This window comes from Butyricimonas sp. DFI.6.44 (assembly GCF_022132345.1).
GTDB lineage: Bacteria > Bacteroidota > Bacteroidia > Bacteroidales > Marinifilaceae > Butyricimonas > Butyricimonas muris.
Map to the genome: position 1 here is coordinate 57672 of NZ_JAKNJD010000014.1, position 57671 is coordinate 115342.

The 57671-nt window shown below is 46.0% G+C and carries 52 protein-coding genes, 1 tRNA gene, 1 other RNA gene and 1 pseudogene (1 of these 55 only partly in view); 28 read left to right on the forward strand and 27 right to left on the reverse strand.

Annotated features, from left to right (window positions below; translation table 11 throughout):
- Window positions 1-68: 68 nt before the first annotated feature.
- Window positions 69-395, reverse strand: a complete 327-nt coding sequence (locus L0M98_RS18240) for an RNA recognition motif domain-containing protein (RefSeq protein ID WP_099289980.1) — start codon at window positions 393-395, stop codon at window positions 69-71.
- Between the two features lie 256 nt (window positions 396-651).
- Between L0M98_RS18240 and L0M98_RS18245 the strand changes: the two genes are divergently transcribed.
- The 3 genes from L0M98_RS18245 to clpX all read left to right on the forward strand — a co-directional run bounded on the left by L0M98_RS18245 (window position 652) and on the right by clpX (window position 3920).
- On the forward strand, window positions 652-1953 hold the full coding sequence (locus L0M98_RS18245) for an alpha-L-fucosidase (protein ID WP_227217213.1): 1302 nt from the start codon (window positions 652-654) through the stop codon (window positions 1951-1953).
- A 72-nt stretch (window positions 1954-2025) separates the two neighbouring features.
- The gene (clpP, locus tag L0M98_RS18250) at window positions 2026-2703 is read left to right on the forward strand and encodes an ATP-dependent Clp endopeptidase proteolytic subunit ClpP (RefSeq protein WP_227217212.1); all 678 of its coding nucleotides are present in this window, start codon (window positions 2026-2028) and stop codon (window positions 2701-2703) included.
- A complete protein-coding gene (clpX, locus tag L0M98_RS18255; protein ID WP_099289977.1) occupies window positions 2703-3920 on the forward strand; it encodes an ATP-dependent Clp protease ATP-binding subunit ClpX in 1218 nt (405 codons plus the stop codon). Before clpP ends, clpX begins: the two co-directional genes overlap by 1 nt.
- A 45-nt stretch (window positions 3921-3965) precedes the next feature.
- Here the strand turns inward: clpX and L0M98_RS18260 are convergent, their stop codons facing one another.
- The 5 genes from L0M98_RS18260 to L0M98_RS18280 all read right to left on the reverse strand — a co-directional run bounded on the left by L0M98_RS18260 (window position 3966) and on the right by L0M98_RS18280 (window position 11189).
- Window positions 3966-4874 (reverse strand): ABC transporter ATP-binding protein, encoded by a 909-nt coding sequence (locus L0M98_RS18260; RefSeq protein WP_186977269.1) that lies wholly within the window; start codon window positions 4872-4874, stop codon window positions 3966-3968.
- Window positions 4875-4892: 18 nt separating this feature from the next.
- Window positions 4893-8102, reverse strand: a complete 3210-nt coding sequence (locus L0M98_RS18265; protein WP_227217211.1) for a golvesin C-terminal-like domain-containing protein — start codon at window positions 8100-8102, stop codon at window positions 4893-4895.
- Window positions 8103-8475: 373 nt separating this feature from the next.
- Window positions 8476-9219, reverse strand: a complete 744-nt coding sequence (locus L0M98_RS18270; protein ID WP_227217242.1) for a tRNA threonylcarbamoyladenosine dehydratase — start codon at window positions 9217-9219, stop codon at window positions 8476-8478.
- A complete protein-coding gene (locus tag L0M98_RS18275) occupies window positions 9219-9899 on the reverse strand; it encodes a TatD family hydrolase (protein WP_227217210.1) in 681 nt (226 codons plus the stop codon). The genes L0M98_RS18270 and L0M98_RS18275 overlap by 1 nt, the downstream gene beginning before the upstream one ends.
- Before the next feature lie 3 nt (window positions 9900-9902).
- The gene (locus L0M98_RS18280) at window positions 9903-11189 is read right to left on the reverse strand and encodes an L-cysteine desulfidase family protein (protein ID WP_227217209.1); all 1287 of its coding nucleotides are present in this window, start codon (window positions 11187-11189) and stop codon (window positions 9903-9905) included.
- Between the two features lie 146 nt (window positions 11190-11335).
- On the opposite strand from L0M98_RS18280, the gene L0M98_RS18285 reads away from it, so the two are divergent.
- Window positions 11336-11866 (forward strand): SPOR domain-containing protein, encoded by a 531-nt coding sequence (locus L0M98_RS18285; protein ID WP_227217208.1) that lies wholly within the window; start codon window positions 11336-11338, stop codon window positions 11864-11866.
- A 49-nt stretch (window positions 11867-11915) separates the two neighbouring features.
- Here the strand turns inward: L0M98_RS18285 and L0M98_RS18290 are convergent, their stop codons facing one another.
- The gene (locus L0M98_RS18290; RefSeq protein ID WP_186977279.1) at window positions 11916-12902 is read right to left on the reverse strand and encodes a GSCFA domain-containing protein; all 987 of its coding nucleotides are present in this window, start codon (window positions 12900-12902) and stop codon (window positions 11916-11918) included.
- 99 nt (window positions 12903-13001) lie between these two features.
- Between L0M98_RS18290 and L0M98_RS18295 the strand changes: the two genes are divergently transcribed.
- From L0M98_RS18295 to L0M98_RS18305, 3 genes are all read left to right on the forward strand, one after another.
- Window positions 13002-13556, forward strand: coding sequence for a manganese efflux pump MntP (locus L0M98_RS18295; protein WP_099289969.1), 555 nt, complete (start codon window positions 13002-13004; stop codon window positions 13554-13556).
- Window positions 13557-13672: 116 nt separating this feature from the next.
- Window positions 13673-14074: a transfer-messenger RNA gene (gene ssrA, locus L0M98_RS18300) on the forward strand.
- Window positions 14075-14193: 119 nt separating this feature from the next.
- Window positions 14194-14577, forward strand: coding sequence for an MmcQ/YjbR family DNA-binding protein (locus L0M98_RS18305; protein ID WP_099289968.1), 384 nt, complete (start codon window positions 14194-14196; stop codon window positions 14575-14577).
- Window positions 14578-14621: 44 nt separating this feature from the next.
- Here the strand turns inward: L0M98_RS18305 and L0M98_RS18310 are convergent, their stop codons facing one another.
- Together L0M98_RS18310 and L0M98_RS18315 are read right to left on the reverse strand one after the other, a co-directional pair.
- Window positions 14622-16097, reverse strand: a complete 1476-nt coding sequence (locus tag L0M98_RS18310) for a catalase (RefSeq protein WP_227217207.1) — start codon at window positions 16095-16097, stop codon at window positions 14622-14624.
- An 85-nt stretch (window positions 16098-16182) separates the two neighbouring features.
- Entirely contained in the window at window positions 16183-16515 is a 333-nt protein-coding gene (locus L0M98_RS18315; protein WP_099289966.1) for a diguanylate cyclase, read from the reverse strand.
- Between the two features lie 231 nt (window positions 16516-16746).
- On the opposite strand from L0M98_RS18315, the gene L0M98_RS18320 reads away from it, so the two are divergent.
- From L0M98_RS18320 to L0M98_RS18355, 8 genes are all read left to right on the forward strand, one after another.
- Window positions 16747-16820, forward strand: a tRNA-Asn gene (locus L0M98_RS18320).
- Between the two features lie 163 nt (window positions 16821-16983).
- Window positions 16984-18324, forward strand: coding sequence for a TolC family protein (locus L0M98_RS18325; RefSeq protein WP_227217206.1), 1341 nt, complete (start codon window positions 16984-16986; stop codon window positions 18322-18324).
- 18 nt (window positions 18325-18342) lie between these two features.
- Window positions 18343-19500, forward strand: coding sequence for an efflux RND transporter periplasmic adaptor subunit (locus L0M98_RS18330; protein ID WP_099289964.1), 1158 nt, complete (start codon window positions 18343-18345; stop codon window positions 19498-19500).
- A 14-nt stretch (window positions 19501-19514) separates the two neighbouring features.
- Window positions 19515-20273, forward strand: a complete 759-nt coding sequence (locus L0M98_RS18335) for an ABC transporter ATP-binding protein (protein ID WP_186977293.1) — start codon at window positions 19515-19517, stop codon at window positions 20271-20273.
- Window positions 20274-20371: 98 nt separating this feature from the next.
- On the forward strand, window positions 20372-21592 hold the full coding sequence (locus L0M98_RS18340; RefSeq protein ID WP_099289962.1) for an ABC transporter permease: 1221 nt from the start codon (window positions 20372-20374) through the stop codon (window positions 21590-21592).
- A 141-nt stretch (window positions 21593-21733) separates the two neighbouring features.
- Window positions 21734-22795, forward strand: coding sequence for a sensor histidine kinase (locus tag L0M98_RS18345; RefSeq protein WP_227217205.1), 1062 nt, complete (start codon window positions 21734-21736; stop codon window positions 22793-22795).
- 12 nt (window positions 22796-22807) lie between these two features.
- Window positions 22808-23491: a LytR/AlgR family response regulator transcription factor gene (locus tag L0M98_RS18350; protein ID WP_227217204.1), complete on the forward strand. Its 684-nt coding sequence runs from the start codon at window positions 22808-22810 to the stop codon at window positions 23489-23491.
- A gap of 150 nt (window positions 23492-23641) precedes the next feature.
- A complete protein-coding gene (locus tag L0M98_RS18355; protein ID WP_227217203.1) occupies window positions 23642-24820 on the forward strand; it encodes an AIR synthase related protein in 1179 nt (392 codons plus the stop codon).
- A 61-nt stretch (window positions 24821-24881) separates the two neighbouring features.
- On the opposite strand, the gene L0M98_RS18360 is transcribed toward L0M98_RS18355, so the two are convergent.
- The 11 genes from L0M98_RS18360 to L0M98_RS18410 all read right to left on the reverse strand — a co-directional run bounded on the left by L0M98_RS18360 (window position 24882) and on the right by L0M98_RS18410 (window position 36929).
- Window positions 24882-25256, reverse strand: a complete 375-nt coding sequence (locus L0M98_RS18360) for a HepT-like ribonuclease domain-containing protein (protein ID WP_099289958.1) — start codon at window positions 25254-25256, stop codon at window positions 24882-24884.
- Window positions 25249-25542 carry a nucleotidyltransferase family protein gene (locus L0M98_RS18365; protein ID WP_099290048.1) on the reverse strand — a complete coding sequence of 98 codons (294 nt, stop codon included), beginning with the start codon at window positions 25540-25542 and terminating at the stop codon, window positions 25249-25251. The genes L0M98_RS18360 and L0M98_RS18365 overlap by 8 nt, the downstream gene beginning before the upstream one ends.
- Window positions 25543-25609: 67 nt before the next feature.
- Complete coding sequence (locus L0M98_RS18370; protein WP_227217202.1) at window positions 25610-28684, reverse strand: AsmA-like C-terminal region-containing protein; 3075 nt, start codon at window positions 28682-28684, stop codon at window positions 25610-25612.
- A 61-nt stretch (window positions 28685-28745) separates the two neighbouring features.
- Window positions 28746-29900 carry an exo-beta-N-acetylmuramidase NamZ family protein gene (locus L0M98_RS18375; protein ID WP_227217201.1) on the reverse strand — a complete coding sequence of 385 codons (1155 nt, stop codon included), beginning with the start codon at window positions 29898-29900 and terminating at the stop codon, window positions 28746-28748.
- A 3-nt stretch (window positions 29901-29903) separates the two neighbouring features.
- Window positions 29904-30917 (reverse strand): DUF4837 family protein, encoded by a 1014-nt coding sequence (locus L0M98_RS18380; protein ID WP_227217200.1) that lies wholly within the window; start codon window positions 30915-30917, stop codon window positions 29904-29906.
- Window positions 30918-31056: 139 nt separating this feature from the next.
- Window positions 31057-31818, reverse strand: coding sequence for a DUF3108 domain-containing protein (locus tag L0M98_RS18385; protein WP_099289954.1), 762 nt, complete (start codon window positions 31816-31818; stop codon window positions 31057-31059).
- Entirely contained in the window at window positions 31815-33731 is a 1917-nt protein-coding gene (locus tag L0M98_RS18390) for an Ig-like domain-containing protein (protein WP_227217199.1), read from the reverse strand. The genes L0M98_RS18385 and L0M98_RS18390 overlap by 4 nt, the downstream gene beginning before the upstream one ends.
- 81 nt (window positions 33732-33812) lie before the next feature.
- On the reverse strand, window positions 33813-34514 hold the full coding sequence (locus L0M98_RS22720) for a ComF family protein (protein ID WP_227217198.1): 702 nt from the start codon (window positions 34512-34514) through the stop codon (window positions 33813-33815).
- Window positions 34515-34566: 52 nt separating this feature from the next.
- On the reverse strand, window positions 34567-35340 hold the full coding sequence (locus L0M98_RS18400) for an energy transducer TonB (protein WP_227217197.1): 774 nt from the start codon (window positions 35338-35340) through the stop codon (window positions 34567-34569).
- A 17-nt stretch (window positions 35341-35357) separates the two neighbouring features.
- Window positions 35358-36587: an ABC transporter permease gene (locus L0M98_RS18405; RefSeq protein ID WP_227217196.1), complete on the reverse strand. Its 1230-nt coding sequence runs from the start codon at window positions 36585-36587 to the stop codon at window positions 35358-35360.
- Between the two features lie 108 nt (window positions 36588-36695).
- Complete coding sequence (locus L0M98_RS18410; RefSeq protein WP_227217195.1) at window positions 36696-36929, reverse strand: hypothetical protein; 234 nt, start codon at window positions 36927-36929, stop codon at window positions 36696-36698.
- 284 nt (window positions 36930-37213) lie between these two features.
- On the opposite strand from L0M98_RS18410, the gene L0M98_RS18415 reads away from it, so the two are divergent.
- The 5 genes from L0M98_RS18415 to L0M98_RS18435 all read left to right on the forward strand — a co-directional run bounded on the left by L0M98_RS18415 (window position 37214) and on the right by L0M98_RS18435 (window position 41589).
- A complete protein-coding gene (locus L0M98_RS18415; RefSeq protein WP_099289950.1) occupies window positions 37214-38527 on the forward strand; it encodes a pyridoxal phosphate-dependent aminotransferase in 1314 nt (437 codons plus the stop codon).
- A 244-nt stretch (window positions 38528-38771) separates the two neighbouring features.
- The gene (locus L0M98_RS18420) at window positions 38772-38999 is read left to right on the forward strand and encodes a 4Fe-4S binding protein (RefSeq protein WP_099289949.1); all 228 of its coding nucleotides are present in this window, start codon (window positions 38772-38774) and stop codon (window positions 38997-38999) included.
- Window positions 39000-39017: 18 nt separating this feature from the next.
- Window positions 39018-40106, forward strand: a complete 1089-nt coding sequence (locus L0M98_RS18425; protein ID WP_099289948.1) for a 3-methyl-2-oxobutanoate dehydrogenase subunit VorB — start codon at window positions 39018-39020, stop codon at window positions 40104-40106.
- A gap of 3 nt (window positions 40107-40109) precedes the next feature.
- Window positions 40110-40877, forward strand: coding sequence for a thiamine pyrophosphate-dependent enzyme (locus L0M98_RS18430; protein WP_186977320.1), 768 nt, complete (start codon window positions 40110-40112; stop codon window positions 40875-40877).
- Window positions 40878-41037: 160 nt separating this feature from the next.
- Window positions 41038-41589 (forward strand): 2-oxoacid:acceptor oxidoreductase family protein, encoded by a 552-nt coding sequence (locus L0M98_RS18435; RefSeq protein WP_099289946.1) that lies wholly within the window; start codon window positions 41038-41040, stop codon window positions 41587-41589.
- 39 nt (window positions 41590-41628) lie between these two features.
- On the opposite strand, the gene L0M98_RS18440 is transcribed toward L0M98_RS18435, so the two are convergent.
- Complete coding sequence (locus L0M98_RS18440; protein ID WP_227217194.1) at window positions 41629-43254, reverse strand: sodium/sugar symporter; 1626 nt, start codon at window positions 43252-43254, stop codon at window positions 41629-41631.
- A 25-nt stretch (window positions 43255-43279) separates the two neighbouring features.
- Window positions 43280-44434: a galactokinase gene (locus L0M98_RS18445; protein ID WP_227217193.1), complete on the reverse strand. Its 1155-nt coding sequence runs from the start codon at window positions 44432-44434 to the stop codon at window positions 43280-43282.
- A gap of 170 nt (window positions 44435-44604) precedes the next feature.
- On the opposite strand from L0M98_RS18445, the gene L0M98_RS18450 reads away from it, so the two are divergent.
- Both L0M98_RS18450 and L0M98_RS18455 read left to right on the forward strand, forming a co-directional pair.
- Window positions 44605-45591: an aldose epimerase family protein gene (locus L0M98_RS18450; protein WP_227217192.1), complete on the forward strand. Its 987-nt coding sequence runs from the start codon at window positions 44605-44607 to the stop codon at window positions 45589-45591.
- Between the two features lie 15 nt (window positions 45592-45606).
- A complete protein-coding gene (locus L0M98_RS18455) occupies window positions 45607-46053 on the forward strand; it encodes a hypothetical protein (protein ID WP_227217191.1) in 447 nt (148 codons plus the stop codon).
- Here L0M98_RS18455 and L0M98_RS18460 read toward each other — a convergent pair.
- The 3 genes and pseudogenes from L0M98_RS18460 to L0M98_RS18470 all read right to left on the reverse strand — a co-directional run bounded on the left by L0M98_RS18460 (window position 46025) and on the right by L0M98_RS18470 (window position 49079).
- Window positions 46025-46528: pseudogene (locus L0M98_RS18460) on the reverse strand (TolC family protein). The gene L0M98_RS18455 and the pseudogene L0M98_RS18460 overlap by 29 nt on opposite strands.
- Window positions 46525-48063 (reverse strand): DHA2 family efflux MFS transporter permease subunit, encoded by a 1539-nt coding sequence (locus L0M98_RS18465; RefSeq protein ID WP_186977333.1) that lies wholly within the window; start codon window positions 48061-48063, stop codon window positions 46525-46527. The pseudogene L0M98_RS18460 and the gene L0M98_RS18465 overlap by 4 nt, the downstream one beginning before the upstream one ends.
- Window positions 48060-49079: an HlyD family secretion protein gene (locus L0M98_RS18470; protein WP_227217190.1), complete on the reverse strand. Its 1020-nt coding sequence runs from the start codon at window positions 49077-49079 to the stop codon at window positions 48060-48062. The genes L0M98_RS18465 and L0M98_RS18470 overlap by 4 nt, the downstream gene beginning before the upstream one ends.
- A gap of 1124 nt (window positions 49080-50203) precedes the next feature.
- Between L0M98_RS18470 and L0M98_RS18475 the strand changes: the two genes are divergently transcribed.
- From L0M98_RS18475 to L0M98_RS18485, 3 genes are read left to right on the forward strand one after another with little or no spacing between them, the layout of a single operon-like run.
- Window positions 50204-50599, forward strand: coding sequence for a hypothetical protein (locus L0M98_RS18475; protein ID WP_186977337.1), 396 nt, complete (start codon window positions 50204-50206; stop codon window positions 50597-50599).
- Window positions 50596-51900, forward strand: a complete 1305-nt coding sequence (locus tag L0M98_RS18480; protein WP_227217189.1) for a DUF3440 domain-containing protein — start codon at window positions 50596-50598, stop codon at window positions 51898-51900. Before L0M98_RS18475 ends, L0M98_RS18480 begins: the two co-directional genes overlap by 4 nt.
- Entirely contained in the window at window positions 51887-52399 is a 513-nt protein-coding gene (locus L0M98_RS18485; protein ID WP_099289939.1) for an IbrB-like domain-containing protein, read from the forward strand. The genes L0M98_RS18480 and L0M98_RS18485 overlap by 14 nt, the downstream gene beginning before the upstream one ends.
- 85 nt (window positions 52400-52484) lie before the next feature.
- Here the strand turns inward: L0M98_RS18485 and L0M98_RS18490 are convergent, their stop codons facing one another.
- A complete protein-coding gene (locus L0M98_RS18490) occupies window positions 52485-53591 on the reverse strand; it encodes a pyridoxal phosphate-dependent aminotransferase (RefSeq protein ID WP_176554859.1) in 1107 nt (368 codons plus the stop codon).
- Between the two features lie 35 nt (window positions 53592-53626).
- Complete coding sequence (locus L0M98_RS18495; RefSeq protein ID WP_186977341.1) at window positions 53627-54091, reverse strand: DUF4268 domain-containing protein; 465 nt, start codon at window positions 54089-54091, stop codon at window positions 53627-53629.
- A gap of 325 nt (window positions 54092-54416) precedes the next feature.
- Here L0M98_RS18495 and L0M98_RS18500 point away from each other — a divergent pair, with 325 nt between their 5' ends.
- The 3 genes from L0M98_RS18500 to L0M98_RS18510 all read left to right on the forward strand — a co-directional run.
- The gene (locus L0M98_RS18500; RefSeq protein WP_227217188.1) at window positions 54417-55019 is read left to right on the forward strand and encodes a ribonuclease HII; all 603 of its coding nucleotides are present in this window, start codon (window positions 54417-54419) and stop codon (window positions 55017-55019) included.
- Between the two features lie 103 nt (window positions 55020-55122).
- The gene (locus tag L0M98_RS18505; protein WP_099289935.1) at window positions 55123-56622 is read left to right on the forward strand and encodes a GH3 auxin-responsive promoter family protein; all 1500 of its coding nucleotides are present in this window, start codon (window positions 55123-55125) and stop codon (window positions 56620-56622) included.
- Between the two features lie 214 nt (window positions 56623-56836).
- Window positions 56837-57671, forward strand: the 5' portion of a protein-coding gene (locus L0M98_RS18510) for an META domain-containing protein (RefSeq protein ID WP_227217187.1). 185 nt of this gene lie beyond the right edge of the window; 835 of the gene's 1020 nt are visible here — the first part of the coding sequence; its start codon is at window positions 56837-56839; the stop codon falls past the right edge of the window.

A 57671-nucleotide genomic window follows, 5' to 3' on the forward strand; every position in this document is an offset into this window, starting at 1 on the left:
AGCGGTTATACCTAAAACAAAAAAAGAGGCTTGAAAACCAAGCCTCTCTTCTGTACCATATCGATATATTAATATCTTCTGTTTGAATTATAACCTCCGCGATTACCGCCACCTCTGTTATAACCTCCGCGGTTACCACCGTTTGATCTTTCTTCTCTCGGTTTAGCCACATTAACGTTAATCACTTTACCGTCATATTCAGCACCGTTCAATTCGTCAATCGCTTTCTGTCCGAGAGTATCGTCAGCCAATTCAACGAAACCGAAGCCTCTTGATCTTCCTGACTCTCTGTCCATAATAACTTTAGCAGATACAATCTCTCCGTATTCTGCAAACAATGTGCTTAAATCAGCGTCATCAACGCCATAGCTTAAATTTGAAATGTAAATGTTCATCAAGTACAATTTTAATAATTAATTAATAGTGATTGAGGTGTGCATTGAATAAAAGTCTACTTAACGATACAAATACATGTTAGGAAAGTGATTTAAAACAAAGGAATCAACTCAATTCGGAACAAAGGTATCTCTATTATTCGGATATGCAAGCTTTTTCATGTATTTATTTTAAAATAATTCTATCCTACCCCCGAATATTTGATAATAAACACACATTTACTATTTTCGTGAAAAATTTAATCAAAACCATATCATGAGAAAAATATTCATTATCACGCTTTTATTATTAGGTGGAATATCATCATTCAGCCTCGCGCAAGAGAAGTATACCCCATCGAAAGAAAACTTGGAAAACAGACAATGGTTCCGGGACGCTAAATTCGGTATGTTCATCCACTGGGGAATATACAGCATGCTGGCGGACGGGGAATGGGTGCTTACCAACAAAAACCTAAATGAAGAAGAATACCAAAAACTGGCGGACGGCTTCTACCCTTCCAAATTCAACGCCGACGAATGGGTACGCACTGCCAAAGACGCCGGGATGAAATACATCTGTTTCACGTCACGGCACCATGACGGCTTTTCCATGTTCGACACCAAACAATCGGACTACAACGTGATGAAAGCAACCCCGTTCAAACGGGACGTCATCAAGGAACTCGCCGAAGCCTGCCAAAAGCACGGGCTGAAACTATTCCTGTATTACTCGCATATCGACTGGCACCGTCCCGACTACTACCCGTGGGGACGTACCGGGCGCAACACCGGGCGCACGCCTTCCGGAACATGGGAAGACTACTTGAAATTCATGGATGCCCAACTCACCGAACTGCTCACGAACTACGGTTCTATCGGGGGTATCTGGTTCGACGGCTGGTGGGACAAACCGGACGCAGACTGGCAACTGGAAAGGCAATACGCTTTAGTCCACCGCCTGCAACCGGGGTGCCTCATCGGTAACAATCACCACAAAGCACCCTTCGAGGGCGAAGACTTCCAGATGTTCGAGCGTGACCTTCCCGGGCAAAACAAGGCAGGTTACTCCGCCGATGCCGAAATCAGCACCCTCCCGTTGGAAAGCTGCGAAACCATGAACAACACGTGGGGATACAACATCAATGACCGGAACTTCAAATCGACCAAACAACTTATTCACACGCTGGTCGGTGCCTCCGGCAACAACGCCAACCTTCTCCTGAACGTGGGTCCCCGCCCCGGCGGAGATTTTCCCGAAGGTTCGGTCACGCATTTGAAAGAAATCGGGGAATGGATGAAAACTTACGGCGAAACACTCTACGGCACCCGGGCAGGTATCGTCCCCCATCAACCGTGGGGAGTAACCACGCAAAAAGATAATAAATTGTATGTCCACATTCTCAATCTTGACAAAACCGAACTCCTACTTCCCATCACGGGTAAAAAAGTCAAAAGCATTGCACGTTTCAAAGATAAAATCCCGGTAAAATACAAGAAAACGAAAGAAGGCATCTTGCTCCAACTGGAAGAAATCCCCGCGGACATTGACCACGTGATAGAGATTGTTTGGCGATAAAACCGACGAAGTGTATCTTTTCTCACCCTTTTTTCGTAACTTAGCAGCCGAATAACTAAAAAAACAGGACTTATGTTTTCACAAGACGAATTCAAGAAATATGCCATGAAGCATAAAGGAATCAGTAGCCTGAATCTACATCGTATCGAATCAGCTACTGCCAGCTATATATCCCCGACGATCATCGAGGAGCGCCAATTGAACGTGGCAAGCATGGACGTTTTTTCAAGATTAATGATGGACCGTATTATTTTCCTCGGGGTACCGATTGACGACACCGTGGCAAATATCGTTATGGCGCAATTGTTATTTTTGGAATCAGCCGATCCGACCAAAGACGTGCAGATCTATTTCAACACCCCGGGCGGTAGCGTGTACGACGGACTCGGAATCTATGACACGATGCAATACATCAAATGTGACGTGGCAACCATCTGTACCGGTATGGCCGCATCCATGGGTGCCGTGCTGATGACGGCAGGCACCAAAGGAAAACGTTCCGCGCTGCAACACTCCCGCATCATGATACACCAACCGATGGGCGGTGCCCAAGGTCAGGCATCCGATATCGAGATCACGGCACGGGAAATCATGAAATTGAAAAAAGAACTTTACCAAATCATCGCCGATCATTCCGGTAACCCGCTGAAAAAAGTGGAAAAAGACTCAGACCGCGACTACTGGATGACTGCCGCGGAAGCGAAAGAATACGGAATGATTGACACTGTTTTAACTCGGAATCATAAATAATGCAAGATAAATGTTCGTTTTGCGGAAGATCACGTGACGAAGTGGATCTTCTGATTGCCGGAATGGACGGTTTCATTTGCGAGATGTGTGCCCAACAGGCGTACGACATCGTGCAAGAGGAACAAAGAGGCCATTCCACCCCTTTAGACATGGATCATATCGAGGTCAAGAAACCGATAGAGATCAAACAATTCATGGATCAATATGTGATCGGTCAGGACGAGGCGAAAAAACACCTTGCCGTGGCTGTTTACAACCATTATAAACGATTGACACAAAAGCCCGGTAACGACGACGTGGAGATCGAGAAGTCCAACATCATCATGGTCGGTCGCACGGGAACGGGGAAAACCTTGCTGGCACGCACGATTGCCAAAATGCTGCACGTGCCTTTCACTATCGTGGACGCCACCGTGCTGACGGAAGCGGGATACGTGGGCGAGGACATCGAATCCGTCCTGACACGCTTATTGCAAGCAGCCGACTACGACGTGGACGCGGCAGAAAAAGGTATCGTCTTTATTGACGAGATCGACAAGATCGCCCGCAAAGGCGACAACCCGTCCATCACCCGTGATGTCAGCGGCGAAGGCGTGCAACAAGGTTTGTTGAAACTACTGGAAGGTTCTATCGTGAACGTACCCCCGCAAGGCGGACGCAAACACCCTGACCAGAAGATGATCCCGGTAAACACCAAGAATATCCTCTTCATCTGTGGCGGAGCATTCGACGGTGTCGAGAAAAAGATTGCCCAACGTATGAACACCCAAGTGGTAGGATTCACGGCAAGCAAAGAAACTTTCCTTCTCGACCGTGACAACATGTTGCAATACATCGCCCCGCAAGACTTGAAGTCTTTCGGGTTGATTCCCGAGATCATCGGGCGTCTTCCGGTATTGACTTACTTGGAACCACTGGATCGCCAAGCCCTGCGGAACATCCTCACGGAACCCAAAAACGCGATCATCCGCCAATACATCAAACTATTCGAACTCGACAATATCACGTTAAATTTCAACGAGGATGTCTTCGAATACATTGTTGACAAGGCTATTGAATTTAAACTGGGAGCCCGCGGACTACGTTCCATTTGCGAAGCCATCATGACCGACTTGATGTTCGAGATTCCCTCGCAACACTGCGACTCCATCACGGTCACCAAAGAATACGCCGAGAGCAAACTCGACAAATTTACTGCCCAGAAATTACGGGCGTGATTTTACCCAAAAAAAACGAGATTCGGAATGAATCTCGTTTTTTACTTACAAACGCTTAGCCTGCATATCCATCTTGTCTTTCAACACGAAATCCATATAATAAACGTAAGCGTGTTCCAGATTCGGTTCTATTGACTTCACGTCTGCATATTCTGCAACTTCTTCTGCCACAATTTGGATTCTCAGTCCCCCGTCTTCGGGAACCGTCATGATCACGGGATATTTCCCTTTTATCGCTTCATACTCGTCTTGCATGACGAACAGTTCCCAAACTTTCCCTCTCGCCTGTCCGAGCATCTCCCCCGGGGTACCCATGAACTTTAATTGCCCGTGATTTAACAAAGCAACATTCTTGCAACTACTGGAAATATCCCCCACGATATGTGTCGATAATATAATCGTCGCATCTTTATCACTTATATCCGACAGAATATTCCGGAAACGGATACGCTCTTCCGGGTCGAGTCCGGTTGTAGGTTCATCGACAATGATAATCTTGGGATTCCCGATAATCGCTTGCGCTATGCCTAGCCGACGTTTCATACCCCCGGACAAGCGATTTGCCCAACGGTCACGCTCCTCGTAAAGTCCCACTTTCCTCAACATTTCGTCAACAAGCTCCCCCCGTTTCTTTTTTTCAATACCGGCAAGTCCCGCGCTATAATCTAAAAACTCCCAAGCCCGAAACTTTTGAAAAGTACGAAAATCCTGTGGCAAATACCCCAGCATAGAACGAATCGCTTTCCTGTCTTTCGATAAATCATAATCATCAAAAAATATCGTGCCGGAAGTCGGATTCTGCAATAACGTCATTATGCGCATCAAAGTCGTTTTACCCGCCCCGTTCGGTCCCAGCAAACCAAACATACCGGATTCTATTTCTAAATTCAAATCACGTAAAGCCTCTTTACCACCGGCATATATTTTCCCAAGATGTTCAATTCTTATTTTCATAGTTATATAGTATTAGTATTATTTTACTTTAACCCACTTCACGGCATCTGCCACGATAGATTGATTGGGATCCGCTCCCTGTCCTGACAAGTTAATCTTTGCCATACCTGCATTAAATTGATATACCCCCATCGAAACCCATCCATTCGCCTCTTCCAACGGTAATAATTCTATCGTTTCCTCCCCTTCGGCATGAGCAAACCGATACGTTTGCACCCGGGAAGCCGTTAGCCATCCACTTTTTACAAGACCGGCATCCACACTATTATCATTATAAACAAACAATTCATACTTCCCGGACTCGGGTAAATCCACTTCCCACTCAACCGCAGAAACACCATCCCCCGATCTTTTCATTAAATAACTTTTTACCAGTTCCCCGTACGAGTTCTCCATAGCCAATTCATGCCAACGAGTACCATTATAACTATCGTCTCTCTTGTTATACACTTTATCAAGAACACGCCTGTCCTCGATAACCCGGCAACCCGGATCTGCATTATCCACGATGTACACTCCCGCCTCCGGGGCAAAAGCAAGAGTATCCGCATCAAAAATGCCTTCTATTGGCTTACTTAGCCTATTCGTTTGAGGGAAATTATCAAAATGAAGTAACGAAGGATTGTTCATCGCGAAGTTCGTACTTATCCTAACCCCTTCACTCACCCCAAATTCATTATAATATTTAATCTCTTTGCAAGCATTTGCCGGAATAAAATAATCTCGTGATTTTCCCCTGTAACTACTTATCGAAACTATTCCATTCAGATTCCCCTTATTCCATACTTTAATACTAAACACATGACCTTCTTCACCTTTTGATGTTTCCACCGCGTCTAACCGCGCATCTCTAAAATAAAAAGCGGGTAAACCTCTCTCGCTATACAATTGCCGGGTCAAATCAAGAAAATCTATCCCGAACTCCTCCTCTACAGCCTCGCAATACTTCTCGTAACTGAAACATTGGAAGGCGTGATTTTCCATGAAGCCGGAATTGAAACGATCAAATTCCTCGTAAGGAACAGAACACAAAAGATTTTTAAAGAAGTTATAGCCTTTAAGGTGTATTGCAAAATCTAATTTTATATCACGATTCGGATTTTGCAATGCTTCTTCAAGATTGTGAGCCTTGAAATATCTAATTGCAAATTCACCACTATAGCTATTAAAATTATCTCCAACCCCCTCCTGCATCATATGAAACAAAAGATCGATTCCCGCGAACTCGGGAGAAAATACATTATAATGGTCTTTTTGTAACAAGGAAGAAATGTCATTTGCATTTTTCACCTGATTATTTGGAGTACGTCTCGCGAATCGACCTAAAAACATATCGCCCGCCGGCATATCAATTAAATCATTCACTAAAAAACCTCTGTACATCCACAAAAACTCGTGAGACGGGTCAAAATTCTCTCTCTCGTCATACATGGGTTTAAATGGCAACCGGAATAAAGGCTCCCTTTCCGGACGGTACACGATTCCCGAATGTACATATTCGCTACTACCCTTCCAATCCCTGCTATACGCACAAAAATGAACAGGAGTTTCAACAAGATTCAATTTATCATATACATACGCACTATTCCGGTCAAACATAAGTGCTAAATTCCACTGATCAAAAATTATCTCCATGTCTAACTCCTTGAAAAGAAGATACTCGTGTCCCGGCAACAGAAAGACTTCGTAGAACACATCTCCATTCTGAATCCCCTTTCGCACATAATCACCGATACAAAGAGTCAACCCGGACACCCCGAATTTACCGGTAAAACAAATATTATCACCTTCCCTGCTCTCTTCTCCCGGGGCTACCGGTACTCGTTTATCCTCTCCACTCACGGTCAACTTGAAACGAGTAAATTCCCGCTCCGTGAAGTAAGGTGCATTCACGTTCACCGTGGGTTTACTCGTCGGGTACCATAAACATTCCGGGGTCAACAACGTGTAATCCGGGCGGAGATAATAATAATCACGTCCCATGTTATACATGTAGTAACCACGTGAACGTGCCGCAAGAGAATCGATATTCACAACCTCCGCGTAACAGACGGCTGGAGAAATACCACCCCGGTAATCCACCCCGATTTCTTTCGTTTCACCCGGCTGCATCGACATCGCGAGAACAATCACTTGCCTCTCCCGCCGATAAGATAAATTCTCTTTACCCGAAGCGAGTTTCAACACCTCCAGCCCCGGATTCAAGTACAACACGACAGAGTCTATTTTCCGCTCGTACGGGTTATACACTTTCAATTTACTGGAGGCAAGGTAAGCATATCCCTCTTGTTTGAAATTTATATCATGCTCCAAGACATTAACCTTGGGTAAATTCTGGTATTTCACGAATACATCCCGAACAACCTCACGTTCTTTATCCCTTTGAACATATTTACCCACATAAAAGCCCGAAACAACGAACCCCACCACAAGTAATAATATTCCGAACTTCCCGGTAGCGAAATTAGCCTTGGCACTATTGGATATTCGACAGATAAAAGTTATTCCCAGAATAATTAACCCGCATCCCCAAGCGAGAAACGAGAACCGCTGCAACAGAAAACTACTCGAATCGGCAAATCCCGTGACATCCGAGAAAGCATTGGGCATCCCCAAGGCTAAAATATCGAAAGCACCGTAAAGCACTCCTTTACCGAAAAATACGCCAAAATAAAGAAAAGCAAGCAACAGGACGCAAGCCAGTGCAAAATTACGCGCTATTCCTTTCACGCATATCGTGAATCCCGTGATAAAAAATAAAATCGGACAAGTTATGGTTAAAAAGTAAAATACATAAGGAGAAAAAACAAAAGGAGAATCACTTGCCAATAAATGAATAGACAAGGCGATGATCCCCAACAAAATATCCAGACACAAAATAACAAGTATAAAACCCAACGTTTTCCCGAGCAATAACTCCATGTTAGAAAACGGTCGTGCCGAAACAGATGAATTAGCATCCACGTATTTGTCTTCCCGCAGAAAATTACCCGCCCAGAAAATAGCGATAATGATTTGCAGGATATTTACCAGATAAACATTGGCAAAAGGAATCGCGGAAGGCAAGGATATCGCTATCCATTCCGGTTCTTTGATACTACTTTGCGTGATAACGTGAAGAAAGGCCACAATCAATACACTCAATACCGTGACAACCTTGAAACTCCATTCCCTCGTGATGGCCTTCGCCTCGTAACGAGCGATCAAGCCAATAGTTCGATAGTTCATAGTTAAAATTTTTAGTAACACATTTTAAAAACGCACGCCTCCCATAAAATCGTTCTTGAAAAATAGATTGCAGTCTATTATCATCATTTAAAGTCAGCATTCATCCCTTACAAACGTATACATTAATTACATCAATTACAAGTAAATTGTTATTTTTATTAATTTTGATTATTTCATCGCCATTCACAGACACACCTCTATGCGGCTTAATACCCAAGACCCACTATAATAATACCGAAGTCCTAGGGTAATCATACCCTTCCTCCGTTCTTGCTCCGGTTATCCTGTGGAGATCCTATAATCTCACATATAGAAAGCACGCACTAAAAGCACATAAACACCGTCACCGGGGAATGATTTCCATAGGACTTCCCTAGTTCTTCTTTAGGTCTTCACTAGAAACAGGTTCCGCCAGATCACGGATAACTACCGAAGCACAAAAACACCCGAACACGGGCGGCATGTAAGAAATCGTTCCCACGTTCGATTTCTTATTCTCACTCTCGCTCAACACAATAGCTTCCGGAGCGACTTCCTCGGGCGAGAACACGACCTTCACTCCCTTGTAGACACCCAGCTTATGAAGCCTTTTGCGAAGCATACGGGCAAGATTACAATTATAAGATTTGGAAATATCGGCAATACATACCTGTGTCGGGTCCATTTTTCCCCCGGCACCCATGGAACTCACGATACGATATCCCTTTTGCAGACTATGGTAAATCAGGAAAATCTTGGGAGCTAACGTGTCTATCGCATCTACCACGTAATCATACTTCGCCATCTCCAATATCTCGATCATTCGCTCGTCTTTGATAAAATCATTGATCACGTGAAGCCGGATATCCGGATTGATATCCCGGAATCGGGCAGCCATGATTTCCGCTTTCGCCTTCCCGATATTACTGTCCAATGCCGGCAACTGCCGATTTTTATTCGTCACGTCTACACGATCACCGTCAATAATCGTCAACTCGCCTATCCCTGCCCGACACAATTGCTCGGCAGCATACGCCCCTACACCACCCAACCCGACAACCAACACGTGTGCGTTTTTCAACTGTCCCAACCGCTCCTGCCCCAAGAGCAATTCCGTTCTACTCAGCCAATCCATAATTATATCGCAAAAACATTCTTTAAATTTTCCCTCGTCACCCTCTTCAATTCCTCCGCGGTAAGTCCCAGTATACCGGATGCCGCGCTGTAAATAACATCAATCCCCACCGTCTTGTCATCATTCTCCAAAAACAACCTGTTCAAAGGAACATGTCGTAGCAAATGAAAAGCGTTGGAGCGGTCATTTAAAAGTGCCGTCCCCGCGGAAATATAAAACCCGTGTTCCAACAATTGTCGCAATATCTGTTCGTTATTATTATACCCGTGAATAATCCACGGGATTGAAGATTTCATCTTTTTCCGAATAGCTATCAACTCGGAATACGCCTTTACACAATGAATAATCAGAGGTTTCCGAAACTTTTCGCCCAATTCAACCTGTCTTTCCAACACCCGTTCCTGTTCCTCTATACAAACCGGAGAGCGACGGTCCAAACCGCACTCTCCGATCGCGATAACTCTCCCCGTGCAAAGCATGTCATTTACACACGTCAAAGCATCCTCTCCAATTTCCCCAAGCCTCATCGGATGAACACCTACCGAGTAAAAAACTTCCTGCCCCTCTTCTATCACCCGTCTTTTCTCGTCTTCAATCCACGCTTTTCCCTCTCCAATATCCAAGACATTGATTCCTTCACCGACATGATGCGTGTGTATATTCACGTACGGGTTCAAATTCAAAAACTATTTTGTTTCCTTGTTGCACATGATGTTCAGGATCGTCTTATCCGTCTCCTCCATTCCCTTGGTTCCAATCAATCCCACGTTACGAATGGTTCGCTCGATATCCTCTTCCACTATCCCGTCATTATTTGTTTTTATACCGTTCATGGATAACAGAGCCGCCTGTACGGCAGCAGACACCCCGGAATAAACTTTCAAGGCACATCCCTGTTTAGCTCCGTCACACATCATTCCGGTCAAGTTGGAACACATCGTTTTGATCGTGTTGACCATATTCTCGTAAGTACCGCCCATCAAGTAAGTGATAGCCGAAGCTGCTCCCGTACCGGCAATCAAAATCCCGCAAAGAGCAGAAAGATGTCCCATGTAATGGTGGATATGCACCGCGATCAGGTTACTCAATGCCAAGGCGCGAGCCAACTGCTCGCGTGAAGCCCCGAATTTTTCGGCAGCCACCACCACGGGCAAATACACCGTGATCCCCTGATTACCGCTACCGGAATTTGTCATTACCGGTTTCGGGCATCCGTCCATACGGGCATCCGACGCTGCCGTCGCGCGAATCAATGTGCGGTTCAACAAATCGTCCTCCAATAATCCCTTGTCTATATTCTCTTTCAGCGTCTTGCCAATTTGCAAACCGTACTCGGATTGTAACCCCTCGGCAGAAATGGCCTTGTTCATCTCGGCTCCTTGCAAAACAAACTCGATATCTTTCACGTCTACCTCGTGCACGAAATCCCAAATACGTTTCACGCTTAACTCCGGTCCCTTATCTTCTTTCTTTGTCGTATCTAACTTAAATTCTCTCTTGAAAAGTTCCTCGCCGTTCTTTTCCACTAGGATGATATTCGTGTGCGTGTGAGCGATAATCACTTTCACCTTATCATTTCCCTTGGATGCCAATGCCTCGGCGTACAATTTATCCGGGGCATCCATTTTCAGAGAAACCGTAACATGACTTAACAAATCCTTGGCACGTTGCAGGTTATCCCCCACGTTCACGTCCTTCAATACTTCCAGACCGTACTCGGACTTCCCACAAACCGCTCCCAAAGCAGCGGCGATAGGAAGACCTACCATTCCGGTTCCGGGAATCCCGACACCCATGCCGTTTTTATAAATATTGCCACTAACCAGTACATCCAAATGCTCGGGCACGCCTCCCAATACCTCTTTACATTTTGCACAAGCCAGAGCACAGGCTACTGGCTCGGTACACCCCAAGGCCGGAACGGCCTCTCTTCTCAATATTTCAATGATTTGTTGATCTGTTACTTGATTCATCTTTTCCTATTTTATTCATGTAGAATGTTTCATATTCACGGCTACAAAAATAGTGTTATTTATCTATTTTTCTACCACAAAAAGACAATTTATACTATCTTTGTCGATTGAAGTCGAATTAGTTGTATCACGATAGACATTTATTCATGAAATCAATACTTGTTATTTTAATATTATTCATTACCCATCAAACTTGGGCACAGACAGACACTATACCCGCAGTGAAACCGGATGTAGACTTTTTCAAACAACTCTCTCAAGCAGACTCTATCACGGGCGGGAAAGTTACGCTCCACGGGGACCCGAAAATCGAACAGCTAATGAAACTGAATCTTTCTGTCAACAGGAAGGAACAGGCTTTCCAAGGCTATCGTATCCAAATATTATCTGCCAGTTCTTATAATACCAACATCGACACGTTGAAAAGTTACACGCAACGATTCGAGGAAGAATTTCCGGATATTCGTGCCTATCTGCAATACACGGATCCCGACTTTAAAATCCGTGTCGGCAACTTCCGTACCCGCATCGAGACTATCCCCGCGTTAAAACGTATTCGTAAGAAATATGCCGGGGCTTATCCCGTGAAGACCGTGATCTATTTGAAAGAACTCGATCCCGTGGTGGAACAAGACACGATTCCGCTGACACCGCGAGAACTAATGCCCTCTCTCTAAATCACAGCTACCATCCACGTACCCAAGTGCCATGAAACACGGATAATCATCACTTGCTTACCGAATCTTTCAACTTTCTTTCTTCTTCACTAAAATCAATTGACGGGAAAGAACGGGAAATCGCTACAATTTCCGTTAGTAAATTCTTTACCAAACGCTGATAATCATTTGACGCCGGATCAAAAGGTCGATGAGCTACCGCCTTGTTTATCCTTCCAATCCGGTTCATCAGTCCCAACACCTCCGGACTGATAAAGCTATACAGGAATCTCTCCCAAGTATAGTCAATCGTGAGGCTGGACATATGCAACATATCATCCGCGTAGAATCGGTAGTCCCTCAACTCGTCCAGCACGATCTCGTAAGCCGGGAAATAATACACGTTATTCAGCTTTTCCCGCAATTGGTCGATTGCCAACAATAAGGTTGCTTTACTCAACTGGTTTCCATGCGCCCCATCTTTCCAGTGCCGAATAGGACTCACGGTAAACAATACCCGCATTCCGGGATTCACCTTCTGCAAACTCCCGATCAATTCCGTGTACTCTTTCACGATCTCTTCCACGTTCAACCGATAACGCTCGAAATCCTGCGAGGGGATCTTGTGACAATTCGATACGACCACGTCTTTTCCCGTGTGTCGGTATACCCATGCCGTTCCCCACGTGATCACCAGTAAATCCACGGAGCGAATCTCTTCAGTGGCACGAGCCAACCGACGGTTAATCTTATCCAGACACTCCTCTTGATCTGTCGAAGAAAAAGCCCCGTGGTGGAACAAACTCACCCACTTATCCCCGACCTGCATCAAATCTTCCTTCCCGAATTTCTTCCCCTCCACGATCAAACGGAGCACATTAGCTACCGATCGCGGATTATAAACAATCCCGCAAGGATTCACATCAACATCAAATTTGTAATATGAAAACTTACCTCCCATATTCTCCGCGAAACACGATCCCAACATCATCAATTTGGAACTGTAATCTATCATAAAATCGGGTGCCGTAATATTAACCTTCGTCTGCAAATTCATATCTATTCTTATTATAAATAAACTCTCCTTATCTACAAAGTTACATTTTTTGCGCTTAATTTCGCCATCATTTTTATACTTTTGTCAAAAATTTCATGCATGGGTATTATCTCCGTATTAATGATCGCCTTAGGGTTGGCAATGGATAGCCTCGCTGTAAGTATCAGCGGGGGGATTGTCATGCAACCGTTCCGCATGAATCAATCATTACGCCTTGCCTTCACCATGGGAATATTTCAAGGAGGCATGACCTTACTCGGTTGGTTGCTCGGGGTTAGCTTCAGCTCGTACATCACCTCTTTCGACCATTGGATTGCCTTTGTATTGCTTGGTTTTCTGGGAGGCAAAATGATTTACGAATCATTCGAGGAAGAGGAAACAACCATCTCGTCTTTTTCCAACAAAACTCTTATCACCCTTGGCATTGCCACCAGCATTGACGCGCTAGCTGTCGGCGTCAGTATGGCATTCCTGAAAACAAGTATTTATTTCCCCGCTTTCATAATCGCCCTTGTCACCTTCACCCTTTCTTTGCTTGGGGTTATCTGCGGATATCGTTTCGGCAAGATCAAAGGCATCAACGTCGAACTTCTCGGTGGCATCATCCTCATCGCCATCGGTATCAAAATCCTCGTGGAACACTTGATGGAGTAAGGAATTTATGATTCATGATTTACGATTTATGATTTAGTGATCGTCGGAAAGAAATAATTTTCAATTTTCAACTTTCAATTTTCAATTATTTCGTATCTTTGTACCTGCATACCGAAGGGGCAGACGTGGATTTGACAGCATGATGAATAGGTATGTAAGCATGTCGGGCGTAGTGAAGCCGGCCCGTTAATCCCGGACGCAAAATTTTAATTGGCGAAAGAAATTACGCTCTTGCTGCCTAATCGAATCACAGTAGATTGAGGCTTAATCTCCGCTCAAGGTAGTGGAGACAGGACATCCCGCTGGCGGTCCCACCTTGTGCCAACCAGCATCCGGGGTGCAGGCAATACGAGGTTAGTCAACGTCTTGCTTCGCAACGCTGATGAAACTTTAGAAGCTAAGGTATAGTTTGGGTGCTTTTTTCCGGGCTATATTCGAAAACCAACAAAAAGCTAAGCATGTAGAAAGCATATTGATTCCGTGTTTGGACCGGGGTTCGATTCCCCGCTGCTCCACCCCTTCAAGAAAAACGACCTACAAATGGTCGTTTTTTCGTTTACTATGATTACATTTGTTTTCCAAAACATTCATGTATGGAAATAACTAATAATCTTTGTTCCCGAGCAACACGACAAATATGAATATTGAAGAATTTAGAGAATTGTGTCTTTCTTTCCCACACACGACGGAAGAATTTCCGTTTGACGAAACGACGTTGGTATTCAAGGTGTTCAATAAAATGTTCACGTACGCGGATATCATGCCCTTCGAAACAATCGCCTTGAAATGTGATCCGGACCGGGCTATCGAACTACGGGAAAAATACCCGGAAATCACCCCCGCTTATCACTCCAACAAAAAACATTGGAACGGTGTCTACATGCACGGTAGTCTTTCCGACAAGTTTATCGAGGAACTCGTCGAACATTCTTACAGGGAAGTAATAAAGAAACTACCCAAAAGTTTCGTGCAGAAGAACTTTCCGGAATTCTCTTTGACAGAGTCCAATAGAAAGAGTTAGCGAGAGTGACTTTTAGGTCACCCTCGTACAGAATAAATCAATTATTATTCTTGCTGTTGGCGTTTCACCTCGGCAAGTACATCGTTCATATTTAATCCCGCGGCTTCGGCAATACCTTTACCGCAACGTTCATCTGCTTGATAAAAGCGAGCAGCTACCCGGACTTTAATATTCACGGGAACACCCTCCATAGCTGTAGCCACGTTCGTGTGTATCCGTTTCTTTTCATCCTCGGGTACCAAGCGATACAAATCTCCCGGTTGGGTGTAGTAATCTTTATCTTGCTTGTAATGCTCCCCCTTACCCTCAATATCAAAAGCCGGTTGATTGTATTTATTATCATCCACGGGACCACCAAAGCTATTCGGTTCGTAATTCACGTCCCCACCGTTATTACCATCAACCCGCATATGCCCGTCACGATGATAATTATGCACGGGACAACGAGGTGTATTTACCGGAATCGAATCAGCATTGACACCCAAACGGTAACGATGAGCATCCCCGTACGCGAACAAACGCCCCTGTAACATTTTATCCGGCGAAAACGATATTCCCGGAACAACATTAGCCGGGTTGAAAGCCGACTGCTCCACGTCTGCGAAATAATTCTCCGGATTACGATTCAACTCGATAATTCCGACCTCAATCAACGGGTAATCTTTATGACTCCACACCTTAGTTAAATCAAAAGGATTGAAACGATAGGTTTTAGCATCTTCCTCCGGCATAATCTGAACGCACATTTTCCATTTCGGGAAATTTCCTTTCTCGATATTCTCGAACAAATCCCGCTGCGAATGTTCCCGGTCTTTTGCCACGATTTGCTCTGCCTCCTCGTTCGTGAAATTGGCGATACCTTGCATGCAACGCAAATGGAATTTCACCCAATGACGTTCATTCTTGGCATTATAGAAACTAAATGTATGACTACCGAATCCATGCATATGCCGCAGATCTTGGGGAATACCCCGGTCGCTCATCAAAATCATCACTTGATGCAACGATTCCGGCGAAAGACTCCAGAAATCCCACATGGCAGTGTTACTCCTCAAGTTCGTCTTCGGATCACGCTTTTGCGTGTGAATAAAGTCTGGGAATTTCAAAGGATCACGAATAAAGAAAACAGGCGTGTTATTGCCCACCAAATCCCAGTTGCCCTCGTCCGTGTAAAACTTCATGGCAAAACCCCGTACATCCCGTTCGGTATCCGCGGCTCCTCTCTCTCCCGCTACCGTGGAAAAACGCATAAAAACGTCGGTCTTTTTACCTACTTGGGCAAAAATGCTCGCTTTCGTGTATCGAGTGATATCATTTGTTACCGTGAAAGTTCCGAAAGCCCCGCTTCCTTTAGCATGCACGATTCGTTCCGGAATACGTTCCCGGTTAAAATGCGCCAGTTTTTCCAGCAACCACACGTTTTGCAGCAATGCCGGACCGTGAGGACCAGCCGTTTGAATATTTTGGTTATCACCGACCGGCGCTCCGGCTTCCGTCGTAAGTTTTTTCTTTTGTTCCATAGTTCTATAGGTATTATCGTTATTTATAGTTATAAAGTGTATACCTATAAAACCATTAAAATGTTTTACAAATCGAAGATAAATATTATTCCGTCTTCGGTTTCCGGATATAGTGCGGCATTTCAAACGGTATCTCCAAAGAGAATTCCACCAATCCCATGAACTCCCCGTTCTCGTACCACGGTGTCTGATAAATCAATTTCTTCACCCCACCCTTCTCTATCGTGTACGCATTCGTGGCGTGTTGTTCCATCAACTCGCCCAACTTCGTCCGGGCAGGTTCCGGATGACAATCAAACACGTTTTGCCCCACCAGATTACCGTGGTTTGTTTTCTGGGATTTCTCATTCATCTGAAGTATCTTACCTTCTTTATCGCATACCGTGATCGCCACGTTCAATTCTTTCATGTAATCCATAACTGTTATATTTTTGATTGATTCCGCAAATCTACAACTTTTCGCAGCTTTACACGCTTAAAAGCGCAAGTATTCTTAGTTTGAAAGTTTTTTTTCTAAAGCTATTTTATTGATTATAACGGATATCGTTATACAGGCTGCATTTTATTTACATTTTGGGCATATTTTTTTGCCGAAATATTTTGCAAATTCCCCGGAAGGCTCTATATTTGCACCATGATTTGAGAAAATTCCTTAGTAGCTCAGTTGGTTAGAGCGGCGGACTGTTAATCCGTAGGTCGTAGGTTCAAGTCCTACCTGAGGAGCAAGCAAAGCCCACAACAACATTGTGGGCTTTTTTCTTTACGTGCAATTCCATTCGTCGATAAAATATCCCTTTTTGTCGAGTCGCTTTCCCCGAACATCTAAATGATTTGTAAGCCTTTGTCGGATGCTTTATGTTTGTATCAAACAAAATGAACAAAGGCTATGAACAAAATAAGACATACTTACATTGCAACCATCCTTTTTATAATCATTCCGTCCTTAGTGGGTTTTTCTCAAGAAGAAAAGCCCACTTCTTCATGGACTCTCAAGGATTGTATTGATTATGCCCGGAAAAATAACATCCAAGTACAATCGGCACGGGTAAGCCAAAAAAGCAGTAACGTGGATTTATTGGAAGCCAAAGCCCAACTCTTCCCCTCTCTCACGTTCAGCAGCTCTCAAGGCTGGGGACACCAGAAGATAGAACAAAGCGACGGTAAATTCAAATCACAAAGCGCGTACACGGGCAGTTACACGCTAAACAGCGGGTTGACTCTGTACAACGGGGGAAAATTAACCCGTTCCATACGCAAGCAGGAAATGACAAATGAAGCTCAAGAATATCAAGTAAATATGGCGGAAAATGATATCGAGATTGCCGTTACCGAGGCTTATTTGCAAATACTTTACGCGAACGAATCATTAAAGACAAACCGTCAGAATCTGGAAACCTCGGAAGCACAACTAGCCCGCTCCAAAGAATTACTGGATGCCGGTTCCATAGCCATCAGCGACTTTGCGCAGATTGAAGCACAAAACAGTAACGATAAATATAGCGTGACCATGGCAGAGAACACGCTTGCTCTAAATAAATTACAACTGAAACAAATCCTCGAACTGGAACCGAATGACAGCTTCGATATATACTTCCCGGAACTGGACAGCACACAAGTCCTCAGCCTTGTCCCTTCATTGAGCGAGGTCTATCGGGTTGCCCTTGAAACAATGCCTGAGATGAAAAACAGTCAATTGAACGTGGAAGCCTCCCAATTGAATGAAAAAATAGCAGCCGGCGATCGTTTACCGAGTGTTACTTTCAGCGCGTCTGTTTCCACGAACCATGATTCCGAATCGAATCATTCTTTTTCAAAACAAATAAATAACCGATTGAACGAGAATTTGGGGATTAACGTAAGTATCCCCATTTCTCGAAACCGCCAAACGAAATCGGCAGTGGAAAAAGCAAAGCTACAAACCGAAACGGCTCAACTGGAGGAACTGAATACCCGCAAAGAACTATGGAAAACGATAGAAACACTGCACCAGAACGTGACAGCTTCGCAAAGCCGTTATCTCGCGGCAACGAACAGTGTCAAGTCCGCCACGATGAGCTACAACCTCGTGCAGGAACAGTTTAACGAAGGCATGAAGAACACGGTAGAGTTACTCACGGAAAAGAACAACTATCTTTCCGCCCTGCAAGAACAGATTCAAGCGAAATTCGAAGCTATTCTTTCGCTCAAACTGTTGAACTTCTACCGGAATCAACCCATCGAATTATAGTATAAAATATTAACAATAATCAGAATGAAAAAGATTGTAACCATAATCATTGTCCTTGCAGTCATTGTAGGAGCCTTTTTCTTCTTCCGCTCGGGAGATAAAAAAGCCGTAACGTACGAAACCGTCGAATTGAAAAGAGGAGCTATCAATAATACAGTCACCGCCACGGGAACTATTGAACCTATTACCAAAGTAGACGTGGGTACACAAGTTTCCGGAACAATTTCACGCATTTACGCGGATTATAATTCAGTAGTAAAGAAAGGGCAACTGCTAGCCGAACTTGACAGAAAATTGCTGGAGGCAGAATTAAAATCCGAGATGGCGAACTTGAAGTCTAGCAAAAACTCGTATGAATACCAGCAAAAGAATTACAAACGCCTTAAGCAATTGCACGAGAAGAGATTAATCAGTGACACGGAATTCGAGGAAGCCGAATATCAATACGAGAATGCAAAACAGACTTACGAGAAAGCGCAAGCTACCTTGGTTAAAGCCCAATCGAATCTCGAATACGCTACAATTTATTCTCCCATTGACGGGGTGGTACTATCGAGAGAAGTAGAAGAAGGACAAACCGTTGCCGCCAGCTTCGAAACGCCGACCATGTTCACGATTGCCAACGACTTGCGCAAGATGCAGGTAATCGCCAACGTGGACGAGGCCGACATCGGTCAAGTAATAGAAGGACAACGCGTAACATTTACCGTGGACGCATTCCCGGAAGATACGTTCGAGGGCGATGTGACACAAGTACGCCTGAACCCGACGACCGAGTCAAACGTGGTTACTTACGAAGTTGTCATCGATGCACCGAACCCGGACTTGAAACTGAAACCGGGATTAACGGCAAACATTACCGTGTACACGATGGAAAAAGACAATATTTTGCTTGCCCCGCTGAAAGCATTCCGCTTCACGCCGGAAGCCATGCAAGCACCGGAAGCCGGAAGAGGAGAAAAAACGGTATGGATACTGACAGCAGAAGGCATTGTCCCGAAAGTCATTAAAACGGGGGTAAGCGACGGTATTTACATGGAGGTAAAAGAAGGAATACAGGAAGGAGCTCGCATGGTAGTCGGAATACAACGCGCACGTGCAGCCTCGGCATCCGGCGATAACGGCGGAGAATCCAACCCGTTCATGCCGCCCCGTCCCGGACAAAAAAGAAAATAAGTAAAACAAAAGACATGACAAACGATATCATAAAAATAGAGAACCTGAGGAGGGATTTTACGGTCGGTTCAGAAGTTGTACACGCCTTACGCGGTGTATCATTCTCCATCCAACCGGGGGAATTCGTAACGATAATGGGTACCAGTGGCTCCGGGAAATCCACTCTGCTCAATATCCTCGGATGCCTTGATACCCCTACCTCGGGTGACTATTACCTTGACGGGATCGCCGTCAGGGACATGGGGAAAAATGATCGTGCCACATTACGCAATCGCAAGATAGGTTTCGTGTTCCAATCTTACAACTTACTCCCGAAAACGACAGCCTTGGAAAACGTGGAACTCCCGTTGCTCTACAATCCGACCTTTTCTGCCAAAGAGCGCAAGGAAAAAGCCATGCAAGCACTGGCAGAAGTAAGTTTGAGCGACCGGGTAAACCATCGTTCCAACCAGATGTCCGGGGGGCAACAGCAGCGTGTTGCCATCGCGCGGGCAATCGTGAACGATCCGGTGATCCTGCTTGCAGACGAAGCGACCGGAAATCTCGACACGAGAACCTCTTTCGAGATCCTCACGCTTTTCCAACGGTTACATTCGGAAGGACGAACCATTATATTCGTTACCCATAACCCGGAAATAGCACAATTCAGTAGCCGGAACATCGTGTTGCGGGACGGACATATCACGGAAGACACCATCAACCCGAATGTCGCTTCTGCCAAGGAAGCACTGGCAGCGCTACCGAAAGAGAACGACGAAACAATTGAAAACTAACTAATTTAAGATTTATGAATCACGATTTACGATTAATAAAAACATTGGTCATCTAATCTAAAATCATAAATCTCAAATCTTAAATCATAAATGGATACATGAATTACGGAAATTTAATACGAATCGCATTACGAGCCCTTGCTAATAACAAGTTCAGGGGATTCCTTACCATGTTGGGAATCATCATCGGGGTAGCATCCGTGATCTCCATGTTGGCTATCGGTCAAGGCTCAAAACGTAGTATTCGTGAACAAATATCGGAAATGGGTTCCAACATGATCATGGTACATCCCGGTAACGGTCGCTTCGGGGGTGTACGTCAAAGCGCCAGCAGTATGCAGACGCTAAAAATGGAAGATTATGAAGCCATTGTACGGGAAGTTGAGTTAATTGATAAATGTACCCCTTCCGTGAACTCCAGCGGTCAAGTTATCTACGGAGCCAACAACGCCCCGACCTCAATCTACGGGGTAAACCAAGATTATCTCGACATTCGGAAATTCAGTGTCGGAGAGGGTGAAATGTTCACGGATCATGACATCAAAACATCTGCCAAAGTTTGCATCGTGGGGCAAACCGTCGTCGACAACCTTTTCACCAAGGGCGAAGAACCGCTCGGCAAAACCATTCGGTTCAACAAAACCCCATTCCGTATTATCGGCGTATTGGCACCCAAGGGATACAATTCCATGGGACAAGATCAGGACGATATGATTATCGCTCCTTATACCACTATACAGAAACGATTACTGGCTATCACTTATATTCAAGGAATATATGCATCCGCAGTCACGGAAGAAGACTCGCAAGAGGCAATAGAAGAAATATCCGCTATCCTGCGGCAGAATCACAAGATTGCCGCGGGAGCCGAAGATGACTTCAACGTGCGCTCGCAAGAGGAACTAAGTTCCATGATGAGTACCACGACCGATCTTATGACCGTGCTATTGGCTTGTATCGCGGGAATATCCCTGCTGGTCGGTGGTATCGGTATCATGAACATCATGTACGTTTCCGTCACGGAACGAACCCGGGAGATCGGACTCCGTATGTCCATCGGGGCAAAGGGACGCCATATCCTGTTTCAGTTCCTTATCGAGGCTGTGATTATCAGTATCACGGGCGGACTCATCGGGGTTGTTCTCGGCATAGGCTCTTCTTTAGTTATTAAATACGTGATCGGGTGGCCTGTATACATCCAATTATATTCGGTAGTACTCTCCTTTCTGGTTTGTACCGTTACCGGTATATTCTTCGGGTGGTATCCGGCACAAAAGGCATCCCGCCTCAACCCGATTGACGCCATACGGTACGAATAAAGTTGTTTTACCAACTTTATTCGTTCGCCCGCGGCGAGTTGCAGGTTCTTTCAAACAATATAAACTTTAAAAACTTTATGAACTTTATAAACCTTATAAACTCTAATTTTTCTACCTTTGCAGACAACCAACAATAATATAATGCCCAAGAGGATCAACAAGAATGTGTTACAAATCGCGATCCACGTGATCGGATGGGGTATATTTTTTACCCTTCCTTTCTTCATGTATCGCGGGGAACAAGCCATTACCTTAAACCGATACCTCGGGTATTGTTTTATGCCGCTTTCCTGCCTGATTATCTTCTACATTAATTACGGCAAACTGATAGATTGCTTGCTATTCCGCAGAAAGATTGTACAATTCATATTGACAAATCTATTGTTTATCATACTTCTAGGCATTTTACTCCATAGTTGGCAGAACTTCCACCGGGCATACTTGAGCGAACCCATGCCGGAAAATTTGAAAGCCCTCAAAGATGCACTGCCCAAACCGCCGGTATTGCTTTTCGTCAGCCGCGACCTGCTACTCATGGGACTCACCGTGGGACTTAGCGTGGCGATTAAAATGACAAGCGGTTGGTATAAAACGGAAGGCGAAAAACAAGAACTTCAAAAAGCACAAGCGGAGGCCGAATTACAAAATCTAAAAAGCCAACTCAACCCGCATTTCTTATTCAACACGTTGAATAACATCTATTCTTTGATTGCAATCAATCAAGACAAAGCACAATACGCCGTACAGGATTTAAGCAAGATGCTTCGCCACGTGCTGTACGAAAATAACGACAATCTGGTCTCTTTAGATCGGGAATTTGATTTTATGCGGAGTTACATCAAATTAATGAGCTTACGCCTCTCGAGAACCACCCATCTGGATGTTTCCATTCCCGAAACCGGAAAAGGTGCAATGATAGCCCCATTGCTTTTTATCCCGCTGATAGAAAATGCATTCAAACACGGGGTCAGCAACACGCAGGACTCGTTTATACATATACAATTGGAATTGCACGAAGACCATTGGCTGCATTGCCTCGTCGCGAACAGCAATTTCCCCAAGAAAGATAACGATCGCAGCGGCTCCGGCATAGGAATAAAGAATTTGAAACGCCGGTTGGAATTACTTTACCCGGGTAATTTCCTGTTTTCCACCCGCACGGAAGACGACCGCTTCATCGCGGAACTGAATATTCATCTCTAAACACAAACTCTCATGACACTAAACTGCCTGATCGTGGATGACGAGCCTCTGGCTCTCGAGTTACTGGAAAGTTATGTGAGTCGTACCCCTTTCCTGCATCTTGTAGACCGGTGTGACAGTGCCATCAAAGCCTTGTCCGTCATTGAAGAAACCCCGGTAGACCTGATATTTCTGGATATACAGATGCCGGAACTGAACGGGCTGGAACTCTCCCGACTGGTAGGAAATAAAGTAAAAATCATATTCACCACGGCATTCGAACAGTACGCCATCGAAGGCTTTCGTGTAGATGCTCTGGATTATTTGCTGAAACCGTTCAATTACTCGGAATTTCTGCGGGCTGCCACCAAAGCCCTGCGCACCCGCCCCGCCCCGGAATCTATTTTCGTGAAAAGCGATTACAAACTCGTCCAAGTTCAATTAAAAGATATACTCTACATCGAGGGATTGAAAGATTATATCCGCATCCAAACCGAAGACGGGCAAGGTATCCTTACCTTGATGAGCATGAAATCTATCGAAGATTTCCTACCCGCCGACACTTTCGTCCGGGTACATCGTTCGTATATTATCAACATGAACAAAATCAAAACGATCGAACGCAACCGCATCATTTTCGGTAAAGTCTATATCCCGATATCGGACTCCTACAAAGACCGCTTCACGGAATTGCTCGACAAACGAGCAATAAATTGAAAATTGAAAATTGAAAATTGAAAATTATACCTAACTTTGCAAACAAAATAATTTAGAAGCATAAAATTTAGAAAACTGAAAATTTAGAATATACCGGATTCTATTCAAATCCATTTTCAATTTTCAATTTTCAATTTTCAATTGTATCGCATGAGAAAAGACGAAAGGTATAATCAACGGGGTGTATCTGCATCCAAAGAAGACGTTCACAACGCCATCAAAAACATTGACAAGGGAATATTCCCGAAAGCTTTTTGCAAGATCATCCCGGACTATTTAGGGGGTCAGAAAAGTTATTGCAACATCATGCACGCCGACGGTGCGGGTACCAAATCATCACTGGCATACATGTATTGGAAAGAAACCGGTGATCTTTCCGTGTGGAAAGGTATCGCGCAAGATGCACTCATCATGAACATTGACGACCTCATTTGCGTGGGTGCGGTAGATAACATCCTACTCTCTTCCACTATCGGACGCAATAAACGGCTGATTCCGGGCGAAGTCATCGCAGCTATCATCAACGGCACGGAAGAATTGATAGAAGAATACCGCAAATTAGGCGTGAACATCTACTCTACCGGGGGAGAAACAGCCGACGTGGGCGATCTCGTGCGTACGATTATCGTGGACTCCACGGTCACTTGCCGCATGAAACGTTCCGACGTGATTTCCAACGACCATATTCAAGCAGGCGATGTAATTATCGGTCTGGCATCCTACGGGCAGGCAACCTACGAAACCGAATACAACGGCGGAATGGGTTCCAACGGCTTGACCTCCGCGCGTCATGACGTGTTCGCCAAATACCTTGCGCAAAAATACCCGGAGAGTTATGACAACTCTCTACCCGAAGACCTCGTGTATTCCGGTGGGTGCAAATTAACCGACAAGATCGCCGATTTGGGTATTGATGCCGGGAAACTGGTATTATCCCCGACACGCACCTACATCCCGGTTATCAAACAAGTTCTTGACAAATACCGGAAACAAGTTCACGGTATGGTACACTGCTCCGGCGGTGCCCAAACCAAAGTGATGAACTTCGTGGAAAATCTGCATATTGTAAAAGACAATATGTTCCCCGTACCTCCTCTCTTCAAATTGATTCAGGAACAATCCGGCACCCCGTGGGAAGAAATGTACAAAGTGTTCAACATGGGACACCGCATGGAAATCTACGTGAGCGAAGAGATCGCGGAAGACATCATCGCCATATCCAAAAGTTTCAATATTGACGCTCGGATCGTCGGTCGCTGCTACGACAACGACGAGGGACAAGGTAATAAGCTCACGATTATCAGCGAACTCGGGAAGTTCATATACTGACCGTGGGTTTCATTCTTAAACATCATATATATAAAAAAGGATGCTTTCGGGCATCCTTTTTCTATTTTTCAGATAAATCTTTCCGTATCTGCTTTAATGAACTCATCAATAAAGGAATATTTTCTTGTATCGTATTAAAAATAACATCAGCATCAACCTCAAAATAATGATGCACAATTATATCACGCATTCCCATTACTTCTCGCCACGGAATTTGGGGATAATGAACAAGCAAACTTCCGGTTGTCACTTTATCCAAGTTTTTAACACTTTCTCCTATCGCTATCAATTTCATACAGATACTATCTAATAACAATGTACCTGCCGATGAATCCAAGAAATCATTTACACAATGAATTGCCACTGTTCTCTGCTGAATAATTTCCACTGATTCTATGATTTTATCCAGCAAGTGCAAAACCTTCACATCATACATAAATAGCTTCCTTTTGAATATTTTGCTTCAATACCTCATCCATTCTTTCACGCACACGCACCAAGTCAACGGGACGTCCTAACAAAGCCTCCAGCTCATACTTGATACGAGCTAATGTAAATAAAGTCGGAGCATCTCCTTCAAAGCAAATATCAATATCACTTGTTTCAGTCTGTTCACCACGAGCCACACTACCGAATATTCCCATTCGTGTGATGCGATAAACAGAAGCATGTGTCCTCATATAATCGGACAACAACTGCAAATATTCACTTATTGACTTCATAATCATTACAAACTTGTATCAACAAATATACGAATTATTCTCCTGTAAACATATTCGTCTAATTATTTTATTTTCTCGCTGCCTGTAATATCTCCTGTATCCGGTTGCGGACGTTAATTTGCGCACTATCCACTTTCGCTCTACGGGAAGGGATAAACAGGTTCTTATACTTAGCTTTTGTTATCTTGAATTTCATCTTCTCCATGGAACCGAGAATATCCACGCCCAGTTTAAACGGTACGGGAGATTTCAAAACAGAAATATGATAGTTAAAAGTCATATCTATTTTATGCTCACCCCCAACGGCTACCTTGTACCGATCCATCTCGACCATAAACGGGAAAATCTCTATCGTGCTATTTCTGATTGCGAAATCAACCGAAACACTATCAATCAAATTGCGTTCCTTATTCTTGAACATCATCATTTTCGATATCTCGGCAAACGTTTCCCCGTCCATCAGCACCAAGTCCTGCCCGTCGATATGAGCGACAGCCCGCAAAGTCGGTATATCAATCATCATCGAAGAATCCATCTCCGTTTCCGCCGCCATGTGGAAATCCACCAACCCGTCAAAAGACCTCAACATCGGCACGATAGAATCCAGTGAAGGCATAAAATCAATCAGAGCCCCCACGTGTATATCGTCCAGTTGAAGATCAAACCCGGCATATGCCCTCTCCGGCGAAGACGCCCGGTACAACATGCTTGTCCTCACGTCCGCCGCCATAGAACGCATCCTTAAATCGGACAGCTCTATACATTGATTTTTCATGTTCACCTCTCCATGAATACTATCCAAAACCAATTTCCCGTACAGCACACGATTAATATCCGTCTCGAACGTGAAATCTATTCCCGGCGGAACCACGAATACCGACATCGTTGAATCTGCCACGTAAGTTGAATCTGCCGCCAGATCAACATCAGACAACTCCTCCTCGCTCAATTCCTCATCCATCCCCCACTTCATATTTGCCCGGTTTGCCTCCCCGACTTCCATCGCTTTCATCAATTGATTGCAATCAATCATCTTCGATTTCACTTTCAATTTCGCTTCCAATTCCTCTTGCCGCAAGAACGCTCCGGCAAGATTATACACCTCCCCGGTCAACAACAAATCGGACTTACCCATTCTCAGCCTTGCCCCGTTCAATTTAACATGCCCCGGTTTCAAAGTAATCTTCGTTCCGGGCATCCTCATGCGCAACGGGAACAACGGCGTATATACCCGCATATCTTTAAATCCGATTATCCCCTCCACGTTCCACGGTCGCTCGTCTTTTTTACCCGGAACGGCGGACAAATCAAATCCGGCAAAAGCCAATCGTAACCGATTTCCTTTGGCACGTATGCGCAAGCTATCCATATCTACCCGTGCCTTCACCAACGGCAGTTTTTTATTCTCCGGCGAAGGAGCCAGAGCCACACTCGCTTTACTATTTCCCATCCGGAAACGCACGGAATCCCCCACCGTCAAATCAATCCAGCCGAATTTGACATCCGCCGACATGGATGCAACAGCCGAGGTATCTCTCAACGGAGAAGTTTTCACCTTCACGTAAGAAGTATCCATGTGAAATACCAATGCTTCCTTCCACTTGATATCCACGCTGTCAAAACCGAATATTCCGTTCAGCAAATTCTTTCCCTGCATGATTGTCGTATCTTCCATATTCGTCCCGAATCCCAACCCCACGGATTTCGAACGCAGGGACAAACTATCTTTTTCGCTTGCCAGCAACACGTCACGCAAACGACAACCGCCCCGGATATCCAACTTCCCGTAATTCTTATTCTTTACATCCGCCAACAGGATATGGGTTCTCAAAGCCGCGCTCAAACTCCCCTTCATTGTCACGCCCTCCTCCAACGGGAATATCTTGGGTAATATCGAAAAATTCACATCCGCTTTCACTTTCGCGTCTACCTTGGGATTCGTGATCAACTCGTCCACCCGTCCCTCGATATCCACGTCCACGTCCGTTCCTTTCACGCGCAAACGGTTCAATTTCACGTATGAAGCCTGCTCTTTCTGCAAATCAATCAACCCCTCCATATCAACATCCAATTTCTCCAAAGCGTACGGCATCCCGGCATATTTTGCCGCCCCGTCCCGTACCCGGAAACGGGCTTCCAGTACAGGCACCCGGTCTTTCCCGTAAATACCCTTCAATGTTCCTTTACACGAAACCTCCCCGGCAACTTCCACCCTATCGTCCCGCTTCAATATGGTTTCTGGTACCAGATCGAGAATCGTTTTCAATGACGGGATTTTTACCCCGAAAGTCAAATCTACCGCCAACTGCCGCCTTACCGTATCGCCTCGCAACTGTCCCCCGACACCGAATTTTATCCCGTTCACGTTCATCACCGCCCTGTCTAACGTGTACAATAAAGAATCCCGGTCCACGTGCATCCCGGTCTGAACGCCAAAAGCTAATCGTTTGACCAATAAATTCCCCTCTTGCCACAACAATACATTCTTGGCTTTCATTCCTAACTGCAAATTGGCCTTACGCCCCGTGAAATCACCGTCAATCTTTAAGCCGAAACCTTCCGCACGGGCATAAAGCCGATTCGCCCGGTCGTCAAACACCAAATAACCGTCCTCCACACGAATATTCTTGATATCAATACCCTCGAATAACTTTTCCGACTCGGTACCCGATTCCACTGACAATGTATCAGCCGGCTCCGACCGCATAACATTCCAAGCGGGAATCCCGTCGCTATTAATATAGGCATATATACGGGGTTTCTCTACCCGCAATTCTTTCACCACGATATCTTTCTTCGCGAGATATACCATCGGGTTTATCGTCAAAAGACAACGCTCGAAACTCATCAAAGAATCCGTTTTCGAGTAAACATTTTCCCCGTTAATAGTGTCTTGAAACACCTTCGTCACGACACTCCCGTTTCGTATCTCCAACCCGAAATTCGGGAACGTGGAAAAGAATGTCAATTCAATCGAATCAAAATGCACCTCCGCGTCCAACAACTCATTCGCGGTTCTCTCCACCACGGGAGTCAATTTCTCCGGGGTAAAAATGAAATTCAACACGATACCGACCGCCGCACAAACCAACACGACAACAATCAGTACCGTTATTAAAAAATACTTCAAAAAACGCCACATAACAATTGAAAATTAAAAATTGAAAATGAATCACTAAACCGCCAATCACGGAATCAATTTATCAATAAATTAAATATTTCTTTCTTACATCCATAAAGTTCGCCACGTCTTCCTGCCAACCGGCACGGATATCTTCTTCCGTCTTGCCATCCTTGATTTGCTGTCTGACACGGGTATTCCCGACCAACTTGTCAAACAAGGCATTAAAGAAAGGCTCTTTCCCCTCGTACTTCCTGTATGCCAACAATAACCACGCCAAATCCAACCGTTTCATCTCAAATATCGTGTTATATTCTTTGGCCAAGTCCATTCCATAACAAGTCTTCCCTGCGCACTTCGGGGTCATGCTCATCCCTTTTATCGGTTTCGGGACATAACTATACGGCATATCTTTCAGGTCGGGATGACCGAAGACTTGAAAAGGCCGCAAAGTGCCCCGCCCCTCGTTAATCGCCGTCCCCTCGAAAAAACAAGTTGACGGATAAAGCATCACGGAAACCGAATCCGGCAAATTGGGCGAAGGCGCGTAAGGTAAAGCAACGGGTTGTTCCCGATTCCACCCCTCACAAGGAACGACTGTCAGATCACATTTCACCTGCCCCTTCAACCATCCTTCTCCATTAATCATTCGCGCGTACTCGCCAATCGTCATTCCATACACCACAGGCACCGGGTGCATCCCCACGAACGACACGCATTCTTTTTCCAGCACGGGACCATCCACGTAAAAAGCATTCGGGTTCGGACGATCCATGACAATGAAAGGGATTCCCTGTTCCGCGCACGCTTCCATCACGTAATGCAGCGTCGACAGGTAAGTATAAAAACGGACACCCACGTCCTGTATATCAAAAACCATTACTTCTATCCCTTTCAAATCCGCCGGTTGGGGTTTCTTGTTTTTCCCGTAAAGGGACACTATCGGCAAACCGGTCGTCACATCCGTATCATTCTTTATCGTCTCCCCGGCATCCGCCGTACCCCGGAATCCATGCTCCGGTGCGAAAACACGAATCACATCGACTCCCTGTTCCCGCAAAAAGTCAACCCCGTGTTGTTCACCCACGCGGGAAGTATGATTAGCCACCACTCCCACCTTTTTACCTGCCAACAAATCACGGTACGCGTCATAACGCTCTATCCCGTTCCGTAAATTCACGGAAATAGCATCCGTACACGCGGATGCTATCACCAACATCAATATCAAATATCTCATCAATTACTTCTTTGTTTCCTGCTGCTGCTCTTTCTCCTTGAAATCGATCACCATCGTGTTCAGTATAGCCTCCACTTGTTTCAGCATATCCCGTTTCTCCTCGTTCGGGTAATAAACGTACCCCATCATGTAGATCACCCGCTGGTGTTCCTCGTCCAACACCACGTTCAACACGAACGGTCCCGCCATAAAATCATTCACCACCGTCCACAGTCCCCGAACAGACACCGCGTAATGTCCGTTATATTTATATTGCACAAAAGTATAAGGAATTTCCGTGTCCAGCGCCATATACGAACCGTTCCTCGGTCCGGGAATAAACTTCTCCAACTCCTCGTTCACCCGATCCACGATAATCACGTGATTAAACTGGCTCTCGTGCTCGTATTTCTCCGTGAAAAATATAATCCCCTTGCTATCTTTCTTGGTTTCGCTCGAAATCCACACGAAATCAGTCGTATCCTTATTGATATAATAACCTGTCGGGCAATACAACAACATATCATACTTCTTCTTGAACAGGTTAAATATCCGGCTATCCGCCGTACGCTTGTAGATAGACACCAATCGATCGCGCTCCGCTTTCGCGTAAATACCCAATATCTTCATCTTGTTCTCCTCGAACAATTGTATTGCCACCTTGTTATTCGGGGCGGCAATTTTTATAAACTTCTGAGTTTTTGCCCAAGGACTATCCGCGTATTGCACGTACGCCGAATCAATCGTCGGGGAAATCTTGATTTGCAATACATTCCGATGCCCCTTCATATTCTTGTCGAAATACATCTCCGGCAAATTCATCACATCCATAATAGGCTCCGCCTGCGGAAGTCCGTCCTGCTCCTGCCCGAAGAAAGCCTTTATCGTATCTCCCACCGGACCGTTCCACACGTTTTTCTCGGCAATCACCAAAACCTGATTAATCTTGCCCGAAATAGAAGGCATCAAATTCTTCGTGACATTCTTACAAGAACCCAACACCAAAATCATCGCGAAAACAAATAATATCTTTCTCATAGCATACAATTGAAAATTAAAAATTGAAAATTGAAAATGAACCTACCAAAAACTTCATTTATCTATTTCCCATTATATATATTATTGAAAATCAAAAACACAGAGCAATTTTCAATTCTGCATTTTCAATTTTCAATTGCTAAAATTTACTGTTTGCCTCATCCAGAATCCCTTTCACCGATCCCACGAGGATTTTCGCCTCCACCATCACGGGAATCCTGTACTCGTCATTACTCACCCATACCTTCATATTCTCCCCGCCCTTGAAAACATCTCCGGCGACAAGCAAAGGCGAGAACACGTAACATTGCCTGCGTCCGCTATCCGTCTTCACCTTTTCCAGTCCCAGATAACGGATATATAAATCGTAAATCTTATCATCCAACAATATACGTATGGGAATCATATCCCCTTTCTTGTACTTGTCAAAATCCAATTCACGGGCTTTCCACGCCACGGACAACATATTATACGTGTCCGGTTGCAAAGCAATCGTATCCTTACGCTTATACTTTCCTATCTTATGCACGTCGGACAGAATCCGGTTACTGTCATAATCCCACACGTAATCGAACGTCTTGTGATAATTCCCCTCGTGAGCCTTCCGGGAAAACTCGTAAGGCATATAAGTCACGCTATCATGGTGAGAAATCAACGTATCGCGCAACTTGAACACCCAATCCCACGAGGGATTGGAATACCCCACGGCGAACACCTCCTCCGCGTTCGGGTACTTTTCGGAAGGCTTCACGCTCATCTCCACCGCACCGGCGTTAATCCAGATAAAGCCCCAATTGTAATAGCCCCTGTATGTCAGTTTTTCTATCACGTTGGGCACCTTCCTCTGCGAAACGGCAGGCAGGCTGACGAACAATACCAATATCAGTATAATTATTCTCATCTATTGTTTCTGTTTCTCCGGTTATCCTTGTTCTCTGTATTTTTCTTTTTACTCGGGTCTTCTCTCTTGTACGTTTTGCTCGCGTCAAATTCCTGCTCCACGTCGAAGTTTTTCTTCAAATTAATCTCCACGGGCAAATATTTTATCTCTTCGGGTTGAATACCTTTCAAGTAATTACCCGTGTCCCACTTCTTGTTACCGTTCCGGTCGAGTATCCCGCGAATCATATATTTCCCCTCGTTCAAATAATCGAACATCACCTTCCCGTCCTTCTCTATCCAACGCTCTTCCAGCACTTTCACTTCCTTATCCCCTTGATAAAGTTGTATAATTATCGGCGTTTGGGCATTCTTCACCTGCACGAAAATCTTCCCGTAATCCTCCTCCGCCTTGGTCTTGAACGTTTTCTCGATCTTATTGTTATATAACCCGTAAATACTATATATTCCCATAGAATCTACAACTAATTTATACTCTGTTTCCGGCTTCCATTTCGTTCCAAGTTCATATCTACGAATCTTCAGGCTATCCCGTTTCATCGTGAAATCAGCGGGTTCCCATATCGTATCCACCTTCTCGAACAAATGAATATTCTTAAACCCGTCTTCGTGAATCGGTCGGTCAAAATCAAAACGAATCCCTTTATTCAAATCGGCCGTTCCGCCAACCCCGATATTCACCTCCATAAACTTGATCTCCGGAATCGTGTCCTTATCCTTCTTACGTCTTCCTTTAGGTTCCGGTTTATCCTTGAAATAGAAACGAGTCGTGTCGGTAAAAAGTTCCCGTTTCCCGAGGGAATCTGAACGCAAATAAGTCACTAACGCCGTTAAAGAATCAATCTTGTACACCAGCGAATCTTTTATCCACAACTGAATAGTATCTCTGCCGGCAGAACGCTCTTCAAGGAACCAGTCACTCTGATCCTCTTTTTCCAGCAAATGCAACCCGCGCAGACGTACACTCAACCGATTCTCCGCCGGGATACTGAATATAAAATCCAACCGTTCCCTCTCCTTGCGATCCCCGTCCACGAGATACAACTGAGTTTTCTCCTCGTCAAACATCGGGATAAACAGGTTACTCGGCCCGAACGCCGTGTAATCCCTCCGCACGATCGTGTCCTGTGTCAACACTTTCAACTCGACACCTTTCTTTGTACGACGTCCCTCCAATACCACGGTATCGGGACGTATCGTGTCATACACCACTACCGGGAAAGCCATTGTCGTCACCAGCGAATCTATAAAACCGACCTTTTCCTCCTCCGGCATAAACTTGTTATCCCGGTTCGCGTCATCGATCGCCAGTATCCGGTAGGTAGTATTTTTTATATTCGTCACCCGGAACATTCCCGCGCTATCCGTCCTTGCCACGTAATTCGGCAATTCCAACATGGCGGCAGAATCCGCGTGATTCTCGTAAAACAGCACCATAGCCCCCAACACGGGCAACTGCGATTCCATGTCAATCACCTGTCCCGCCAACTCCATCGAATCCAGTTTCGGTCCCGTGGAAAACACGTAACGATAGAACCCCAACGGATTACCCTCGTTATTATCCACGATTGCATCGGCAAAATCCAACGTGTACGTCGTTTCCGGCAACAACGTGTCTTGGAAGGTCACCCGTATATATTTTCCCCGCAGACTCACTCTCGCTTTCTTCTTCGCCGGGGGCGACATCACGAATTTATTGTTAATCTCCTTGAGTTGCACGTACTCGTCAAAATAAATATCAATATACTTCCCTTTAAAGTTCGTGGAATACGATTCCGGCACCTCCTTGATCACTTTTGGCGGAGTCTCGTCCTTCTCCCCCCCTTGCGGGTATCCCCGGTTCGCGCAAGCATAAATCACCAACGCTATCATCACAGCAACAAAACAGAATCCGTTCCAAAAAATCTTATTCATAGCTCTTCCAAATATTAACTTTACAAAACTAGGGAAAAAAAGCTAAAATCCTCTCAAATTCAGTTTTAAGATTTCAGTTTTTTAAATTTTACCGGCTTTACCGAGACAAGCAACGCTACATCGCACACCCTCTATCTTCCGCAACTCTGCCAGACAAGCCTTGGTTGTCGCGCCACTCGTGAGGACATCATCCACCAGCAACACGTGACACCCCCGCAACCGCCCCGGGTCCGTTAAACGGAAAGCCTTCATCACGTTATCCGCCCTTTCTTCCCGGCTCAACCCTGTCTGCGAACGAGTATTCTCCTTCCGTTCAAGCACATCCGGCACAATCTTTACCCCTAAAACCCCTGCAATCCCCGTGCCAATCACCAACGACTGGTTAAATCCCCGCTCTTTTTCACGTGCCGGATGCAACGGCACCGGAATAACACAATCAATTCCATGTCCCGTCCCGATCCTCTCTCCAAGCATCCGTCCTGCCCACACACCCAGCTCCCGCCTCGACTTGTATTTTATGGCATATATCAATTGATGAAAATCACTCTCCCGGTTATACGTGAACAACCAAAACAAATTCTCCGCGTCCAACACCTCTTTCATTCTCTCGTCCGCCCCTTCATCCGCCCCCTCGTTCAGCGGCATCCGGCACAAACAACCCGAGCACATGAACCGTTCTCCGCGTACCAACACGTCACCACACACCACGCAAACTCTCGGAAACAACAATCCAACCCCCGACCGCAAATAATCCAAAAATATCTTCCCCAACCTCTTAATCACAAATCCAATATCTTTCAATCTAAAATCATAAATCCAAAATCATAAATTCCCTTCACTGTTTCACGAAGTTATAAGTAATCGTTCCCGCCAGCCTTTCCGGGGCACTCGCATCTACATTGAACTCCGACCGCAATGCAGCGTCTACCGCCACTTCCCGTAAATTACTATCCTGATTTGATTCCTTATCCACGACCTCGGCTTTTAACACCCGCCCTTGTCGGTTTACCACTACGGCAACAACCACCTTCCCCCCGAATTCACACTTGTAAACCGGAATCGGCAAATAAGTCTTGTAACGCCCCTTGATATTATAGGACACGCTACTCTTCCCCACGTACACCGTGGATTGCAACGAATCCAACAGCCTCTGCTTCTCGTCCCGGCTAAAACGAATACTATCCTCCTTGAAATGTTTATTTTTCTCCGCCTTGTAACGATCCCCGTAATCCCCCCGCAATTCTTCCTGTATCTCGTTGATATATTCCTCTATCCGCTCGTGCGACTCCGACGCCTCATTACTTTTCACCGCGTCTTCATTTACCGCCATCGAACGCAACATTCTCTCCACCTCTTCATCTGCGCTCTGGCGAGCCACCTCCTCTTTCTTCTTGATCTCCTCCTGTTTCTGCTGAATAATTTCCGGCTCCGGCATATCCAACTCGATCTCCATCTCCACGTGATTCTCCAACTGGGATATCCCCATACTCACCAGACAAATCGCCACCAACAGATGAAATATCACCGTCCCCATCACCCCGTGACGATGCTCGTCCAGCCAGCACAGCAAAGATTCTTTCAGCCCAGAAAAATCAATTCGTTTTCCCATAATACATATATAATATCTCACTCAAATTTTATCGCCTTCACCGGACTGATCTTGGAAATCAGCATCGTGGGAATCACCAGCATCAGCACCGTCACGGCTATCACTCCCGCGTTCAACAAAATCACGTACCCGATACTGAAATTAACAGGCACTGTATCCATGTAATAAGTCACCGGATCAAGATGTATCACGTTAAAAGCCGCCTGTACACCTGCCAGCACAAATGCCAACACGTTGCCCCACAACATCCCTCGGGCAATCAACCCGGCTGAAATATAAAGGAACAACTTACGCAAAGATACATTTTTGTATCCCAACGCTTTCATGATACCGATAAATGTTGTCTTATCCAATATTAAAATCAACAGGCCGGATACCATATTAAATCCCGCCACCGTCACGATTAGAATCAAAATCACCCACACGTTCATGTTCAACAACGCCAGCCAGTCAAAAATCTGCGGTGCCTCGTCGGCAAGCGTCCGCACCTCGCAATACCACCCCAGCTCGTCAAGCAAGTCGTCCACCTTCTCCGCCATTTCATTCACCTGTTCCACGTCGTCCAACTCCACGGCAATCTTTGACACCTCTCCCGCTTTCCAACCGTTCAAACGAGCCAGATGCCGGACATCCGCCACGACCATCACGTCGTCATACTCCTTGAACCCGGTGTCGTATATACCCGCTACCGTGAACACCCGTGCCCGAGGCGGTTCCTGCACGAAATGCGACGTCACCCGGTCGCCCAACCCCAAGCCTAGCATGGAAGCGACAGAGCGGGAAATCAATATGTCATTCGAGGTCGTCTCCGTTGAAAAATCCGGAAACATCCCCTCCTTCAAATTCCGTTGAAAAAAAGCCGCATCATAACCCGCATCTACCCCTTTCAGCACTATCCCGTGAATCTCCTCCTTGCTCTTGAATATAGCGGGCTTCTCGATATACCCGTACACGTCCTTCACCCCCTCAACCCGTTTCAATTCCGTCATCAGCGTGTCCGCCCCCCGAATAACGCCCTCATCTCCCGTCGAACCGGGCATAAAAGGCTGCACGTTCAGATGCGCGGTGAAACCTGATAACTTTTCCGTGATCTCCTGCTTGAACCCGGTGATAATGAACAACGACAACAACATCACGCACAATCCCAACGCGATACCCACGATAGCGATCTTCACGATCGGCACCGACACGGACTTCATTGCGTCCCCTTTCAACAACCTACGCGCAATATACCATTCCAGATTCATATAACAATTGAAAATTGAAAATTGAAAATTGAAAATGAAGCCAAAACCCATATCAATATTTCAATCTTCCGGTTTTAATTACGCGAAACTACGAAAACAATAACAGATTCAAAAACTTGCCCCGATTATTTCCGCACCCGAAACAATTTTTGTACAGAACGATTCAACCCCGTTTCCACGGTTATCCCACCGTAATCCTGCCTTTTCCCGCTTACCCCCTCGTTTTACCACTCTTACACCATCCGTCCCCAAGGGGGCTGAAAGCTCTCCGGAAGCAGCCTGCAAGAAAGTTGAGGTAGAATTACCATAGGATAACCGTGGGTTTACCCATGGTCTACCCATACTCTACCTCATCTTCGAAGCATGAACGTATCATGAACGTACCATGAACGTAAACGAGCGTTCATGCTTTGAAGTTAGTTTGTCAATGAAAGCTTTTTAAGGGAGAGAAAGGAGCCGGAGAGGATAGGGCAAACACGCGCCACGTCTACCTCTCCTTTACAGAATCAAACTAAATTATCCCGATGGCTTCAAATTTAAAACGATTTCGGGATATTTAATGACAATTTTTTATTAAACTCGCGTACACGCTAAAAGAATGAGAATAAATCATATAAAATATAATCATGCAGAATAATCTAATTGACAAACAAATCGTTGACCGAAAGCTGGAAGCGTGCGGGATCCGTGACATGGAAGATGCCACGATACGCGACATCGTGAAAGTTGTAAACATGGTTGAAGCCGAATGCGGGGAAAAATTCATCCGCATGGAAATGGGTGTACCGGGATTGGCACCCTCGAAGATCGGCATTGATGCCGAAATAGAGGCTTTACGTGCCGGATGTGCCCAATTCTATCCCATGCTGGAAGGACACAAGGAATTCAAGGAAGAAGGTTCCAAGTTCGTGAAAAACTTCATGGACATTGACATCAAACCGGAAGGCATCATTCCCACGGTGGGTTCCATGCAAGCCTGTTTCGCCGCCTTTATGGCAGTGACCGAATGCAAGAAGGGAAAAGACACCGTGCTCTTCATCGATCCCGGCTTTCCCGTGCAGAAAACACAGATGCAGGTCATCGGTAAACCGTTCGAGTCATTCGACGTGTACAACTACCGCGGGGAAAAACTCCGGGAGAAACTGGAAGAACACCTCTCCAAGGGAAATATTTCCGCCATCCTGTACAGCAACCCGAACAACCCGGCGTGGATTTGCTTCACGGACGAAGAGTTGAAAATTATCGGGGAACTCGCCACCAAGTATGACGTGATCGTGCTGGAAGACCTCGCTTACTTCGCCATGGACTTCCGCCGTGATCTTTCCGTACCGGGCAAGGCCCCGTTCCAAGCCACAGTCGGCAAATACACGGACAACTATATCGTGATGATCTCCGGTTCGAAATTATTCAGCTACGCAGGACAACGTCTGGGTATCATGTGTATTTCCGACGCCCTTTACAACCGCAAGTACGACAACCTGCACGACCGTTTCGGGGGAATGGGTACACTCGGGTACACGATTGTAAACCGCATCATCTATACCCTGTCATCCGGAACCACCCACTCCTGCCAGTACGCCATGGCTGCAATACTGAAAGCTGCCAACGAGGGGCGCATCAACATCCTCGACGGGGTACGGGAATACGCCGAGCGGGCTAACGCCATGAAAACACTCTTTACAAAATACGGTTTCGAGATCGTGTACGATCGGGATCTGGAGGAACCGATTGCCGACGGATTCTACTTCACGCTGATTTACCCGGGGTTCTCCGGTGGCGAGTTGGCAAAAGCAATCCTGTATTATGGCATATCCGCGATACCGTTGCGGGATACCGGCTCAAAAAAACAAGGTTTGCGCGCTTGCGTATCCCAAACGGGACTCGAACGCATGCCCGACCTAGAAGACCGGTTGAAACGTTTCGCCGCGGACCACAAATAATTGAAAATGGAGAATTGAAAATTGAAAATGATTCGCTGAAACGCCCCTCTCATTTTCAACTTTCAATTTTCAATTGATTCAAGCCTTGAAAGAAAACAATTTCGGGATAAAAGCAAAACAATGTTAAAATGGCAATAAACTATTTCAAGATTCAATTTAAGTTTGTAATTTTATCCCGTAAATGCGTTACAAACTAAAAGAGAAATAGAGAATTTATTTATAAATCATAACCTATTATTCAATTATGGCAAAATTTAGAGGCGCTGTCGTCGTTGACAAAGAAAAATGTAAAGGATGCAACCTTTGCGTGGTCGCGTGTCCTACCAAAACTCTTGCTTTGGCAAAAGAGGTAAACGGTAAAGGATACAACTACTCCGAGATGGTAAATCCGGAAGCATGTATTGGATGTGCCAGCTGTGCGCTGGTATGCCCTGACTCGGTAATTACCGTTTACAAAATGAATGTAGAATAAGAATAAAAACTACCAAAAATGGCAGAAGTAAAATTAATGAAAGGGAATGAGGTAATAGCCGAGGCCGCAATCCGTTGCGGATGTGACGCATACTACGGTTATCCTATTACCCCGCAATCCGAAGTCATGGAAACTCTCATGGCACGCAAACCGTGGGAGGAAACAGGAATGGTTGTGTTGCAGGCCGAGAGTGAATTGGCCTCCATCAACATGGTATACGGTGCCGCCGCTTGCGGTAAAAAAGCTATGACATCTTCATCCAGCCCCGGTATGTCGCTAATGCAAGAAGCACTCACGTACTTGGCAGGAGCCGAGTTACCGTGTCTGGTCGTGAACGTTGTACGCGGAGGCCCAGGATTGGGAACCATCCAACCGGCACAGAGTGACTATTTCCAAGCAACCAAAGGTGGTGGTCATGGTGACTATCACTTGATCGTGCTTGCTCCCGCTTCCGTGCAAGAAATGAATGATTTCGTGGGTCTTGGATTTGACCTCGCTTTCAAATATCGCAATCCCGCCATGATCCTTGCCGACGGTGTTATCGGACAGATGATGGAAAAAGTTCAATTGAGCGAACCCAAAGCTCGCTGGACAGAGGAAGAGATCGAAAAAATGTCCGATAGTTGGGCATTGACCGGAAAGAAACCGCATCGTTACCACAACACGGTTACTTCTCTTGAACTTGACTCTTACAAACAAGAAAAGTTCAACCACAAACTTCAGGCTAAATACAAGGAAATGGAAGAGAACGACGTTCGCTTCGAGGAGATCCAATGCGAGGATGCAGACTACCTGCTCGTGGCTTACGGATCAGCTTCCCGTATTTGCCAAAAGGCCGTACAACTGTGTCGTGAAAAAGGAATCAAAGTGGGTATCCTTCGCCCGATCACGCTTTATCCTTTCCCGAAAAAAGAAGTGGCTCGCTTGTCAAAACAAGTTAAAGGTATCTTGACTGTAGAGATGAGTGCCGGACAAATGATTGAAGACGTTCGATTGAACGTGGCAAACCATGACATCCCGGTAGAACACTACGGACGTTTCGGGGGTGTGATCCCGACACCGGAAGAGATCGTTGAAGCACTTGAAAAACAAATTATAGGAGCATAAGCTATGTCAGTAGAATTAAAAGATATAATAAAAGAGGAGAATATTGTTTACAAGAAAACTCCCGTGCTTACCGACAACGTGATGCACTACTGCCCGGGATGTTCCCATGGCGTGGTTCACAAAATCTTGGCGGAAGTGATCGAAGAAATGGGTATTCAGGACAAGACCATCGGTGTATCTCCGGTAGGATGTTCCGTGCTCGCTTACAATTATTTGGACATTGACTGGGCGGAAGCAGCTCACGGTCGCGCACCTGCCGTTGCTACCGGAATCAGCCGCATTCACCCGGATCGTTACGTGTTCACGTACCAAGGTGACGGTGACTTGGCATCTATCGGATGCGGGGAAATCATGCACGCTTGCAACCGTGGTGAAAACATCGTGGTGATCTTTATCAACAACGCTATCTACGGTATGACCGGGGGACAAATGGCACCAACCACCCTTCTGGGACAGGTTACCGCTACCACTCCTTACGGACGTGACGCCAAGTTGAACGGATTCCCGATGAAATTGACCGAATTACTCGCTCAATTGGACGGAACTTGCTATGTAACCCGTCAGTCGGTACATACCCCGGCTAACGTGCGCAAAGCAAAAGCCGCTATCCGCAAAGCATTCGAGAATACCCGGAAAGAAAAAGGTACTTCTTTCGTGGAAATCGTCGGTACTTGTAACTCCGGTTGGAAAATGACCCCGGTTGACGCCAACAAGTGGATGGTTGACAACATGTTCCCGAAATACCAGTTAGGAGACATCAAAGATAATTGAAAATGCAGAATTGAAAATTGAAAATGAATATCCTTCAACTTTCAATTTTCAATCGCAGTTTACAAATTAGACGAATTAAAACAATAACAAGAAACTTGAAGATTGTCAATAATCATTTTCAATTTTCAATTTTCAATTTTCAATTTTCAATTTACTAATTATGACAGAAGAAATCATTATAGCAGGATTCGGTGGGCAAGGAGTTCTTTCCATGGGAAAAATTCTCGCTTACTCCGGAATTATGCAAGATCAAGAGGTGGCATGGATGCCGTCTTACGGTCCTGAAATGCGCGGTGGTACTGCCAACGTAACCGTCATCCTGAGTGACGAGCGCATCAGCTCCCCGATCTTAACCAAATATGATACTGCCATCATTCTTAACCAACAATCAATGGATAAGTTTGAGAGCATGGTAAAACCCGGTGGTGTCTTGATCTACGACCCGAACGGTATTACCCACAATCCCACGAGAAAAGATATCAACATCTACAAAATCGAGGGAACAGCCATCGCGGCTGAAAAAGGTAACCCGAAAGTATTCAACATGATCGTTCTCGGTGGCTTCTTGAAAGTAAAACCGATCGTGAAATTGGATAACGTGGAAAAAGGGTTAGCAAAATCATTGCCCGCCCGTCACCACAAGATGATCCCGATGAACATCGAGGCTATTCAAATGGGAATGGACAACGTTGAAGTTGTAAACCAACTATAAAAACAAAGCCCCGCTCCGGCGGGGCTTTTTAATTCTCTCCTACCAGCACAACGTATATATCACCGCCAAAAGAATACAGATAATATAGGCACAGATATTAAATACTTTATCTGTTTTGAATAACTCGGAAGTCAACACCAAGCCTTTCGGGTCATCGTCGGTTTCACAGGTTGCCAGACTAACCATACCGATTGTTACCATCGTCAACAGGAAGGTGTACATCATCTGATCGAGGAACGGCATTTGTATCGGCAAAAATTTCAGCAACAACGCTACCGGGATAGAAACCAGCACCCCGATAATGGCTCCCCGGTTGGTCGTTTTCTTCCAAAACAATCCCATCAGGAACACTGCCAAAATACCGGGGCTCACCAATCCCGTGTACTCTTGAATATACACAAACATCTGATCGAAATTCGCCATCAAAGGAGCGATAAAACCGGCTATAATCAAAACCGCAGCAGCAGTTAACCGCCCCACGTTTACCAACTTCTTGTGAGAAGCACCGTGATTTATGTAAGGTTTATAAATATCCATCGTGAAAATGGTAGACGTGGAATTTAACATGGAAGCCAACGAAGACACGATCGCCGCCGCCAAAGCCGCGAGAACCAATCCTTTTAATCCCGTGGGAACGAAAGTTCCGATCAGCCACGGGTAAGCCTTGTCATTACCACCCGTCATCTCGAACATCGCCGTTACCGAGGAATCTTTTGTCTCCGTGTACATCACGAAAGCCACGATGCCCGGAATAACCACTATCAACGGAACGATCAATTTCAAGAATGCCGCGAAAGCTATTCCCCTCTGGGCTTCCTTTAATGACTTCGCCGCCAGTGTACGCTGGATGATATATTGATTGAACCCCCAGTAATACAAATTCGCTACCCACAGACCTCCTACCAGAACGGCGATTCCGGGCAAGTTCTTAAATTCCGGGTTATCCTTGGAAATAATCATGTGAAACTTGTCCTCTGCCGTATCCACCACGTGCTTGAAGCCTTCCACCACTCCGCCGCCGGGCAACACGTTATCCAAGGCAATCAAAGTTGTAATCACACCGCCGATAATCAATAAAGCGACTTGAATCACATCCGTCCAAGCCACTGCCGACAGTCCCCCGTATATGGAATAAGCGGCCGCCACGAAAGCAAGGCACACGATGGAAGGGATAAACAAGTCCCCGTTGCCCGTACCGATAATCGTGTCTATCGCTTTTGCCCCGAGAAAAAGCACGGATGTCAAGTTGACGAAAACAAACAAAGCAATCCAAAAAACGGCAAGTATCGTTTTCAAATTCTTGGAAAAACGCTTCTCCACGAACTCCGGGATGGTGTATAACCCTTGCTTGATAAAAACAGGCAGGAAAAACTTACCCACGATAATCAACGTCAAGGCGGCCATAAACTCGTAGGAAGCAATAGCCAACCCCACGGCAAAGCCCGAACCGGACATCCCGATAAACTGCTCGGCAGAGATATTAGCCGCTATCAGAGAAGCCCCGATAGCCCACCACGGCAATGATTTACTAGCGAGGAAATAATCCTCCGTTGTCTTTTGTACGCCTTTCTTTCCCCTCGAAACCCACAAACCCACGGCAATAATCATAACGGCATATAGCCCGAAAATGAGATAATCCCAGAATTCAAAATTCGTGTTCAACATCTTTCCAATTATTTAGGTTTGTACTTTAGTAAACTTTCCGCACCCCGTCGCCGATATCCGCCACGTAGAACTCGGCATTCAAACCGATCTTGTCATGGTAAATCCCGGCAAGCCTCTCGATAAAATCCTGCACGTTATCCTCTTGCACAAGGCTCACCGTGCAACCGCCGAAACCGCCGCCCGTGATACGGGAACCCAACACACCGGGCAGTTTCTGCCCCTCTTCCGCCAGAGTATCCATCTCCCTGCCGGTGACCTCGTAATCCTCTTTCAACGAACGATGCGAGTCGTTCATCAATTGCCCGAAGCGAGTCAGATCACCTTTTTGGAGCACCTCGATCGCCTCGTTTACCCGTTCGTTTTCCGTCACGGCGTGACGAGCCCTTCTATACACCGTATCGTTCGGCATAAGATACGCCAGTTTCTCGAATGTCACGGGACTGAGATCGCAAAGATGAGCGGTTTTCACTTCCCGGTTGATAGCCGCCAATGCTTGTTCGCACTCGCTTCTCCGTTCGTTATACTTGGAAGTCTCCAAATCGTGATTCTTGTTCGAGTTGGTGATCACTAATTTGTAACCGTTAATATTCAAGGGTATCAAATCGTAATCCAACGTGGCACAATCCAGCGCGATGGCATGTTCCTTCTTTCCCATTCCCACGGCAAACTGGTCCATAATCCCGCAATTCATCCCCACGAAATCGTTTTCCGCGTGCTGGGACATTTTTACCAGCTCGACCGTGTCTAAATTCGCTCCCAGCAGATCATTCAGCATATACGCCGTCACCACCTCCATCGAGGCGGAAGAAGATAGCCCCGCACCACCGGGAATATCCCCGAAATACAATATATCGAAACCCCACGGGTTGAATCCCCGGTTCGCAAATTCTTTCATGACGCCCAAGGGATATTTCACCCACTCGTTCGGTTTACCCGTGAAAGCACTTTCATCCAGCACGCCCTGATACGGCAGATTCATACTGGCAAAACCGCTTTTACGATCACCCCGACGGGCAACCGATAAATAAGTCCCGAAACTCAAGGCACAAGGAAACACCCGTCCCCCGTTATAATCAATATGTTCTCCGATCAGATTCACCCGTCCGGGGGCAAAATAAAGATGTTCCGCCTTTCCCCCGTATATCTCTTGAAATCCCTGTTCCAACACGCTTGTATCCATGGTGTAGAATTTAAAATTTAGAGTTTAAAACGATACGTAACAAGAGCTTTGACAGCTTTTGCACGACCATTGTTTACAAAGTTAAAGTATTTTCTTTAAAATTTTGACGGTACATGAATGAAAATCGTCGTCTATTGCTTACTTTTATGACTCGATAAAAATCACGAACCATGAAACTGAAAGAATATATCTTGAAAAACGAGTGCCTTGAGATTCATGTCTGTAACCTCGGCGGAATCATCAAAAATCTATTTGTCCGTGATTGCAAATGGAAGCAGACGGACGTCGTACTCGGGTTCGATACTGTCGAACAATACGCCGAGTCCGCATACCTGAATAATTACCCGTATTTCGGCGCACTTATCGGACGCTATGGCAACCGGATAAAAGATGCCGCTTTTGAAATAAACGGGCAAACATTCTCTTTAGATAAAAACGACAACGGGAATTGCCTGCATAGCGGTTCGGCAGGATTTGACAAGCGAATTTGGGATGTCGAGCAACCGGATGACGAACACTTGATCCTTCGCCTTACCGATCAAGACGGAGAGGGCGGTTTTCCCGGGACATTGGATGTCACCGTACGGTACTCGATAGAACAAAACGTGTTTCGGGTCATTCACGAGGCAACCTGCGACAAAGCCACCCACGTGAACCTCACGCAACATCCTTACTTCAACCTCAAACCGGATGACGAGAATATAGGAAATCACGAGTTGCACCTGTATTCCCAACGCTATCTCGAAACAACTCCCGATTTGATTCCCACGGGCAATATCCTCCCTGCAGAAAACAAGTACGCTTTCAATTTCAACAAACCGCTTTTCCTTGCCTTACAGGAAGACGGGTTGGACGATTGCTACGTGTACGGGGACCTCGGTGTACCGCAACTCATGGCTGAATTGTCCCACCCGAAGAACGGGATCACGCTCACCATTCTATCCGACTACCCCGGACTGCAAGTATATACCGGCAAACACATCAACGTGCCAAACGGTAAAAACGGTAAACATTACGGGGCTTATTCGGGCATTGCCCTAGAAACACAAATGTTCCCCGACAGTCCTCATCATCCCTCGTTCCCCGCGACATTACTCAAGCCGGGCGAGGTGTATCGTCATAAAACGGTTTACTCGTTCAACTGCTTTAACGTATAAAAAAAACATACAACTATGAAAACAGCTATTACATCTATTCTGGTTTTACTTTCTCTATTAACTTTTGGTGAAAACAAATGGACATTTACCGCCAAGGACAAAAAAGTTATAGAGGAAGCGGTTTCTGAAATCCCGGACTCCACTCGTCAACGCTTTGAAAAACGATATAAAGACTGGAAACATGCTTGCGATACAAATCACAGAGTAAAATTAAGCAGCCGCTCTGATGCTTCCAAAGAAGTTGAAGAATATAAAACCTTGATAAAAATGGGTGACATCATCCTTCCACTGCTAATACAAAAAATGAGTGAAGATATTAGCAGAAATTTCTTTGACTTAGTCCCGTACAACGAACTGCAAAAAAATACAGACTTAAAAATAAACGCGCTCATGTCCGAACAGGACAAGGCATACCAGACGGTATTATTCTGGATTATGGATAGATTATCGTCCTCCCGATAGCCACCATCAACTGGTAGTACATGAGCGTGTAATTGATTTTTTCCTGTTCCAATTGCAGTTTGGTATTCGTAACATTGGTAGAACTGGTTAGCAATTCGAGATTCGTGATCGCACCTTCCCGATAGTTCACTTCCGCTTAGCGATAGGTTTCCTCCGCCACCTTTACTTGGAGTGCAAGCAATTCTATTTTCGTTCTGCTGGAATGAAGGTCGTTATAACAGGCGACTATCTCGTTTTCCACTTGTTTTTCCAACAGACGGATAGCCGCATCGGCTTGAGCCGTGCGGGACTGACCGATGATTTTTTCACTCCGGCGGTTACCGCCATCGTAAATGGAAACGCACAGAGTGACACCCGCGATATAATTCATCTTCAAGCGGTCAAGATGGGGCTGGTAACCGTTTTTAGCACCTGCCTGAAAAACAGCCGACAACATTACAATAACAGATAATATACGTCTCATATAATCATTCATTTTGTTTTCAAAAAGAACATGGGAATAATCGCAAGTATCGTGATCACGAATGCCACGTAGAATACATCGTTGATCCCGCTGATATACGCCTCCATATCCACGTGTTCGAGAATATATTCTTTCGCGTAACTGACCGACTCGGAATGTCCTAATCCCCCGTTAGAGGCAAAAAAACGGGCTAACCCGTCAACCGTATTCGAATAGGTCTGCCCCGTGTAAGCTATCGCCTCGTGATAGCGTTCCGTGTGATAAGTCTGTCGTTGAGTCAACAAGTGACTGAACATCGCCACGCCGAAACTTCCCCCGATTTGCCGCACGATATTCGTGACACTCGATGCCTGTGCCATCTGCCGGTTACCGATTTGCCGGAATGACACGTTCAGCAAAGGGGGATAGAGGATACCCAACCCGACACCCCGCAAATAAAGACTCACCATAATATACCATTTGTCCGTGAGAAAGGAAAACGAGTAGTTCATGTAGAAACTGCTACACAGGAGTATCAGCCCGGTCATAATCACAATCTTGGGATTCACCCACCGCGTCATATTTCCCGCCATGGGCGACGCCACCGCCTGCAGGAATCCCACGGGCAAAAAGAATAACCCGGTCTGGTAAGCCGAATACCCCAGTGAATCCTGCATGTACAAGGGTATCAAGAAAGTACTCCCAAACATCCCGATACCGAAAATAAACACGATCAAGTTCGCCAACGAGAAATTATGATCCTTGAATATCTTCAAGTTAATCATGGGATTCTTCACGGTCAGTTCCGTGTAAAGAAACAACACGAAACTCACGACCGCCACCCACATACACCCCAACACGAGGGGACTGGACCACCCTTTCGTGTTCGTGCTCGACGTCACCTCCGACAACCCGTACAGGAATACCGGCAGAAAGATCGCCGAAGTGATAAACCCGGGAATATCAAATTTTTTGCTCACTCCCGTCTTGTACTCCCGTTGCACGATCAGCGTGTATATAATACTGAATATCCCGATAGGTATATTCACGAAAAAGATATAATTCCAGTTCAGGTTATCCACGAGATATCCCCCGATAAGCGGCCCGAACGAAACGGACGCCGCCGAAGCTATCGCCCAAAAACCGAGTGCCATCCCCCGTTGCTCAACGGGAAAAACGGTCGTCACGACCGCCATCCCCACGGGCATCAGCAACCCGCCTCCCACGCCTTGGATAATACGCCAGAACACGAGTTCCCCGATAGCCGTGGAATTCCCGCACATGAACGAACCGACGGTAAAGACCACCAACGAGAAAACAAAGATGCGCTTGTACCCGAAACGGTCAGACAACCACCCCGCCGCCGGAAGTATCGTTGCCATGGAGAGCATATACCCCGTGAGAATCCACTCGGCACTATTCATCGAAGCCCCGAGCGTACCCATAATCACGGGCAGTCCCGTATTGACCACCGTCGAATCGAGTACCGCCATAAAGGTGGTAAGCATCACGTTAAGCAACACGAGCCATTTATAACTTCCTCCCCCGGCAACAGCAGTTTCGCTCATTCCTTCACGATTTTAACGGTTGCCGACATTCCCGATACCAGTTTGACCCGGGCTTTCTGCCCGTCGTCCCCCTCCACCTTGTCAATAGAAATCTTCAGAGGAATACGCTGCGTCACTTTCGTGAAATTACCGGAAGCGTTATTCGGCGGCACGAGAGCTAACTCCGACGCCGTGTTATCCCCGATATAATACACCCGCCCCTCGAAAGTCAGTTTGTCGTAAGCGTCCAGCGTGAATTGGGCTTTTTGTCCCAAGTATATCTCTTTAAACTTCGTCTCTTCAAGATAAACCGCCACCCAGATATCCGTTCCCCGGTTCAAGGTAAACGCCGTCTGTCCCGCCTCGAGCATATCCCCCGGCAACACCCACCTCTTGCCGACGATTCCGTCAGCGGGAGCCAACACCCGATAGTATCCCAACTCCGCACGTGCCGAGGCAATCGTCGCCTCCACGGCACGTATCGCGGCCTCCGCGGCTTTCAATTCCGCCTCAACCGCGGGGAAACGGTCACGAGCTATCTCTGTCTGCAATTTCGAAGCTTTCCATGCCTGTTCCACGTCTTGATATTTCTCGAGCGGAATCACGTTACGCTCGTACTGCGCCTTCGCCCGTTGATAATTCTCGAGGTTCAACTGTTCGGTCAACCGGGCAATATCCAACTCTTTACGAGCCGTCACGAGGCTCACCCGCCGCGAGGCAAGTTGAGCCAATTGCTGTTCTCTTTGCGCTTCTGCTTGACTTACGCGAGCCAAAGCAACGCTATCGTCAAGAGTCAGCAGCAGATCTCCTTGCCGCACGGTATCCCCCTCCATCACGTACAAGCGGGTCACCTGCCCCATCACCTGTGACGAAACACCGATCCGGTACGTGTCGAGATTCGCGTCATCCGTGCTAATATACTTCCTGTAATTCAGCCACCATAGAACAACAGCAACAATGGCCACGATAATAAAAATAATCAAGAATATAATTTTCTTCTTCTCTCCTTTCTTGGAGACTCCTACTGCATCTGCCATATATCGTATTTAGTTTAGTTAGAATACCTCATATAAACGTAGGGCAAATAATTTAGTTATAATAAATTTCACCCGATCACGGACTTTCCCTCTCTAAAGACGAATCTTATCTTAAAATTTAAAATACAGATTCCAGCACATGGAATGTAAAATTACAATACCGGCTATCAAGAATTACGGTATCAATAAAGCCGGCAATATTAAAAACAAATACAATAATCCAATATTGCACCAAACTATTCAACGAAAATTCTTAATATTATCAAATATACTCGTGTAACACAACCAATAAACGGACACTTCCAATTTCACCTAAATACCGATATATCAAATATTAAACTATCAACCACCACAATTACACGTTAAGATAAATAATACCCCTCGCTAAAAAAAATGCCGAATATTGACAATTTTATATGCTTATTGTTGCGAATAACAAAAATTATTTATTTCTTTGTTATCCAATATTGACGCTATTTCGTCAAAAGGGCGTTCTTTGTTACATTGACTTTACACGGAAATTGCCGCTTATTCCCGTTACTTTTGGGATATGTCATAGTTTTGACTCAAACTGTTAAAAGCATGAAGTGAAATGAATATCCACTTTCAGACAAACTAGAATTTTCAAAAATCGGCGTGATGCTGAGTTGGTGTAAAGCAAAGACAGAGAGTGCGGTGGAAGATTGCTAGGGTCTTCCACCATTTTTAAGGATACTTTAATTTGAACTATACACTGATCGGGAAGTTTATTGCACAACACAATAACTTCCCGGTTTATTTTTTATCACGCGACTTGGAAAACCACAGGCATCATTCACGGTCGGTGAATTTTATTTTCACGAATATTATGGAGCATGTATATAAAGATACGAGATATTTCACACCTTATCAAAATGAACAAATTTACGCTGAAAACGGACACTATTATTTTACCTTTAAAACAAATGAACACATAGCCGCACAGCATAGAAGAAGTCAAATTCACTTTCAAAAAAGAATACCGCACACACCCAGACCTCTCCGGCACTCGTCAAATACCCGGTAAATATTTCATTGAAAGGTTTTTTTACCATCATTTTGAATCATTGCCAATCTTTATTAAATTTGCCAGAAAGAGTTCGGCAATGAATATAGAAAAATTACATGGAACGTCAACCCGGTTGTATCAACTCGTGGCTCCACTGGTGATGAGCCCTCCCGTGCTCCGCCAGAACAACAATTATCCTTTCAAAACCTCCGACCACCACGTGTGGTTCGTGGCATTGGAAGAGGAAAAAGTACGCGGCTTTATGCCCGTCGAAGTGAAAGACTCGTGCGTATGCATCGACAACTATTACGTGTCCGGTGAAAATACCACGTTGTTATCCATGTTTGCCCGGAAAGCGATCGACGAATTTTCCGGGGAAAAACCCTTGTACGTGATTTCCCACACTCCCCACGCGGATACATTCCGCGCGTGTGGATTTACCGTCAAGAAAGAATGGAAACTGTATGTAAAGATGATACACGAACCGAAATGAGAAAAGCCAGAAGTGTATATGACGCGGTACAGGCACGATTGGAGCGGATATTCTCCGACTTCGATTATGTCTACGTTTCCTTCTCCGGTGGGAAGGATAGCGGAGTTCTATTAAACCTGTGTATCGATTATATCCGTCAACACAGGTTGAAGCGAAAACTCGGGGTATTTCACATGGACTACGAGGTACAATACCAAGAAACCATTCGTTACGTGGACCGGGCTTTGGCTGACAATCCCGATTTACTGGAAGTTTACCGGGTATGCATTCCCTTCAAGGTATCCACCTGTACCTCCATGCACCAGCGTTTCTGGCGCCCGTGGGAAGATGATTTACGACACCTTTGGGTGAGGGAAATGCCACAAAACTGTTACCGGAAAGAAGACTTTGATTTCTACACGGAAGACATGTGGGATTATGACTACCAGAACAAATTCGCGGAATGGATATATCGACAAAAAGGAGTCGAGCGCGTTTGTTGTCTGATCGGTATCCGCACGCAGGAAAGCTACCACCGCTGGCAGGCAATACATGGAGCCAGAAATTACCACAGTTACAAGCACTTGAAATGGACTCACCGGATCAGTAAAGGCATTTACAATGCTTACCCCATATTCGACTGGCAAACCACGGATATATGGACGGCGAACGGCAAGCACGGCTGGGACTACAACCACCTTTACGACTTATACTACCAAGCCGGGGTTCCGCTCGAACGCCAGCGCGTGGCAAGCCCGTTCATCTCGCAGGCATTACCCAGTTTGAAACTCTACCGGGCAATCGATCCCGACACGTGGGGCAAAATGGTCAGCCGCGTGAACGGGGTGAATTTCACCGGCATATACGGCGGCACCACCGCCATGGGGTGGCAATCCATCACCCTCCCCGAAGGCATGACATGGGCTGAATACATGAAATTCCTGCTCTGTACCCTGCCGGAAGATACCCGCCGGAATTACTTGAACAAACTCTCCACGAGCATGGAATTCTGGCGTAAGAAGGGAGGATGCCTTGCAGAAGAAACCATCGCCAAATTACGTCGGATGGATATCCCCATCACGGTCGCCGAAAGCACGAACTACAAGACCGACAAGAAACCCGTGCGCATGGAATATCAAGATGACGTGAATATCCCCGAGTTCAAAGAACTTCCCACGTTCAAAAGGATGTGCATCTGTATCTTGAAGAACGACCACGCCTGCAAGTACATGGGATTCGCCATGAATAAAACCGAGAACGACCGTCGCAAACGCGTCATGAATAAATATAAAGCATTAATGGACAGCTATGGAAAACTTTAACAGCCCCGTTTACAAGGTAATACCCGTACCCATCGACAAAGTCGTCGCCAACTCGTACAACCCGAACGTAGTTGCCCCGCCGGAAATGAGCCTGTTGGAACTCTCCATCTGGGAAGATGGCTATACTATGCCCGTTGTATGCTATTACATCCCGGAAAAAGACATCTACGAGCTGGTGGACGGCTACCATCGCTACAAGGTCATGAAAACCTCGCAACGCATCTACGAGCGCGAACACGGTATGCTCCCCGTCGTGGTTATCGACAAGGATATTTCCAACCGTATGGCATCGACCATCCGCCACAATCGCGCCCGCGGCACCCACAGCATAGAACTGATGACCGAAATCGTGACAGAACTCACGAAAGCCGGCATGTCCGACAGTTGGATTCTCCGTAACATCGGTATGGATAAAGATGAACTTCTACGTTTGAAACAGATATCGGGACTTGCGGAACTCTTTGCCGACAAGGAGTTCACGCTGACGAAAGAAGACTGAATTGATTTAGTGATTTATGATTGACGATTCAGTGATTCCAGCCGCACGGGGCGTACACGCAAATTACCACCCCGTGCGGCTGGCATCACTGAATTTCATTAAAGTACTTCACGAGCTTCTCGTGCGGCACGGACACGCAAATCCGGGCAAAGCCTTTCGCGTACTCCTGTTTTGTCTTCGTGAAGAAATCAAGTCCCACCGCCCCGATGTAATGATCCATTAACTCCTGTTCACCACGATTCACGATAACGAAAATACCCCGCGGGCTCGTTCCATGATAAAATTCTTCAGCAAGAAAACCCCGCTCCCGCAAATAATCGATATTCAAGGCGATATCACGTGTCGTGCGTTCCTTGAAAGCCGTCACGGCGGCACGTCCCTCCGGTGTTGTCAACAAACGCAACACTAGTTCCTGAGCGAAACCGTTAATCCCGTTCGTGTTATACATCACGCGCACTTCCAATTCGTCGTGCAACTCCTTGTTGCAAGTATGTACGAAACCCAACCGCTGCCCGCTCAACCCCACGGACTTGCTGAAACTCTCCGTGATAATCACGTTCTCCATGTTTATCAACCTCGTATAATAATCATCGGTAGCATCCATGTACAGGCGGCGGTACGGGCAATCGTGAAACACAACCACCCCGGCATCGTTCAACGCGCTGATAATAGCCAATTGCTCCCCGTCGTCGTGCTTATCGCCAAGCGGATTACTCGGATCACTAATCAACACGGCATTTCCCCGTAACTCGTCAATCATCCCCGTCAAATCGGACTGATTATCATACCCCACACTCTCGATACCGCGAATCTTCAACATCTTGAAATAACACCCCCAGTAATAAGTCGGCAGATACAACCGTCCGATATTTACCGTCTGCGCCACCAGATCGAGCGCATGCATTCCGCCCGCCGTAATCAATATATTATCCGGGGAAGACTTCCCCATGAAAAACTCATCGTTTATCGCCGCCCGCAACTCCGGTCGCCCGGCACCATGCGGGTACACCTGTATTTCCGGCGAATTGAAATCAATACCTTTCACGACTTCCGTCAAGTCGATATTTACCACTTGATTCACACCCCTGTTCAACGGTAAATACTCCTTCCCGTTCTTCCGGGAAAGCTCTTTCAGCGTCTCGCCCAACTGTACTATACGGGAAAGCACCGCCCCACTCTTGTTGATTTTCATTGTCATATTATTTCTTAAATCCTTCAATCGTAAATCTAAAATCTCGAATCCTTCAACCTCTCGTTAATCAAATCCCGGTACTCGTAATAAAGATCTTCCAGCAAGGGCATCTTCTCCGCGAAGAAAGCGTATATCCGTTCGTGATCTTCCGTCCGGTAAAGATTCACCCCCGGCAACTCGAAATAAATAGCACTCACCTTCTGTCCCTCGATTCCGGTGTACTCCTCTTCCCATTTCAACTCTTCGCCGCATTCCGCCCGAAACAGAGTTTGATATGACAATATACACTCGTACACCTCGAACCGACGCAACTCGTTCCTGTGGTCAATCTGAAACAACACCAAAGCCTTTTCCCGATCGACATAAAACTTCAGTTGCACCGACGGGATTTTCACCCCCGTCAGTACCCACTTCCGGTAAATATGCTTCCGCTTGCAATAACGCTTGAAGCCTTCCCAGAATTTCACCCGAATCTCTTTCGCTTCCTCTTTCGTGAACATCTTTCCTGATTTAACCTTATTTACCCGCGAATATAGGAAAAGTTTGCAAATTGTCATTTGCAACAGGGCGAATGCGTCAAAACGCTTTTCGCCCTGTTTGTTAAAAGTTTGTAAAGTCTATAAAGTTCATAAGGTTTATGGACCCTAGCGGGCGCTTTGTCCACGGCAGCATAGCTGCCAGCAAACCTTATCCGAAGGATGCCCGTTACTTTATGAACTTTATAAACTTTAGGAGCCGAAAGCTCAACTTTATAAACCGACTTATGAACTTTATTTGTATATTTGCCCGAACGCTACTTGTAGCCTTAAACTTTTAGATTACTGTATGCTGACATTAAAATACTATTCGGACAAAATAGAAGCCGGTTGTGACGAGGCTGGAAGAGGTTGTCTGGCGGGTCCCGTCTTCGCCGCGGCAGTCATTCTGCCGGAAAACTTTTCCAACGAAATGCTCAATGACTCGAAACAACTCTCCGAAAAAAAACGGAACGAATTAAGAATAATCATCGAGCGGGAAGCTCTCGCGTGGGCAGTCGCCGCCGTGGACAACGAGGAAATAGACAAAATAAACATCCTCAACGCGTCCATCGAGGGAATGCACCGGGCATTGGCTCAATTGAGCGTCACCCCCCAGCACATTCTCGTGGACGGCAACCGTTTCAAACCTTACGGGGGCATCGAACATCATTGCATAATCAAAGGTGACGGCAAATACATGGCAATCGCTGCCGCCTCGATACTTGCGAAGACTCACCGGGACGAGTACATGCAACAATTGCACGAACGCTACCCCGTGTACGACTGGGCAAGTAACAAGGGCTACCCCACCAAGAAACACCGGGAAGGCATCGCGACACACGGTATCACCCCGTTTCATCGTCGCAGCTTCACCCTGCTTGATCCCCAGCTAACCCTCGATTTCAACTAATTTACGATTTATGAATCACGATTCACGATTAAAAACCGCGTTAATCAACGGGAAAGGAGCATCTAATCCAAAATCATAAATCAAGAAATCTAAAATCTACAATATGCCAATCATCAACTCCATCATATCCATGTTCTCGTCCAAGCGACTGACGCAAATAGAGTACTTCAAAACGAATCCCGTGCAGGTACAACGTGACACGCTGGATGAATTACTCCGCGCTGCCGCGACCACCGAATACGGGCAGAAGTACGATTTTGCCTCCATCCTCACTGCCGAACAATACCGGGAACGGTTACCCATCATCCATTACGAGGAACTGGCTCCCTATTCCGAGCGTCTGATGAACGGGGAACAAAACCTCTTGTGGCCGGAACCCATCACGTGGTTTGCCAAATCGTCCGGGACGACCGCCGCCAAAAGTAAATTCATACCCGTGAGTAAAACTTCACTGGAAGAATGTCACTTCCGGGGCGGCAAAGACGTGATAGCCATCTTCAACAACCTCTATCCCGACGCTCAAGCATTCAACGGGAAGACTCTCGCTCTCGGCGGTAGCAGTGAGATTTCCAAAACAAACAACAACTGCCGCTACGGAGATCTCTCCGCCATCCTGATCTCGAACACGCCTTTCTGGGCAAACATGATGAAGACACCCGACCAATCCATCATGCTCATGGGCGACTGGGAAGAGAAAATAGAAAAAATATGCGAAACCACCATCAAGGAAGACGTGCGCAGTCTGGCGGGCGTACCCTCGTGGTTTCTCACGCTCATCAACCGTATTCTCGAACGCACGGGCAAAGACAACCTCCACGAGGTATGGCCTAACCTCGAACTATTCATACACGGCGGTATCAATTTCACCCCCTACCGGGAACAGTACAAACGCCTGTTGCCCGACCCGAAGATGAAATATCTCGAAACATACAACGCCTCAGAGGGCTTTTTCGGACTACAAGACGATCCCTCCGACCCGTCGATGCTACTCATGCTCGACTACGGCGTGTATTACGAGTTCGTACCCATGAGCGAACTGGGCAAATCCCGCCCGAAAGCGCTCCTGCTGGAAGAAGTAGAAACCGGCGTCAACTACGCCATCGTCATTTCCACCAACGGCGGACTGTGGCGCTACATGATCGGCGACACCGTTCAGTTCACCTCCACCCGTCCCTACAAGTTCAAGATTACCGGACGCACAAAACTGTTTATCAACGCTTTCGGGGAAGAATTAATCATCGACAACGCTATCGCGGCTTTAAACCGGGCTTGCGAACAAACCGGAGCCACCGTACTCCATTTCACCGCAGCCCCGGTCTTCATGAACGAGAACAAAAAAGGTGCCCACGAGTGGATCATCGAATTCGGAACCCCTCCCTCCGACCCGGAAACTTTCGCCGACATGCTTGACAAAGAACTCCAACGCGTGAACTCCGACTACGAGGCCAAGCGCCTCCTGTCACTCCAACGCCTTATTCTTCACGTCGCCCGTCCGAACCTTTTCATCGACTGGCTAAAAGAAAAAGGCAAACTCGGCGGACAAAATAAAATACCCCAATTATGGAACGACCGCACGCATATCGAAGAATTGCTTAAAATGTGATAACCATCATACCCGGGGTGTGAAAGAGCAAAACAAAGAATCGCTTAAGAGGATGTCAAAAGCCAGCTCCTCCTCTGTTTATAGAGGAGGTGGCGGCGTAGCCGACGGAGGAGTCTTAAGAAGAATATGACTTTTGCCCCCCTTCAAATCTTTTCCCGTTATCCCTAAACTTTTATATTTTCTCTACGTATATTCGCGTAAAAATAACACACACATGAGAAGAACAACAATTTTAATGATGATCGCCACGGTTCTCGCCTTCGCGGGATGCAAAAGCAACACGGGCAACAAGGCGGCGTTGACCGCCAACGAGTGGCAACTGAAAGAAATGACAAGCAACAACGAGAAAGTAGCCCTTTCTCAAAGAGTTCCAACCATCATCCTCACGGACACCAATACCATGTACGGTTTCGCCGGGTGTAACCGTTTCTTCGGGAGATATTCTACCGAGGGCAACACCATCAAACTGGAACCGGGAGGTATGACCATGATGGCCTGCCCCGACTTGAAGTTCGAGGATCAATTCGTGAAGGCTCTCGCCGCCATGACCTCTTATTCCGTGGAAAACGGAGAACTGAAGTTCACCAACAAGGATAAAAAAATGACTCTGGTATTCACGAAAGCCGATCCCAAAGTAGGCGTGGCCAACGACAATCACGGGTGCAACGCTGCTGCCGGCTTCACTTGGTCTGAAGTGAAAAAAGACTGCATCCGTTTGTTTGAATCGGGCGTTCGCATGAATCCGGTGAATGATCCGGAAGCCGCAACTTCCGCTTTTATCGTGTTCTCGGCTGACTCCGCGCAAGTGGAAGTATTCCTCCCGAACGTGGAGAATCACCCCGTCCTTGACAGACGCGGCCTCCCGAATGGCGGATACGCGTGGAACGTGGAAGATGACGACACTTACAACGTACGCCAAGTAAACGGACAATGGATTATCGAGCAACGGGCGCAAACCCTTTACACGGAAACCCCGAATAGCGTCATCAACGCCGTATTTCAAGGAGGTGACGGCAAAACCAAAATGCTCTACCAAGTAAATGTAACCT

Coding starts and splice junctions, on each gene's coding strand:
- L0M98_RS18240 (WP_099289980.1), bottom strand. CDS start 395: ATGAACATTTACATTTCAAATTTAAGCTATGGCGTTGATGACGCTGAT.
- L0M98_RS18245 (WP_227217213.1), top strand. CDS start 652: ATGAGAAAAATATTCATTATCACGCTTTTATTATTAGGTGGAATATCA.
- clpP (WP_227217212.1), top strand. CDS start 2,026: ATGTTTTCACAAGACGAATTCAAGAAATATGCCATGAAGCATAAAGGA.
- clpX (WP_099289977.1), top strand. CDS start 2,703: ATGCAAGATAAATGTTCGTTTTGCGGAAGATCACGTGACGAAGTGGAT.
- L0M98_RS18260 (WP_186977269.1), bottom strand. CDS start 4,874: ATGAAAATAAGAATTGAACATCTTGGGAAAATATATGCCGGTGGTAAA.
- L0M98_RS18265 (WP_227217211.1), bottom strand. CDS start 8,102: ATGAACTATCGAACTATTGGCTTGATCGCTCGTTACGAGGCGAAGGCC.
- L0M98_RS18280 (WP_227217209.1), bottom strand. CDS start 11,189: ATGAATCAAGTAACAGATCAACAAATCATTGAAATATTGAGAAGAGAG.
- L0M98_RS18285 (WP_227217208.1), top strand. CDS start 11,336: ATGAAATCAATACTTGTTATTTTAATATTATTCATTACCCATCAAACT.
- L0M98_RS18290 (WP_186977279.1), bottom strand. CDS start 12,902: ATGAATTTGCAGACGAAGGTTAATATTACGGCACCCGATTTTATGATA.
- L0M98_RS18295 (WP_099289969.1), top strand. CDS start 13,002: ATGGGTATTATCTCCGTATTAATGATCGCCTTAGGGTTGGCAATGGAT.
- L0M98_RS18305 (WP_099289968.1), top strand. CDS start 14,194: ATGAATATTGAAGAATTTAGAGAATTGTGTCTTTCTTTCCCACACACG.
- L0M98_RS18310 (WP_227217207.1), bottom strand. CDS start 16,097: ATGGAACAAAAGAAAAAACTTACGACGGAAGCCGGAGCGCCGGTCGGT.
- L0M98_RS18315 (WP_099289966.1), bottom strand. CDS start 16,515: ATGGATTACATGAAAGAATTGAACGTGGCGATCACGGTATGCGATAAA.
- L0M98_RS18325 (WP_227217206.1), top strand. CDS start 16,984: ATGAACAAAATAAGACATACTTACATTGCAACCATCCTTTTTATAATC.
- L0M98_RS18335 (WP_186977293.1), top strand. CDS start 19,515: ATGACAAACGATATCATAAAAATAGAGAACCTGAGGAGGGATTTTACG.
- L0M98_RS18340 (WP_099289962.1), top strand. CDS start 20,372: ATGAATTACGGAAATTTAATACGAATCGCATTACGAGCCCTTGCTAAT.
- L0M98_RS18345 (WP_227217205.1), top strand. CDS start 21,734: ATGCCCAAGAGGATCAACAAGAATGTGTTACAAATCGCGATCCACGTG.
- L0M98_RS18350 (WP_227217204.1), top strand. CDS start 22,808: ATGACACTAAACTGCCTGATCGTGGATGACGAGCCTCTGGCTCTCGAG.
- L0M98_RS18355 (WP_227217203.1), top strand. CDS start 23,642: ATGAGAAAAGACGAAAGGTATAATCAACGGGGTGTATCTGCATCCAAA.
- L0M98_RS18360 (WP_099289958.1), bottom strand. CDS start 25,256: ATGTATGATGTGAAGGTTTTGCACTTGCTGGATAAAATCATAGAATCA.
- L0M98_RS18365 (WP_099290048.1), bottom strand. CDS start 25,542: ATGAAGTCAATAAGTGAATATTTGCAGTTGTTGTCCGATTATATGAGG.
- L0M98_RS18370 (WP_227217202.1), bottom strand. CDS start 28,684: ATGTGGCGTTTTTTGAAGTATTTTTTAATAACGGTACTGATTGTTGTC.
- L0M98_RS18375 (WP_227217201.1), bottom strand. CDS start 29,900: ATGAGATATTTGATATTGATGTTGGTGATAGCATCCGCGTGTACGGAT.
- L0M98_RS18380 (WP_227217200.1), bottom strand. CDS start 30,917: ATGAGAAAGATATTATTTGTTTTCGCGATGATTTTGGTGTTGGGTTCT.
- L0M98_RS18385 (WP_099289954.1), bottom strand. CDS start 31,818: ATGAGAATAATTATACTGATATTGGTATTGTTCGTCAGCCTGCCTGCC.
- L0M98_RS18390 (WP_227217199.1), bottom strand. CDS start 33,731: ATGAATAAGATTTTTTGGAACGGATTCTGTTTTGTTGCTGTGATGATA.
- L0M98_RS18400 (WP_227217197.1), bottom strand. CDS start 35,340: ATGGGAAAACGAATTGATTTTTCTGGGCTGAAAGAATCTTTGCTGTGC.
- L0M98_RS18405 (WP_227217196.1), bottom strand. CDS start 36,587: ATGAATCTGGAATGGTATATTGCGCGTAGGTTGTTGAAAGGGGACGCA.
- L0M98_RS18410 (WP_227217195.1), bottom strand. CDS start 36,929: ATGGGTAGACCATGGGTAAACCCACGGTTATCCTATGGTAATTCTACC.
- L0M98_RS18415 (WP_099289950.1), top strand. CDS start 37,214: ATGCAGAATAATCTAATTGACAAACAAATCGTTGACCGAAAGCTGGAA.
- L0M98_RS18420 (WP_099289949.1), top strand. CDS start 38,772: ATGGCAAAATTTAGAGGCGCTGTCGTCGTTGACAAAGAAAAATGTAAA.
- L0M98_RS18425 (WP_099289948.1), top strand. CDS start 39,018: ATGGCAGAAGTAAAATTAATGAAAGGGAATGAGGTAATAGCCGAGGCC.
- L0M98_RS18430 (WP_186977320.1), top strand. CDS start 40,110: ATGTCAGTAGAATTAAAAGATATAATAAAAGAGGAGAATATTGTTTAC.
- L0M98_RS18435 (WP_099289946.1), top strand. CDS start 41,038: ATGACAGAAGAAATCATTATAGCAGGATTCGGTGGGCAAGGAGTTCTT.
- L0M98_RS18440 (WP_227217194.1), bottom strand. CDS start 43,254: ATGTTGAACACGAATTTTGAATTCTGGGATTATCTCATTTTCGGGCTA.
- L0M98_RS18445 (WP_227217193.1), bottom strand. CDS start 44,434: ATGGATACAAGCGTGTTGGAACAGGGATTTCAAGAGATATACGGGGGA.
- L0M98_RS18450 (WP_227217192.1), top strand. CDS start 44,605: ATGAAACTGAAAGAATATATCTTGAAAAACGAGTGCCTTGAGATTCAT.
- L0M98_RS18455 (WP_227217191.1), top strand. CDS start 45,607: ATGAAAACAGCTATTACATCTATTCTGGTTTTACTTTCTCTATTAACT.
- L0M98_RS18465 (WP_186977333.1), bottom strand. CDS start 48,063: ATGAGCGAAACTGCTGTTGCCGGGGGAGGAAGTTATAAATGGCTCGTG.
- L0M98_RS18470 (WP_227217190.1), bottom strand. CDS start 49,079: ATGGCAGATGCAGTAGGAGTCTCCAAGAAAGGAGAGAAGAAGAAAATT.
- L0M98_RS18475 (WP_186977337.1), top strand. CDS start 50,204: ATGAATATAGAAAAATTACATGGAACGTCAACCCGGTTGTATCAACTC.
- L0M98_RS18480 (WP_227217189.1), top strand. CDS start 50,596: ATGAGAAAAGCCAGAAGTGTATATGACGCGGTACAGGCACGATTGGAG.
- L0M98_RS18485 (WP_099289939.1), top strand. CDS start 51,887: ATGGAAAACTTTAACAGCCCCGTTTACAAGGTAATACCCGTACCCATC.
- L0M98_RS18490 (WP_176554859.1), bottom strand. CDS start 53,591: ATGAAAATCAACAAGAGTGGGGCGGTGCTTTCCCGTATAGTACAGTTG.
- L0M98_RS18495 (WP_186977341.1), bottom strand. CDS start 54,091: ATGTTCACGAAAGAGGAAGCGAAAGAGATTCGGGTGAAATTCTGGGAA.
- L0M98_RS18500 (WP_227217188.1), top strand. CDS start 54,417: ATGCTGACATTAAAATACTATTCGGACAAAATAGAAGCCGGTTGTGAC.
- L0M98_RS18505 (WP_099289935.1), top strand. CDS start 55,123: ATGCCAATCATCAACTCCATCATATCCATGTTCTCGTCCAAGCGACTG.